The sequence below is a fragment of the Caldimonas mangrovi genome (genome assembly GCF_023721835.1).
Classification (GTDB): domain Bacteria; phylum Pseudomonadota; class Gammaproteobacteria; order Burkholderiales; family Burkholderiaceae_C; genus Caldimonas; species Caldimonas mangrovi.
The window spans coordinates 226285-281629 of record NZ_JAMKFE010000002.1 but is presented as its reverse complement, the minus strand read 5'-3'; the positions used below and the strand labels follow the sequence as shown (position 1 = coordinate 281629).

The 55345-nt window shown below is 67.8% G+C and carries 55 protein-coding genes (2 of these 55 running past the window's edge); 21 read left to right on the top strand and 34 right to left on the bottom strand.

Features of this window, described 5'->3' with window-relative positions:
• Positions 1-54, bottom strand: partial view of a DoxX family protein gene (locus tag M8A51_RS03880; protein WP_251776810.1) — the beginning only. 351 nt of this gene lie to the left of the window's left edge; 54 of the gene's 405 nt are visible here — the first part of the coding sequence; it begins with the start codon at positions 52-54; its stop codon lies off the left edge, out of view.
• Positions 55-193: 139 nt separating this feature from the next.
• On the opposite strand from M8A51_RS03880, the gene M8A51_RS03875 reads away from it, so the two are divergent.
• Positions 194-1069 carry a LysR family transcriptional regulator gene (locus M8A51_RS03875; protein ID WP_251776809.1) on the top strand — a complete coding sequence of 292 codons (876 nt, stop codon included), beginning with the start codon at positions 194-196 and terminating at the stop codon, positions 1067-1069.
• A gap of 120 nt (positions 1070-1189) precedes the next feature.
• Complete coding sequence (locus tag M8A51_RS03870) at positions 1190-1387, top strand: cation transporter (RefSeq protein ID WP_251776808.1); 198 nt, start codon at positions 1190-1192, stop codon at positions 1385-1387.
• Between the two features lie 10 nt (positions 1388-1397).
• Here the strand turns inward: M8A51_RS03870 and M8A51_RS03865 are convergent, their stop codons facing one another.
• The 11 genes from M8A51_RS03865 to M8A51_RS03815 all read right to left on the bottom strand — a co-directional run bounded on the left by M8A51_RS03865 (position 1398) and on the right by M8A51_RS03815 (position 11135).
• Positions 1398-2435: a YeiH family protein gene (locus tag M8A51_RS03865; RefSeq protein WP_251776807.1), complete on the bottom strand. Its 1038-nt coding sequence runs from the start codon at positions 2433-2435 to the stop codon at positions 1398-1400.
• Positions 2436-2442: 7 nt separating this feature from the next.
• Positions 2443-3216, bottom strand: a complete 774-nt coding sequence (locus tag M8A51_RS03860; RefSeq protein WP_251776806.1) for a ferredoxin--NADP reductase — start codon at positions 3214-3216, stop codon at positions 2443-2445.
• A gap of 51 nt (positions 3217-3267) precedes the next feature.
• Complete coding sequence (locus M8A51_RS03855; protein ID WP_251776805.1) at positions 3268-3567, bottom strand: DUF971 domain-containing protein; 300 nt, start codon at positions 3565-3567, stop codon at positions 3268-3270.
• Entirely contained in the window at positions 3564-4430 is an 867-nt protein-coding gene (locus M8A51_RS03850; protein WP_251776804.1) for an ABC transporter ATP-binding protein, read from the bottom strand. Before M8A51_RS03850 ends, M8A51_RS03855 begins: the two co-directional genes overlap by 4 nt.
• Positions 4427-5398: an ABC transporter permease gene (locus M8A51_RS03845; protein ID WP_251776803.1), complete on the bottom strand. Its 972-nt coding sequence runs from the start codon at positions 5396-5398 to the stop codon at positions 4427-4429. Before M8A51_RS03845 ends, M8A51_RS03850 begins: the two co-directional genes overlap by 4 nt.
• A gap of 1 nt (position 5399) precedes the next feature.
• Positions 5400-6887: an ABC transporter substrate-binding protein gene (locus M8A51_RS03840; protein ID WP_251776802.1), complete on the bottom strand. Its 1488-nt coding sequence runs from the start codon at positions 6885-6887 to the stop codon at positions 5400-5402.
• 125 nt (positions 6888-7012) lie between these two features.
• Entirely contained in the window at positions 7013-7342 is a 330-nt protein-coding gene (gene fdxA, locus M8A51_RS03835; protein ID WP_251776801.1) for a ferredoxin FdxA, read from the bottom strand.
• Positions 7339-8307, bottom strand: coding sequence for a HEAT repeat domain-containing protein (locus M8A51_RS03830; protein WP_251776800.1), 969 nt, complete (start codon positions 8305-8307; stop codon positions 7339-7341). Before M8A51_RS03830 ends, fdxA begins: the two co-directional genes overlap by 4 nt.
• 12 nt (positions 8308-8319) lie before the next feature.
• On the bottom strand, positions 8320-8553 hold the full coding sequence (locus M8A51_RS03825) for a 4Fe-4S dicluster domain-containing protein (RefSeq protein ID WP_251776799.1): 234 nt from the start codon (positions 8551-8553) through the stop codon (positions 8320-8322).
• A gap of 14 nt (positions 8554-8567) precedes the next feature.
• Positions 8568-10298: a fumarate reductase/succinate dehydrogenase flavoprotein subunit gene (locus tag M8A51_RS03820; protein WP_251776798.1), complete on the bottom strand. Its 1731-nt coding sequence runs from the start codon at positions 10296-10298 to the stop codon at positions 8568-8570.
• 75 nt (positions 10299-10373) lie between these two features.
• Positions 10374-11135, bottom strand: coding sequence for a GntR family transcriptional regulator (locus tag M8A51_RS03815; RefSeq protein ID WP_251777037.1), 762 nt, complete (start codon positions 11133-11135; stop codon positions 10374-10376).
• A 317-nt stretch (positions 11136-11452) separates the two neighbouring features.
• Here M8A51_RS03815 and M8A51_RS03810 point away from each other — a divergent pair, with 317 nt between their 5' ends.
• Positions 11453-12430 (top strand): Gfo/Idh/MocA family protein, encoded by a 978-nt coding sequence (locus tag M8A51_RS03810; RefSeq protein WP_251776797.1) that lies wholly within the window; start codon positions 11453-11455, stop codon positions 12428-12430.
• Here the strand turns inward: M8A51_RS03810 and M8A51_RS03805 are convergent.
• From M8A51_RS03805 to M8A51_RS03770, 8 genes are all read right to left on the bottom strand, one after another.
• Entirely contained in the window at positions 12423-13748 is a 1326-nt protein-coding gene (locus tag M8A51_RS03805; protein WP_251776796.1) for a TRAP transporter large permease, read from the bottom strand. The genes M8A51_RS03810 and M8A51_RS03805 overlap by 8 nt on opposite strands.
• Positions 13745-14236: a TRAP transporter small permease gene (locus M8A51_RS03800; protein WP_251776795.1), complete on the bottom strand. Its 492-nt coding sequence runs from the start codon at positions 14234-14236 to the stop codon at positions 13745-13747. Before M8A51_RS03800 ends, M8A51_RS03805 begins: the two co-directional genes overlap by 4 nt.
• Before the next feature lie 108 nt (positions 14237-14344).
• Positions 14345-15376, bottom strand: coding sequence for a TRAP transporter substrate-binding protein (locus tag M8A51_RS03795; protein WP_251776794.1), 1032 nt, complete (start codon positions 15374-15376; stop codon positions 14345-14347).
• Between the two features lie 73 nt (positions 15377-15449).
• A complete protein-coding gene (gene fahA / locus M8A51_RS03790) occupies positions 15450-16766 on the bottom strand; it encodes a fumarylacetoacetase (protein WP_251776793.1) in 1317 nt (438 codons plus the stop codon).
• On the bottom strand, positions 16766-18064 hold the full coding sequence (gene hmgA, locus M8A51_RS03785) for a homogentisate 1,2-dioxygenase (RefSeq protein ID WP_251776792.1): 1299 nt from the start codon (positions 18062-18064) through the stop codon (positions 16766-16768). Before hmgA ends, fahA begins: the two co-directional genes overlap by 1 nt.
• Before the next feature lie 9 nt (positions 18065-18073).
• Complete coding sequence (locus M8A51_RS03780; protein WP_251776791.1) at positions 18074-18301, bottom strand: DUF2783 domain-containing protein; 228 nt, start codon at positions 18299-18301, stop codon at positions 18074-18076.
• A gap of 7 nt (positions 18302-18308) precedes the next feature.
• A complete protein-coding gene (locus tag M8A51_RS03775; protein WP_251776790.1) occupies positions 18309-20096 on the bottom strand; it encodes an FAD-dependent oxidoreductase in 1788 nt (595 codons plus the stop codon).
• 12 nt (positions 20097-20108) lie between these two features.
• A complete protein-coding gene (locus tag M8A51_RS03770) occupies positions 20109-21065 on the bottom strand; it encodes an MBL fold metallo-hydrolase (protein WP_251776789.1) in 957 nt (318 codons plus the stop codon).
• 187 nt (positions 21066-21252) lie between these two features.
• Between M8A51_RS03770 and M8A51_RS03765 the strand changes: the two genes are divergently transcribed.
• Positions 21253-22071, top strand: coding sequence for an IclR family transcriptional regulator (locus M8A51_RS03765; RefSeq protein WP_251776788.1), 819 nt, complete (start codon positions 21253-21255; stop codon positions 22069-22071).
• Between the two features lie 16 nt (positions 22072-22087).
• Here M8A51_RS03765 and M8A51_RS03760 read toward each other — a convergent pair whose 3' ends face one another.
• Positions 22088-23062, bottom strand: coding sequence for a threonine ammonia-lyase (locus M8A51_RS03760; RefSeq protein WP_251776787.1), 975 nt, complete (start codon positions 23060-23062; stop codon positions 22088-22090).
• Positions 23063-23148: 86 nt separating this feature from the next.
• On the opposite strand from M8A51_RS03760, the gene M8A51_RS03755 reads away from it, so the two are divergent.
• Positions 23149-23619 (top strand): Lrp/AsnC family transcriptional regulator, encoded by a 471-nt coding sequence (locus M8A51_RS03755; RefSeq protein ID WP_251776786.1) that lies wholly within the window; start codon positions 23149-23151, stop codon positions 23617-23619.
• A 66-nt stretch (positions 23620-23685) separates the two neighbouring features.
• Here the strand turns inward: M8A51_RS03755 and M8A51_RS03750 are convergent, their stop codons facing one another.
• Positions 23686-24489 carry an IclR family transcriptional regulator gene (locus M8A51_RS03750; protein ID WP_251776785.1) on the bottom strand — a complete coding sequence of 268 codons (804 nt, stop codon included), beginning with the start codon at positions 24487-24489 and terminating at the stop codon, positions 23686-23688.
• A gap of 121 nt (positions 24490-24610) precedes the next feature.
• Here M8A51_RS03750 and M8A51_RS03745 point away from each other — a divergent pair, with 121 nt between their 5' ends.
• The 4 genes from M8A51_RS03745 (at position 24611) to M8A51_RS03730 (ending at position 29809) form a co-directional block, all read left to right on the top strand.
• Positions 24611-25318 (top strand): 3-oxoacid CoA-transferase subunit A, encoded by a 708-nt coding sequence (locus M8A51_RS03745; protein WP_251776784.1) that lies wholly within the window; start codon positions 24611-24613, stop codon positions 25316-25318.
• Positions 25315-25962: a 3-oxoacid CoA-transferase subunit B gene (locus tag M8A51_RS03740; protein ID WP_251776783.1), complete on the top strand. Its 648-nt coding sequence runs from the start codon at positions 25315-25317 to the stop codon at positions 25960-25962. The genes M8A51_RS03745 and M8A51_RS03740 overlap by 4 nt, the downstream gene beginning before the upstream one ends.
• Before the next feature lie 121 nt (positions 25963-26083).
• Positions 26084-27286 carry a 3-oxoadipyl-CoA thiolase gene (gene pcaF, locus M8A51_RS03735; RefSeq protein WP_251776782.1) on the top strand — a complete coding sequence of 401 codons (1203 nt, stop codon included), beginning with the start codon at positions 26084-26086 and terminating at the stop codon, positions 27284-27286.
• 231 nt (positions 27287-27517) lie between these two features.
• Complete coding sequence (locus M8A51_RS03730; protein WP_251776781.1) at positions 27518-29809, top strand: PQQ-dependent sugar dehydrogenase; 2292 nt, start codon at positions 27518-27520, stop codon at positions 29807-29809.
• 1 nt (position 29810) lies between these two features.
• On the opposite strand, the gene sbcB is transcribed toward M8A51_RS03730, so the two are convergent.
• Positions 29811-31256: an exodeoxyribonuclease I gene (gene sbcB, locus M8A51_RS03725; RefSeq protein ID WP_251776780.1), complete on the bottom strand. Its 1446-nt coding sequence runs from the start codon at positions 31254-31256 to the stop codon at positions 29811-29813.
• Between the two features lie 77 nt (positions 31257-31333).
• Between sbcB and M8A51_RS03720 the strand changes: the two genes are divergently transcribed.
• Entirely contained in the window at positions 31334-32149 is an 816-nt protein-coding gene (locus M8A51_RS03720) for a helix-turn-helix transcriptional regulator (protein ID WP_251776779.1), read from the top strand.
• 96 nt (positions 32150-32245) lie between these two features.
• Positions 32246-32722 carry a NuoB/complex I 20 kDa subunit family protein gene (locus M8A51_RS03715; protein ID WP_251776778.1) on the top strand — a complete coding sequence of 159 codons (477 nt, stop codon included), beginning with the start codon at positions 32246-32248 and terminating at the stop codon, positions 32720-32722.
• Between the two features lie 9 nt (positions 32723-32731).
• On the opposite strand, the gene pcaCD is transcribed toward M8A51_RS03715, so the two are convergent.
• The gene (gene pcaCD, locus M8A51_RS03710; RefSeq protein WP_251776777.1) at positions 32732-33937 is read right to left on the bottom strand and encodes a bifunctional 4-carboxymuconolactone decarboxylase/3-oxoadipate enol-lactonase PcaCD; all 1206 of its coding nucleotides are present in this window, start codon (positions 33935-33937) and stop codon (positions 32732-32734) included.
• Positions 33930-35324, bottom strand: coding sequence for a 3-carboxy-cis,cis-muconate cycloisomerase (gene pcaB, locus M8A51_RS03705; RefSeq protein WP_251776776.1), 1395 nt, complete (start codon positions 35322-35324; stop codon positions 33930-33932). Before pcaB ends, pcaCD begins: the two co-directional genes overlap by 8 nt.
• Before the next feature lie 259 nt (positions 35325-35583).
• On the opposite strand from pcaB, the gene M8A51_RS03700 reads away from it, so the two are divergent.
• A complete protein-coding gene (locus M8A51_RS03700) occupies positions 35584-36354 on the top strand; it encodes an IclR family transcriptional regulator domain-containing protein (RefSeq protein WP_251776775.1) in 771 nt (256 codons plus the stop codon).
• 137 nt (positions 36355-36491) lie between these two features.
• Here the strand turns inward: M8A51_RS03700 and M8A51_RS03695 are convergent, their stop codons facing one another.
• Positions 36492-37373 (bottom strand): LysR family transcriptional regulator, encoded by an 882-nt coding sequence (locus M8A51_RS03695; protein ID WP_251776774.1) that lies wholly within the window; start codon positions 37371-37373, stop codon positions 36492-36494.
• Positions 37374-37571: 198 nt separating this feature from the next.
• Between M8A51_RS03695 and M8A51_RS03690 the strand changes: the two genes are divergently transcribed.
• Together M8A51_RS03690 and M8A51_RS03685 are read left to right on the top strand one after the other, a co-directional pair.
• On the top strand, positions 37572-38663 hold the full coding sequence (locus tag M8A51_RS03690) for a type II asparaginase (protein WP_251776773.1): 1092 nt from the start codon (positions 37572-37574) through the stop codon (positions 38661-38663).
• A 148-nt stretch (positions 38664-38811) separates the two neighbouring features.
• The gene (locus tag M8A51_RS03685; protein WP_251776772.1) at positions 38812-39318 is read left to right on the top strand and encodes a hypothetical protein; all 507 of its coding nucleotides are present in this window, start codon (positions 38812-38814) and stop codon (positions 39316-39318) included.
• A gap of 129 nt (positions 39319-39447) precedes the next feature.
• Here M8A51_RS03685 and M8A51_RS03680 read toward each other — a convergent pair whose 3' ends face one another.
• On the bottom strand, positions 39448-41019 hold the full coding sequence (locus tag M8A51_RS03680; RefSeq protein WP_251776771.1) for an MFS transporter: 1572 nt from the start codon (positions 41017-41019) through the stop codon (positions 39448-39450).
• Between the two features lie 122 nt (positions 41020-41141).
• Between M8A51_RS03680 and M8A51_RS03675 the strand changes: the two genes are divergently transcribed.
• Complete coding sequence (locus tag M8A51_RS03675) at positions 41142-42056, top strand: LysR family transcriptional regulator (protein WP_251776770.1); 915 nt, start codon at positions 41142-41144, stop codon at positions 42054-42056.
• Between the two features lie 167 nt (positions 42057-42223).
• Here M8A51_RS03675 and M8A51_RS03670 read toward each other — a convergent pair whose 3' ends face one another.
• Entirely contained in the window at positions 42224-43174 is a 951-nt protein-coding gene (locus M8A51_RS03670; protein WP_251776769.1) for an AraC-like ligand-binding domain-containing protein, read from the bottom strand.
• Between the two features lie 216 nt (positions 43175-43390).
• Between M8A51_RS03670 and M8A51_RS03665 the strand changes: the two genes are divergently transcribed.
• From M8A51_RS03665 to M8A51_RS03640, 6 genes are read left to right on the top strand one after another with little or no spacing between them, the layout of a single operon-like run.
• Positions 43391-44602, top strand: a complete 1212-nt coding sequence (locus M8A51_RS03665) for an amino acid ABC transporter substrate-binding protein (RefSeq protein WP_251776768.1) — start codon at positions 43391-43393, stop codon at positions 44600-44602.
• Between the two features lie 55 nt (positions 44603-44657).
• Complete coding sequence (locus tag M8A51_RS03660) at positions 44658-45533, top strand: branched-chain amino acid ABC transporter permease (RefSeq protein ID WP_251776767.1); 876 nt, start codon at positions 44658-44660, stop codon at positions 45531-45533.
• Complete coding sequence (locus M8A51_RS03655) at positions 45530-46468, top strand: branched-chain amino acid ABC transporter permease (RefSeq protein ID WP_251776766.1); 939 nt, start codon at positions 45530-45532, stop codon at positions 46466-46468. The genes M8A51_RS03660 and M8A51_RS03655 overlap by 4 nt, the downstream gene beginning before the upstream one ends.
• Positions 46465-47217, top strand: a complete 753-nt coding sequence (locus M8A51_RS03650; protein ID WP_251776765.1) for an ABC transporter ATP-binding protein — start codon at positions 46465-46467, stop codon at positions 47215-47217. Before M8A51_RS03655 ends, M8A51_RS03650 begins: the two co-directional genes overlap by 4 nt.
• Complete coding sequence (locus tag M8A51_RS03645; protein WP_251776764.1) at positions 47210-47932, top strand: ABC transporter ATP-binding protein; 723 nt, start codon at positions 47210-47212, stop codon at positions 47930-47932. Before M8A51_RS03650 ends, M8A51_RS03645 begins: the two co-directional genes overlap by 8 nt.
• A gap of 36 nt (positions 47933-47968) precedes the next feature.
• The gene (locus M8A51_RS03640; RefSeq protein WP_251776763.1) at positions 47969-49420 is read left to right on the top strand and encodes an aldehyde dehydrogenase; all 1452 of its coding nucleotides are present in this window, start codon (positions 47969-47971) and stop codon (positions 49418-49420) included.
• A 695-nt stretch (positions 49421-50115) separates the two neighbouring features.
• Here M8A51_RS03640 and M8A51_RS03635 read toward each other — a convergent pair.
• The 6 genes from M8A51_RS03635 to M8A51_RS03610 all read right to left on the bottom strand — a co-directional run.
• Positions 50116-50850 carry an amino acid ABC transporter ATP-binding protein gene (locus M8A51_RS03635; protein WP_251777036.1) on the bottom strand — a complete coding sequence of 245 codons (735 nt, stop codon included), beginning with the start codon at positions 50848-50850 and terminating at the stop codon, positions 50116-50118.
• Positions 50851-50901: 51 nt separating this feature from the next.
• Positions 50902-51567, bottom strand: a complete 666-nt coding sequence (locus tag M8A51_RS03630; protein ID WP_251776762.1) for an amino acid ABC transporter permease — start codon at positions 51565-51567, stop codon at positions 50902-50904.
• A complete protein-coding gene (locus tag M8A51_RS03625) occupies positions 51564-52274 on the bottom strand; it encodes an amino acid ABC transporter permease (RefSeq protein ID WP_251776761.1) in 711 nt (236 codons plus the stop codon). The genes M8A51_RS03630 and M8A51_RS03625 overlap by 4 nt, the downstream gene beginning before the upstream one ends.
• Positions 52275-52395: 121 nt before the next feature.
• Entirely contained in the window at positions 52396-53286 is an 891-nt protein-coding gene (locus M8A51_RS03620; protein WP_251776760.1) for a transporter substrate-binding domain-containing protein, read from the bottom strand.
• 125 nt (positions 53287-53411) lie between these two features.
• Complete coding sequence (locus tag M8A51_RS03615; protein WP_407062200.1) at positions 53412-54329, bottom strand: amino acid ABC transporter substrate-binding protein; 918 nt, start codon at positions 54327-54329, stop codon at positions 53412-53414.
• 30 nt (positions 54330-54359) lie between these two features.
• Positions 54360-55345, bottom strand: partial view of an aspartate ammonia-lyase gene (locus M8A51_RS03610; RefSeq protein ID WP_251776759.1) — the 3' portion only. Its footprint extends 427 nt past the window's final position; 986 of the gene's 1413 nt are visible here — the last part of the coding sequence; the start codon falls outside the window, past its right edge — the gene reads right to left on this strand; it ends in the stop codon at positions 54360-54362.

Here is a 55345-nt window from a genome sequence, read left to right as displayed (position 1 = left end):
AGCGACGCGCAACAGCAGCGCGGCGTGGCCTGGCGAACGAAACAGAAGGGGCATGGAAGTGTTCATCGGCGGTCGTTGATGCGCCGGGACGTGCCGGCATGGAGTGAAATTTAAGTTCCGCGCTCTTGCATGACAATTCAATATTTATGCCGAATCATTCTGCGTTTTTGCATATCCACACGGAGGCGCATCGATGAACTGGGACGACCTGCAATACTTTCTGGCGGTCTGCCGGCAGGGGTCGGTGTCCGGCGCCGCGTCACTGCTGCACGTCAACCACTCGACGGTGCTGCGTCGGCTCGCCAGCCTGGAAAGCAGCCTGGGCGTGACGCTGTTCGACCGCCTGCCCGGTGGCTACGCGCTCACGTCGGCCGGCAATCAGCTGACGGAAGGCCTTGCTGGCGTGGCCGAGCAGATCGAATCGGCGCAGCGCCGGTTGATGGGGGCAGACCTTTCGATCCAGGGCACCGTGCGACTGACGACCACCGACACGCTGGCCCAGGGGGTGCTGATGCCGACCCTCGCGGCGTTCCAGCGCGAGCACCCGCAGGTGCAGTTGCAACTGGTGGTCCACAACAGCTTTTCGAGCCTGACGCAGCGCGAGGCCGACGTCGCCGTGCGCGGCACCAACCGGCCGCCGGACAATCTCGTCGGTCGGCGCGTCGGGACGATACGTACGGGCTTGTATGCCTCTCGCGCCTATCTGAAGACACTCGGCCGCCGCTTCGGCCCCGACGACTACCGCTGGGTGGCGCCCGACGAATCGCTGTCGCACCTGGAACAGGCGAAGTGGCTGCGCGCCAACGTGCCGGCAGAGCGCATCGCCTTCCGCGCCGACACGCTGGTCGGGATGGTCGAGGCGGTCGCGCAGGGGTTCGGTGTCGGCCTGCTGCTGTGCCCGCTGGCCGACGCAAGACCCGAACTGACGGCCCTGGCGCCGCCATCGCCGTCGCTCGACACGCAACTGTGGGTGCTGACCCATCCGGACCTGCGGCAGGTGGCCCGCGTACGGGCTTTCGCGCAGTTTTTGTTCGACGCCTTGAGCAGCGACCCGCGGTTGCAGCACTGACGCCGGTGCCCGTTCTCAACAAGCCCTGCCTGAGAAAGGGCACTTGACCTTGCCACGATGGCAAGACCGACAGTGATGCCGTTCCCTTCTTCTTTTCAACGGAAAAACGAAAGGCCCGCGATGAACCAGACATTTCAAGTGCAAGGCATGAGCTGCGGTCACTGCGTGCGCGCCGTGACACAGGCGGTGCAACGGCTCGACCCGCAGGCCAAGGTCGAGGTGCAGCTCGAGCGAGGCCAGGTCGAGGTCGCCAGCGAGCAGCCGCGCGCAGCGATCGCGAAGGCGATCGCCGAAGAGGGCTACCCGGTGGCGGCTTGAGCGATGCGGCTCAGGCGCCGTGCCGCATCAGCAGCACGGCTGCCCCGAGCACGAAGGCCGCCAGCCACGCCGTGCACAGCAGCACCAGCAGCAGCGGGCGCCAGCCGGCACGTGCGAGCTGCATGAAAGAGCTCTTCATGCCGAGTGCCGCCACGCCCAGCAGCAGGCAGGTGCGCGAGGTGCCGTCCATCGCACCGCGCCATGCGGGCGCGAGCCAGCCGGCCGAATTGCATGCGACGATCGCGAAGAACAGCAGCAGGAACCATGGCAGCAATGCCGGCCCCTTGCCGGCGCCGGCGGCTGCGTGCTGCCGGCGAGTGAACAGCGAGATGCCGAACACGACGGCCGCCAGCAACGCCACGCGGCACAGCTTGACGATGGTGGCGGCATCGCCCGCCTGCGGCCCCAGCGCATAGCCCGCCACCACCACTTGCGCAACGTCATGGATGGTGCCGCCGATGAACAGACCGGCCAGCAAGGGTGGCAGGCCCGCCGACCGGGCAATGGCCGGATAGAGCAGCATCGCCAGCGTCGACAGGCTGGTGACGCTGACGACCACCGCGATCGTGGTTCGCTCCAGCTCCCTGTCGCGCGGCAGCACGGCCGCGATCGCCAGCCCGGCCGAAGCGCCGCAGATCGCCGTGGCGCCCCCGGCCAGCACCCCCTGCGCCCAGCTGAGCCGCAGGCGGCGGCCGAGCAACAGGCCGCACAGCAGGGTGCTGAGCACGCCGACGACGATCACTGCTGCGGTCCAGCCGCCGAGTGCGGCCACCTGCTCGGCCGTGATGCGTGCGCCGAGCAGGCCGATGCCCAGCCGCAGCAGCGTGCGCCCGCAGAACTCGACGCCCGCAGCCGTGCGCGGCTCGGTGCTCAGGTAGTGAAAGGCCGAGCCGAACAGCAAGGCGTACAGCATCTGGGGACCCTGGTGCAGCGCAGCGACGAAACTGGCCGCAAGCGCGATCACGCCGCACAGCAGGGTACCCGGGGCCAGCGCCGGCGCCTGCCGGGCCTGCGCCCACAGCGCCCCGGCGCGGGTCATTCGCAGCATCTGCGGCTCACTTGTCGACGAAGGCCCGTTCGATCACATAGTGCCCCGGCGTGCTCATGTTGCCCTCTGACATTCCGAGCTTGTCGAGCAGTGCGCGCGTGTCCTTCAACATTTCCGGGCTGCCGCACAGCATGAAGCGGTCGTGCTCGCGGCTCAGCGGCGCCAGCCCGACGTCGTGGGCGAGCCGGCCTGTTTCCATCAGGGTCGGAATGCGGCCCTGGTGCCTGAACGGCTCGCGCGTCACGGTAGGGTAGTAGAGGAGTTGCCGGCCCAGCGCTGCGCCGAACCACTCGTTTTTCGGCAGCTCTTTCTGGATCAGTTCGGCGTAGGCCAGCTCGTTGACGTGGCGGCAGCCGTGCACGAGCACGATCTTCTCGAAGAGATCGTAGACGTCGGGGTCGCGGATCACGCTCATGAAGGGCGCCAGGCCGGTGCCGGTGGACAGCAGGTACAGCGTCCTGCCGGGCAGCAGGTTCTGCAGCAACAGCGTGCCGGAAGCCTTGCGGCCGACGAGCAGTGTGTCGCCGGGTTGCACGTGCTGGAGCCTGGACGTGAGGGGACCGTCGGAAACCTTGATGCTGAGGAATTCCAGCGTTTCCTCATAGTGCGGGCTCACCATGCTGTAGGCACGCAGCAGCGGCTTGCGGTCGATCGTCAGGCCGATCATCGTGAACTGGCCGCTCTGGAAGCGGAACCCCGGGTCACGGGTGGTCGTGAACGAGAAGAGGCGGTCGGTCCAGTGGTGGACGGTGAGGATCTTGGCGTCGAAAAGATTGCTCATGGTTCCTGACCTTGATTTTGCCGTTGCTGCGATCGGGCCGCGTCCCGCAGGTCACGCGATCGCCTCATGCACGAGGTCACGCAGATAGACCCACGGATAGACACCGCGCTCGTGTCCGTCGCTGAAGCAGATCTGCACCGCCCCTTCCCCCATCGGCCGCAGGTCGACGACCCGCACGGCCACCGGAGCATCGACACGCCCCCCGGAGCGACGCACGCGCTCGCACCCGGCACACCGGCAGGCCGAGCGCAATGCGGCACCACTCAGCACAGCCCGAGCCCCGTCGCTCCATGCCAGTTCGACGGCCCCGGACGCCTGGTGCCACACGGCGTGGGTCGGTGCGCAGCTCATACCAATTGCCCCACGCCCGCGGGTCCCACTTCGGTGCTCAGGCCGCCGAGCCCGCCGTCGCGCAACTCGCCGCCCATCGCCGCCAGGCTCTCCTCGCGAATCAGGCCCTTGAGGGTCCGCACCATCGAGAGGAACTGCGGTGTCCCGGTCATTTCCGCGGTGCGCGGCCGCGGCAGCGGCACCACGAGTTCCGACTTCACGCGCCCGGGCCGGGCCGTCATGACGTAGATCCGGTCCGACAGGAACACCGCCTCGTCGATGTCGTGGGTGATGAACAGCACCGAGATGCGCAGGCGCTGCCACATGTTGGTCAGGATCTCCTGCATCACCACGCGTGTCTGCGAATCGAGCGCGCCGAAGGGCTCGTCCATCAACAGCACCTGTGGGCCGGTGGCCAGCGCGCGCACGATGCCGACGCGCTGTTTCATGCCGCCGGACAACTGGTCGGGGTAGTGGTTCTCGAACGACAGCAAGCCCGCCAGCCCGAGCAGCGTGCGCGCCTGGGCCTCGCGCTCGCTCGCAGACACGCCCTTCATCTTCAGGCCGAACTCGACATTCCTGCGCACCGTCATCCACGGGAACAGCGAGTACTGCTGGAACACCACACCGCGGTCGGAGCCCGGGCCCTTGACCTCGTGGCCGTCGAGCAGCACCCGCCCGGCACTGGGTTTCAGGAACCCGGCCACGGCATTGAGCAGCGTCGACTTGCCACAGCCCGAGGGGCCGATCAGTGAGACGAATTCGCCCGGACGCACGTGGACGGACACGTCCTGCACGGCCTCCATCGCCGCGCCCTTGATGTCGAACCGGATGCCGAGGTGAAGCACCTCGACGTGCCCGGCGGTGGCGGTGCTCTGGTTCATGTGCGCGAGCCTTTCGATGAATACGCCTGCCAGGGCATGGTCGTGCGGGCCACCAGTCGGATCGCGCCGCTGCACAGCAAGCCCAGCACGCCGATCGTGATCATCCCGAGTGCGATCTCGGCATACGTGATCAGGGCGTACGCTTCCCACGTGAAATAGCCGATGCCGAACTGCCCGGAGATCATTTCGGCAGCGATCAGCGACACCCAGGCCACCCCCATGCCGACGGCCAGGCCGGTGAAGATGTGCGGCAGCGCGCCGGGCAGCACCACGTGCCACAGCAGCGCCGGCTCACGTGCGCCCAGCGTGCGGCCGGCCCGCAGCAGCACCGGGTCGATGGCTTCGACGCCATGCACGGTATTGAGCAGGATCGGGAAGAAGGCGCCGAGGAAGGTGATGAACACGATGCTGACCTCGTTGTCGGGCCACAGCATGATGGACATCGGCACCCAGGCGATCGCAGGAATCGGCCGCAGCACCTCCATCGCCGGGAAGGTCAGGTGGCGCACCCAGCGATAGCGGCCGATCGCGATGCCCAGCGCCATGCCCAGCGCGGCCGCGACTGCAAAGCCGAGCAGGATGCGCCGCACGCTCAACGCGATATTGGTCGCGAACTTGTCGGTGCTGAACACCTCCACCACCTTGGCCAGCACGTCGGCCGGCGTCGGGATGTTGTTGAAGCGGATGTAGAAGTCCCAGCGGTAGGTGGTGGCGAGATGCCAGAACAGCAGCATCGCGCCGATCGACGCTGCGCTGAGCAGATGGGCGGCCAGGTGGTCCTTCACCCACGCGCGCAGCCTGTGCACCGGAGCCGCGGCTGCCGGTGCGGCGAGCGGGAGCGGCGGGGGCGGCACGGCCTGTACCGTGACCTGCGTGGGCAAGGTCGTGACGGTCGCTTCGGCGTGCGTGGAATCGCCCGGGCCGTCGCTGCCGGCATAGCCGGGCTTCAGGAGCTTGGCGGCCTGCATGTCACTTCCCCGACGGCGCCGCGGCCACCGCAATGCCCGACACCAGGCCGAGCGCCTCGGCATACGTCGCGAGTTGTCCCTTGGTCCGGGCGGCATGCGCCTCGGCGTCCTTCTTCAGCAGGAAGGGCACCATCACGGGACTCTTGGGATTGCTCGCGTCCACCGCATAGAAGGCCTTGTCGGCGAACAGCTTGATGCCCAGCTCCTTGTCGAAGACGTAGGCGACGTTGATCTTCCTGCCTTCGGCTTCGTACTTGCGCACGCCGGCCAGCAGGCAGGCAGGCGAGCTGACCGGCACGATCTCGCCGCTGGCCAGCCAGATCTCGCCGGCCTCCTTCGGGCGCGTCACGGCGGTCTTGCAGACCGGGTCGGTGCCGGCGATGTCGTAGTTGGCGAGCGTCTGCTTCTGCGCTTCGTAGTCCAGCCCGCGCGCCTTGTAGGCTTGGCGCACGTAGCTCTCGTTGACCCAGGCACCGAGGTCGAACTCCTTCACACGGCCCAGCTTGTGCAGCACGCCGTAGGCCGTCTTGACGGTGTCGAGCCAGCGCGGCTTGATGGTCGGATCCAGCGTGTGGATGCCGCCGGGGCCGAGGTAGAGGTAGGCCACTTCCTTCTCGATCTTGGTCCACTCCTCGATCTTCGCGGCCGCGAGCTGCGGGTTCTTGCGCAGCCAGTCGTTCGCGTCCATCAGCGCCTGGATGTAGGCCACGACCACTTCGGGGTACTTCTCGGCGAAGTCCTTGCGAACCACCACGCCGTGGAAAGTGGGCACCTTGGTCTGCGCACCGTCGAAGATCTTGCGGGCGAAGCCGCGGTGCGGCAGCAGGTCGGCGAAAGGCACGAAGTCGGCGTGCGCGTCGATCTTCTTCTCCTGCAGGTTGGTGGTGCCGACCTCCGGGCTCTGGCTCACGAGGTTCCAGTAGGTGTCGGGCCAGCCGCGCTCCTGCATCGCCTGCAGCACCATGCCGTGCGCCGCGGAGCCGAACGGCACCGAGACCAGCTTGCCCTTCAGGTCGGCCAGCTCGTAGTAGGGGCTGTCCTTGTGCACCACCAGGCCGTTGCCGGCGCCGAATGCGTTGTACGCGATGACCGCGACCAGCTGCGTCTCGTTGCCCTTGTTCTGCTGGCCGATGGCACCGTTCACCAGCAGCGGGTAGTCGCCCATCATGCCGATCTGCAGCTTGTCGGCCACCATGCCGTTGGTCACCGGCGGCCCCGAGGTGAAGTTCTGCCAGTCGAGCTTGAACTCGAGGTCCTTGTACTTGCCGGTCCTCGGCAGGTACTTCTCCAGCAGCTTCAGTTCCTTGATCACGACACCACCGGTGACGGTGTTGGTGGTCGTGTTCTGGGTGCCGATCCCGAGCGTGACCACGTCCTTCGCCATCGCGGCGGCGGACAGCAGGCCCAGGCACAGTGCGGCGGCGGCTGTGCGCCAGCGGGCGTCGGGTCGCGCGGAAAGAGAGATCAACGTGGGTTGGGTCGAGTCCATGTCAGCTCCTGAGTGGGGCACGTCCATCCGGCGGGGGCGCTGCGCAAGATCGATGCCACCTCTCGGTGGCCCCTTCGCGCTGCCGGCCGGCTCCTTCTCCTCGGGCACTTCGCTTCTTGCCTGCCTTACGCGGTGGCGCTCAGCAAGGCTCTCTTGTCCTGTCGGTCGGCCCAGTCGTCGGCATCGGGCAACGGCTCGCGCGACTGGGTGATCACCGGCCATTGCACGGCCAACGTTGCATTGAGTTCCAGGTACTCCGCCTGGTGCGGCGGCAGGTCCTTTTCGTCGACGATCGCCTCCACCGGGCACTCGGGGATGCAGACCCCGCAGTCGATGCAGGCGGCCGGGTCGATCACGAGGAAGTTCGGACCTTCGTGGAAGCACTCGACCGGGCACACGGCCACGCAATCGGTGTATTTGCAGCGGATGCAGGCTTCGGTGACGACATGGGTCATGAGGCCTCCCCGGCCGCGAGCGCGGCACCGTTCAACTGGATGCTGGCCAGGGCCAGCTTGGCGAGCTTGCGGACGTCCGGGTCGGCGTCGGCCAGTGCACGCTCCAGCGGCGTGATCGCACGCGGGTCGCCGATCTCGCCGAGCGCAATCACCGCTTCCTTGCGCAGGTTGCTGATCGGGTGCTGCAGCGCTTCGCTCAATGCCGGCACGCCGGCACGCGCCTTGAGCTTGCCCAGTGCGCGAGCGGCCTTCACGCGCACCTGCCAATAGTCGTCGGCCATCGCATCGACGAGATCGGCCTGCCCCAGCATGGTGCCGAGCTTGCCGAAGGTGGTGGCTGCCTCTTCACGCACCTGCCACGCGGCGTCGTGCAGCGCCCGGCTGAGCGCAGGATGCACACTGACCTCCACGGTCTCGGACGCGAAGCCCAGCGCACCGACCGCAACTCGGCGGACCTCGGCGTCAGGGTCGTGCGCGGCCGCCTGCGTCAACGCGCCGATCGCCTCGAGCTTCTTCAGGTAGCCGAGCACGCCGACGGCCTCGCGACGCACGGCCGGGTCGGCACTTTCGAGCGCGGCCAGCGCCGGCTCGAACGCGACCTCGACGCGCAAGGCTTTCACCGCCCGCAGCGCGGCCGCCTGCACCGGCGGCTCGGCGTCGGTCAGATACGGCACCAGGTAGCGCGCCGAGCCGGCTTCTTTCAGTTCGGCAAGCGTCTGCGCGACGGCGTCGCGCACTTCCGGCTGTGCATCCTTCAGCAACGGGACCAGGGCGGCCAGCACTTCTGGTTCCTCATAACCTTCGAGCGCCCTGGCGGCTTCGGCGCGCACGGCGGCATCGGTGTCGGCCAGCGCCGCCACCAGCCACGGTGCCACGTCGTCCTCGTCATCGCAGTACGGCAGGTCGATCACGGCCAGGCGGCGCACCTCGGCGTCAGTGCTGCGCAGTCGTTCATGAATGCTCATGTCCGCCCCCCTTCAGCGCACCAGGTACGGCAGGTTGACGTGCACGGCGCCGGTCGGGCAGTCCTGCTCGCACGGCATGCAGTACCAGCATTCGTCGAACTTCATGTAGGCCTTGTCCTTGGTCGGGTCGATCGCCAGCACGTCGAGCGGGCAGACGTCGACGCACACGGTGCAGCCCTTGTCGGCGATGCACTTGTCCTCGTCGACGACGACGGGGGCCTGGGTACGGGTCAGGGCAATGGTCATGGCTGGGCTCCTTTTCAGGCGGCTTGAGGGGCGCTGGCGACACGCAGGCGCTGGTAGGCCGTCTTCTCCTGCTCGTTCAGCTGGATGAAGTAGGGCTCGATCTCGCGCTTGCGGAATTGCGCCTGGCCGTTCGCGGCGCACTTCACGTTGGTGTGACAGAACCACTGCTCGTCGTCCTTCTCGGGGTGGTCGACGCACAGGTGGTAGAGGCCCCAGCGGCTTTCGGTGCGGTACAACGACGCCCGCGCGGCCAGCTCGGCGCAGTCGCGGATGGTGTAGGCCTCCATCGCGCGCATCAGTTCGTGCGGGTTGGCGGCGCTCATGTGGGCCAGGGCTTCGCGGATCTCGTCGAAGCGCTGCAGGCCGATCTCCATCTTGCGGGTGACCTTGGGCGGCTGCAGGTAGTCGTTGACGAAGCGCCGGGTCTTGTACTCGACCTGGAACGGCGTCGGCCCTTCGCTGCGCGCCAGCGGCGCCCACACGCGCTCGCGCTCGGCCTGCACGCGATCGCTCTCGAAGGCCGGCTGCTCGATGCCGCTGACATAGTCCGCTGCGTTGTCGCCGCAGAACTTGCCGTAGACGAAGGCGCCGAGCATGTAGTTGTGCGGAATGCTGGCACAGTCGCCGGCGGCATACAGCCCGGGGATCGAGCATTCGCCGCGCTCGTTGGTCCAGATGCCCGACGCGCTGTGGCCGCTGCAGAAGCCGATCTCGGAGATGTGCATCTCGATCATCCGCTGGCGGTAGTCGGTGCCGCGCTGCTCGTGGAAGCGCCCGCGGCTGGGCCGCTCGTTGGTGTGCAGGATGTGCTCGATCTCGCTGATCGTTTCCTCGGCCAGGTGATCGAGCTTCAGGAATACCGGGCCCTTGCCGCCTTCGAGCTCGTTGAAGAACTCGAGCATCATCTGGCCGCTCCAGTAGTCGCACTCGATGAAGCGCTCGCCCGTCGCGTTGGCGGTATAGCCGCCGAACGGGCCGGTGACGTAGGCGCAGGCCGGCCCGTTGTAGTCCTTGATCAGCGGGTTGATCTGGAAGCATTCCAGGTTGGTCAGCTCGGCACCCGCGTGATAGGCCATCGCGTGGCCGTCGCCGCAGTTGGTCGGGTTCTCGTAGGTGCCCCACAGGTAGCCGGAGGCCGGCAGCCCCAGTCGCCCGGCGGCGCCGGTGCAGATCACCACGGCCTTGGCCTTGATGACGTAGAAGTCGGCGGTACGGCAGTCGAAGCCCATCACGCCGGCGATCTCGCCCTTCGGGCCGGTGAGCAGGCGGGTGACGACCACGCGGTTGGTGATCTCGACGCGTGCACGCTTCAGTTGCCGGTACAGCACGCGCTTCATGTGGTGGCCTTCCGGCATCGGCAACACGTAGCTGCCGAGATGGTGCACCTTGCGCACCGCATAGTCGCCGGTTTCGTCCTTTTCGAACTTCACGCCCCAGCGGTCGAGTTCCTGGATCATCGCGTAGCTGTTGGCGGCATAGGCGTACACGCCCTTCTGGTCGACGATGCCGTCGTTGGCGACGGTGATCTCCTTGGTGTACTGCTCGGGCGTCGCATGGCCGGGAATCACCGCGTTGTTGAGACCGTCCATGCCCATCGAGATGGCGCCGCTGCGCTTGACGTTGGCCTTGTCGAGCAGCAGCACGCGCAGCTTGGGGTTCTTCTCCTTGGCCTTCACCGCGGCCATCGGGCCCCCGGTGCCGCCGCCGACGACGACGATGTCGTATTCGAGTTCGATCGTGTCCATGTCTTGTCCTCTCAATGGAGTCTGTCTGCGGCTTGCCGCCGATGGGAACGAATCAATCCGCATGAGCTCATGCGTTCATCGCTGTACGGGCACCGGCACACGATCGACACGCACCTTGTACTGAAAGGCATCGCCGCGGTAGTACAGATGCTCGTAGTCGACCGGCGTGCCGTCGGCCATGTGTGTCGTGCGTTCGATGAACAGCACCGGCGAGCCCTCCTCCACGAGCAGCTGGGCGGCCAGCGCCTCGTCAGCCAGCGTCGAGCCGATCTGCAGTTCGGCATGACCGAGCGACAGGCCATAGTCGTTCTCCAGGATCACGAACACGTCGCGCGCGGCGAGGTCTTCCTTGGCCAGCCGGCTGCCGATGGACACCGGCACATAGGTGACGTCGAGCGAGATCGGCTCGCGGTTCAGGAAGCGCACGCGCTGCAGTTCAGTGACCTTCGCGCGTTTGGGCAGGTGCAACCGCTCCTGCACCTGCGCCGTGGGCGCCACGTTCCTGACCGACAGCACGCGCGAGAAGGTCTCGTAGCCCATCTGGCGCATCGCCTCGCCGAAGCCCTGCAGCCGCCCGAGGTCCTGGAAGGCCTTGGGCTTGGAGACGTACGTGCCCTTGCCGTGGATGCGAAAGATCAGTCCCTCGTTCTGCAGGTCATTCAGCGCCTGGCGCACGGTGATGCGGCTGACATCGAAGGCGGCCATCATCTCGGCTTCCGACGGCATCTGCTGGTGTGGCTGGTAGGTGCCGTCGAGGATGCGCGAGCGCACGATCGCCTTGATCTGCTCGTACAGCGGGACCGGCGACTGCGGGTGCAGCGCGTCGCGCGTCGGCATCGCGGCTTCATGCAGCGACACCACCCTTGCGGCGGAGGGCGCGGGCTTGTTCATGCTCGCCTCACTTGTTATGACGAGTCATGTCTACGCAAAGCCTGTGCCAGCCGTTTTCAGCGTTTTTGGCCACCGGATGGCCCGGACATGTGCCTGGGGCGGCTCAAGCCGGTGCATGCGGCCCGTGCCGATCCAAACCCGTGCGCGGGAACGCACCATCGCGCCGCAGCCCGGCCTTCGCCCCGGGGCGGCGCCGCTGCGGAAAGCGAGGTGGTTGCCGTTCGATACCGCGACGTAACTCCCGGCGGCCACAATCGACCGTCATGAGCGACACCTCCCCCTCTCCTGTGCGCTGGGGCCTGCTCGGCGCCGGGCGCATCACCGAAGGCGCGCTGATACCAGCGCTGCGTGCCCGCGGCGCTGCGATCGTCGCGCTCGGGTGCCGCGACGTCGAGCGCGGGCGCCGGCTGGCCGAACGCCATGGCATCGACCATGCCCTGCCTTACGCGGAACTGCTGCGGCGCGACGACATCGACGCCGTCTATATCGGTCTGCACAACAGCGCCCACTTGCCGTGGACGCTGGCAGCGATCGAAGCCGGCAAGCACGTGCTGTGCGAGAAGCCGCTGGCGTTGAACGCCGGTGAAGTGCGCCGCATGCAGCAGGCCCAGTCACGTACGGGCAGGCTGGTGCACGAGGCCTTCATGTACCGCTACCATCCTCAGATCGACCGCGTGCGGGAGATCGTGCGCAGCGGCGAGCTGGGCGAATTGCAGCTGATGCGCGGTAGCTTCGGCTTCCGGCTCGACAAGCCGGACGACAGCCGCTGGGACCCCGCCCTCGGCGGCGGCGCGCTGTATGACGTCGGCGTCTATCCCTTGAGCCTGATGCGGCTGCTGGCCGGCACCCGGCCGCAGGTCCGCGGAGCCTGGGGCCGGCTCGGCCCGGGGGGCGCCGATGTTCTGGCACACGCGGTGCTCGGTTTCGGCGACGTGGTCGCTCACCTGGACTGCGGCTTCACGCTGCCGGGGCTGGACGTTCACTTCGAAGCGATCGGCTCGCGCGGCCGGCTGCGCCTGCCCAACCCGTTCGTTGCGAAGAACGTCGAAGCGGAGCTGCACGTCTGCGTCGGCGACGAGCAGCGCACCGAGCGCTTCGCGCCGGTGGACCACTACATGCTGATGGCCGCCCACTTCGAGCGCGCCGTCCGCGGCGAGGAACCGCTGCGCTGGACGCTGGACGACGCGCTCGAGCAGGCTGAAGCGCTGGACGAAATGCTGGCGCGGCTGCGCGTCAGTTGAACAGCCACCACACGGCGCCGAGGCTCAGGCCCGGCACGAACAGCAGCACCAGCACACGCAGCACGTCGCTGACCAGGAAGGGCAGCACGCCCTTGTAGGTCTCGGCCATCGGCACGTCCTTGCAGATGCTGTTGACGACGTAGACGTTCAGCCCCACCGGGGGCGCGACCAGGCCGATCTGCACCACCATCAGCACCAGGATGCCGAACCAGATCGCCTTGTCCTGCTGGCCCAGGTCCCACAGCTCCAGCCCCATGATGGCCGGAAACAGCACCGGGATGGTCAGCAGCACCATCGACAGCTCGTCCATCACGCAGCCGAGGATTACGTAGAACACCAGCACGCAGCCGACGATGACCAGCGGCGCGATGTCCAGCCCCGACACCCATTGCGCCAGGTTGGCCGGCATCTGCGTCAATGCGAGCGACGCGTTCATCATGTCGGCGCCGAGGAAGATCATGAAGACCATCGCCGACGTCTCGGCCATGCCGAGGAAGGAGCGCTTGACGCCGTGCAGCGTCAGTTCGCGCGTTGCGATGCCGGCGATGAAGGTGCCGATGGCACCGACTGCCGCACCCTCGGTGGGCGTGAAGTACCCGAAGTAGATGCCGCCGAACACGACGACGAAGATGGTCGCGATCGGCCACACGCCGAGCAGCGCCTTCCAGCGCTCGCTCCACGGCATCGGCTCGGACGGCTGCGCCAGGTCGGGCCGCACGCGGCAATAGATCGCGATCACGACAACGTAGCCCAGCGCGGCGAGCAGCCCCGGCACGAACGCCGCGGCGAACAGCTTCGCGATGTTCTGCTCGGTGAGGATGGCGTAGACGACGAGTGGCACCGACGGTGGGATCAGGATGCCGAGCGAGCCGCTGGTGGCCAGCACCCCGGTCGACAGCCGCCCGGCATAGCCGTGCGACTTCATCTCGGGGTACGCGACCTGCGCGATCGTGGCCGAGGTCGCCACGGACGAGCCGCACACCGCGCCGAAGGCGGCGGCTGCGAGCACCGCCGCCATGCCGAGGCCGCCCCGGATGTGGCCGATGAAAGCCGCTGCGGCCTTGAACAAGGCGCGCGACAGGCCGCCCTGCGTGGCGAACTGGCCCATCAGCAGGAACAACGGGATCACCGACAGGTCATAGACGGTGAGCCGCGCCACGGCCGAGCCCTTGAGCGTATTGAGCAGCGCGAGGTCGCTGGTCATGGCCCAGTAGCCCACCGCGCCGGGAATGAACATCGCCGCGGCGATCGGCACGCGCAGCGCCATCATCGCCAGCATCGCAGCGAACATCGTGATGCCGATGGTCGTGCCGCTCATGCTGCGACCTCCGGCCAGGCACGATTGCGCAAGTGGTGCCACGCCTGGAACAGCGCAATGGCCAGCGTCAGCGCGAAGCCCGGCGCCAGCACCGCGTAGACGATCCACATCGGCAGGCCGAGGATCATCGACGTCTCGTTCGACTGCATCACCGATTCGGCGCCCACGGCCGTGCGCCACGCGAGCAGCGCCATCATCGCCGACAGCAGCACGGCGCCGACGCCGTCGAGCAGGCGCTGCGTGCGGCGCGCGGCGCGCACGGTGAAGAAGTCGACGATGATGTTGCCGCCATGGAGCTGGCACCACGGCAGGCACAGCGAGATACACAGTGCGATGCCGAACTGCGTCAGCTCGATGTCGCCCTGGATCGGCGACGACCAGAACGAGCGGCCGGCGATGCTGGCCACCGTGAGAAAGGCGACCGCGCTTGCGCACAGGCCCGCCACCAGCGCGAACAGTTGCGCCGTGATGCGTAGGAAGGTCAGCATGAAAACTCCGGGGGCGACGGCAGCACCTGCTGGCGTCGCCCCGTCACTGTGCCGCGTACTGCATCCCGGGGATACCGGAACATGAAAGCGCGGCTGCCCGCGCCTGGATCACTTCTTGTACTTGCCGAGCAGGTCGCGCGCGTCCTGCAGCATCTGCTTGCCCGGCAGGCCGGCCTTGTCCATGTTGGCGATCCACTCGTCGTACAGCGGCGCAGAGGCCTTGATCCAGTTGTCCACTTCGGCCGCCGGGATCTTGTAGAAGGTGTTGCCGCGGTCGACGGCCGGCTTGCGCCCCACGGCCTGGCTCTCGTCCCAGATCTTGCCGGCGGTGGCCGACAGGCCGGCGCCGCTGTTGCGGTCGATGACGGCCTTCAGGTCGGCGGGCAGGCTGTCGTACTTGGCCTGGTTCATCGCCAGGATGAACACCGCCGAGTACAGCGCCGGCCGGCTCTCGTCGGTCTCGGAATGGAACTTCACCATCTCGTGCAGCTTGACCGAGGGGATCACCTCCCAGGGCAGCAGGAAGCCGTCGATCACGCCCTTGTTGACCGCCTCGGCCACTGCAGGCAGCGGCATCGCGACCGGTGTCGCGCCCAGGCTGGCCAGCAGCTTGTTCGTCATGCGCGTCGGCGCACGGAACTTCAGCCCGCGCAGATCGGCCATCGTCTTGATCTGCTTGGTGCGCGTATGCAGGTAGCCTTCGTCGTGGATGCTGAACATCAGCGGCTTGATGCCCGGGAACTCCTTCTGGCCGTACTTGCTATAGAAGTCCCACGCGGCCTTGGCACCGGCTTCGGCCGAGTTGGTCATGAAGGGCAGCTCGAACACTTCCATGATCGGGAAGCGCCCTGCCGTATAGCCCGGCAGCGTGAAGGCGATGTCGACGACGCCGTCCTTGGCCTGGTCGATCAACTGCGGCGGCGTGCCGCCCAGCTGCATCGACGGGAAGATCTGGCACTTCATGCGGTTGTTCGACTCCGCGGCGATCTTGTCGCACCAGGGCTGCAGGATCTTGGTCGGCGGCATCGCGGGTGCCGGCCAGAAGTGGTGCACCTTCAGCGTCACTTCCTGGGCCTGTGCGCCCAGGCTGGTCGCCAGCGCGGCGAACGCGAATGCGCAGAGTTTGAGGGTCTTGTTCATGGCTATCAGTCTCCTAGTGGCATGTTCGGAAGCGACGGGCTTCTCTGTCTCTCAGCAGCGAAATCGGGCTCATTCAGTAGGCCATGGCGGGCAGCACGGTGCCGGCGCAGTCCCCGAACCCGATGCGCCGGAAACCGGCACGCCGGGCCTGGGCCCGCAGCAGCACAGTATCTCCATCGAGCAGGAAAGTGCGAGCCTCCCCGTTCGCCAATCGCACCTGTTTTTGACCACCGCACGTTAGTTCTAATAGCGAACCACCCTGCCCGATATCGGGGCCGGACTGGGTGCCGGAACCGAGCAGGTCGCCGGGCTGCAGGTTGCAGCCGTTGACGGTGTGGTGAGCCAGCATCTGCGCGACGGTCCAGTAGGCGTCCTTGAAGTTGGACTGCATCAGCCGCTCGGGACCGATGCCGGCCTCACGCATGGCGGCGGTCTGCAGCCACACTTCGAGTTCCAGGTCGATCGCACCGCGCTCGCGGTTGAATGCCGAATCGAGATACGGCATCGGATGCGGGTCGCCGGCCGGCCGCTCGAAGCGGGTGCGGAAGGGCTCCAGCGCTTCCATCGTGACGATCCATGGCGAGATCGTGGTCGCGAAGTTCTTTGCGAGGAAGGGGCCCAGCGGCTGGTATTCCCAGGCCTGCAGGTCGCGCGCGGACCAGTCGTTCAGCAGCACCAGGCCGAACAGGTGCTCCTCGGCCTCGGCCATGCCGACCGGACGGCCGAGCGGGTTGCCGGTGCCGACGAAGGCGCCCAGTTCCAGCTCGTAGTCGAGCCGCTTGCAAGGGCCGAAATCGGGCGTGTCGCTGGCTCCCTTGGTCTGTCCTTGCGGCCGGTGGAAGGCCTGGCCGCTGACGCCGATCGACGAGGTGCGCCCGTGGTAGCCGATCGGCACCCACTTGTAGTTCGGCAGCAGCGGGTTGTCGGGGCGGAACAGCTTGCCGACCGCGGTGGCGTGGTGGATGCCGGTGTAGAAATCGGTGTAGCCGTCGATACGGCACGGCAGCGCGTGCTCGACCTCGGTTTGCGCCACCAGGCCGCCCTGCATCCGGGCCTGCAGCGCACTGCCGCGGCGCAGGCCCTGCGACAGCGCCCGGCGCAGCGCGACACGCACCGCGCGGCCCTGCGACATGAAGGCGTTCAGCTCGCCGCGTTCGCAGCCAGCCAGGGTGTCGGCCACGGCGGCCGGCAGCGCGCCGGCATCGCGCGCGACCAGCAGGTCCAGCACCTGGTCGCCGATCGCGACGCCTGGGCGAAAGCTCTCGCTGCTGCCCGCGCGACGGAACACGCCGAGCGGCAGGTTCTGAATCGGAAAGTCGGTGTCGTGCGCATTCGCGCTGTCGACCCAGCTCTCGAGGCTGGCGTCGTGGGTGTCGTCGATGCGGTCCATCAGGTCCCCTTGAACTGGTCTTGCAGGCCTTGCCAGCACTCGGCATAGCGAGTGTCGAGCGCGCCACCGGTCATCGCGAATTCGGTCGGGATGAAGCGATAGCGGCTTTCGAACATGATGGCGAGCGTGTTGTCGAGCTTGTGCGGTGCCAGCGGTGCCGTGCTGGCCTTCTCGTAGGCCTCTTCGTCCGGACCGTGCGGCACCATGCAGTTGTGCAACGAGGCACCGCCGGGCTTGAAGCCTTCGGGCTTGGCGTCGTACTGGCCGTAGACCAGGCCCATGAACTCGCTCATCAGGTTGCGGTGGTACCACGGCGGGCGGAAGGTGTCCTCTGCCACCATCCAGCGCGGCGGGAAGATCACGAAGTCGCAGTTGGCGGTGCCCGGCGTGTCCGATGGCGACGTCAGCACCGTGAAGATCGACGGATCGGGGTGGTCGTGGCTGATCGAACCGATGGTCATGAAATTCGCGGTGTCGTACTTGAACGGCACCAGGTTGCCGTGCCAGGCGACGACGTTGAACGGCGACTGCCGCATCGGCGCCGTCCACAACGTGCCGCCGTACTTCTTGATCAGCTCATAGTTGCCCGGGCTGTCTTCGAAGGCCGCCACCGGTGTGCAGAAGTCGCGCGCGTTGGCCAGGCCGTTCGAGCCGATCGGCCCCAGCTCGGGCAGGCGGAAGAAGGCGCCGTAGTTCTCGCACACATAGCCGCGCGACGGGCCGTCCGGCAGCTCGACCTTGAAGGCCATGCCGCGCGGCACCAGCGCGACGTCACCGGGCTTGACGTCCATCACGCCAAGCTCGGTGGTGATGTGCAGCCGGCCGTGCTGGGGCACCAGCAGCATCTCGCCGTCGGCGTTGACGAACGCGCGGCGCAGCATCGAGCGGTTGGCGAGGTAGACATGCACGGCCACGCCGGTCTGCGCCTCGGGGTCGCCGTTGGCCACCACCGTGCGCATGCCGTCGACGAAGTCGGCCGGCGCATCGGGAATCGCGAACGGGCTCCAGCGCAGGGGCTCGGGCGGCGTCGGCACGCCGCCCGCGGCCCCCGTGCGCCAGAACGGCTGGGTGTAGCCCTGGTAGCCGCCGCTGACGACGGACGGCTGGCGGCGATACAGCCAAGTGCGGCGATTGGCGGCACGCGGCGCGGTGAAGGCCGTGCCGGAGATCAGCTCCGGGTAGAGATCGAACGGCGCCCGCTGCGGGCTGTTGCGTCCCTGAGGCAAGGCACCGGCGACCGCTTCAGTCGCGAACTCGTTGCCGAAGCCGGTGAGGTAGGACGGGGTCGGTTTCGTCATGGCGTCGATTCAGACAGTAGGCTGCGCGGTGGCGGCAGCGGTTTTCAGGACACTCGCACGCGCAGCCTCCAGCGCCTGCCGGAGCACCGTTTCGTGCCCGATGTGGTTGGCCAGCAGCAGCACCAGCTTCGCGTTGAGTTCGTGGCTTTGCGCGACGGTGAGATCGCGATGCATGTCGATCAGCGCTTCGTAGAAGTCGTCGGGTGCGTCGAGGTGCGGGGCGGTGATCAGGTCCATGGCAACCTCATTCGAGGCACAGCGCGCGGCGCAGCGCGGTTTGCAGGGGAGCGGCATCGGCGTGGCGCAGGCGCGCACAAACGTGCTGGTCGGGACGCAGCAGATACACCGTGCCGGGCCGCGCGTCGTAGCGACGGTGCAGCAGGCCTTCGCTGTCGAGCAGCGGCAAGGTGTCGGGCACGTCGGGCGCGGCCTGGCCCGGTGGCACGACCAGTACGATGTCGAGCGGCACCAGGCCGCGGGCGGCAGCCTGCACGGCCCGCACCCAAGACGCAGTCTGGGCACCGCCGCTGAACACGACGGCCGTGAAGACACCGCTGCCAAGCTGCCGCAGGAACCACGTGTCGTGCCCGTCGGTGAGACGTCGCACCGGTGCATCGCACGCGGGTGCACCGGGCACCAGGCGCCCGACGAACTCGTCGCCGTCCACGGTATTCAGCGACGACCCGTGCAAGGTGGCCGGCACCGACAGGCGGCCGCTGTTGACCAGGCTGCGCGCGAAGGCATGGTCCTTCGCAAGGTCGAGCACCGCGTCGCGGAACAGGCGGCTGATCTCGCTCTTGGGGGTGATGAAATCGGTCGCGCGCGTCGAATGACGGATGTTCTCGTCGGCGGCGTATTCGCGCTCCTGGGCATAGCTGTCGAGCAGCGCGTCGGGGGCCTGCCCGCGCAGCACGAGCGCCAGCTTCCAGGCCAGGTTCTCGGCATCCTGCACGCCGGAGTTGGCCCCGCGCGCGCCGAACGGCGACACCAGGTGCGCCGCATCGCCGGCAAACAGCACGCGGCCGTGGCGGAAGCGCTCCATGCGCAGGCACGAGAAGGTGTAGACGCTGACCCACTCCAGCTCGAACGGCACGTCCTCGCCCAGCAGCGCCTTCACACGCGGGATCACGTTCTCGGGCTTCCTGGCCTCTTCCGGGTCGGCGCCCCAGCCGAGCTGGAAGTCGATGCGCCACACGCCGTCGGGCTGCATGTGCAGCAGCACGCTCTGGTTGCGGTGGAACGGCGGGTCGAACCAGAACCAGCGCTCGGCCGGGAACCCCCGGGCCGCCGCGCTTGCAGCTTCGCTGTCGTGCTGCCCCCCGGGAGGGCGGTCGCCCGGCTCGGCGCGGCCCGACGCCGGGCTGTGCGCTTTCATGCGCACGTCGGCGATCAGGAAGCGGTCCTGGAAGACACGGCCCTTGCTCTCCTGCCCGACCATCTGGCGCACCGAGGACCGCGAGCCGTCGCATGCAGCGACGTAGTCGGCCTGCAGGCGATAAGTGCCGTCCGGCGTCTCGACGGTCAGCAGCACCCGGTCCCCCTGCGGCTCCACCGCCACCACTTTGTTCTTCCAGCGCATGTCGATCAGCGGCAGCGCCATCGCCCGCTCGGCCAGATAGCCCTCGCAGTAGTACTGCTGCAAGTTGATGAAGGCCGGGCGTTCGTGGCCGCTCTCGGGCAGCAGGTCGAACTGGTAGATCTGCTCGTGCCGGAAAAACACCTTGCCGACGTTCCATGACACGCCCTTGGCCACCATGCGGTCGCCGCAGCCCAGGCGGTCGAAGATCTCCAGCGTGCGCTTGGCGAAACAGATCGCACGCGAGCCGGTCGACAGCCTGCAGTCGTTGTCGAGCAGCACCACGGGCACGTTCTGCTGCGCCAGGTCGATCGCGAGGCTCAGGCCCACCGGGCCGGCGCCGACCACCACCACCGGATGGTGCGCGCACGCCTGCGGGTCCTGGTCGGCACAGCGTCGATAGGCGAATTCGAGCGCCTGGTAGTCGACCGGCGCGCCCATGCTTGTCTGCGGCATGACGGCCTCGCCTCAGCCTTCCAGGGTGAGCCACATCTGACGGTCGCGCTCGGCGGTCCAAATGCGCGGATCGGCATACTGCGTCGCCTCGTCGTAGCAGCGCGTCACGTCGAAGGGCATGCAGTGGTCGAAGATGACCCAGTGGCCGTAGGTGGGCTTGAGCTTCGCGTAGGTGTCCTTGTAGACCGCGTTCAGATCCTTGCCGGCCTTCACGCCCTCTTGCACGCTGGCATACACGTCGGCGATGAAGGCGCGCGTGCCGGCCAGGCCTTGCTGCACCTGTTCGGGCGTGGTGAGCGCGGCGCCGCGGCCGGGCACCAGCTTCTCGGGCTTCAGCGCGGCCAGGTTGTCCAGTGTCTGCGGCCAGTCCTTGAAGTACGCGTCGCCGGCATAGGGCGTGGCGTCGAACTCGACCAGGTCGCCCGAGAACAGGATCTTCTGCTGCGGCAGCCACGCGATGGTGTCGCCCTTGGTGTGCCCGCGGCCCACCTGCAGCAGCTGCACTTCCAGCTTGCCCAGCCACAGCGTCATCTTGCCGGTGAAGGTGAGGGTGGGCCAGGTCAGGCCCGCCGGCACCGTCTCGACGTTACGGAACAGGCGCGGGAAGCGTCCGATTTCGCTGGCCTTGTCGGCCTCGCCGCGCTCGACGATCAGCTCGTAGGTGTCCTGGCTGGCGATGACGTGCTCCGGCCGGTAGGCCGATGCGCCGAGCACCCGCACGGCGTGGTAGTGGCTCAGCACCACGTACTTGATCGGCTTGGTCGAAACCTCGCGGATGCGGCGGATCACGTCGGCGGCCATCGCAGGCGTCGCCTGCGTGTCGATCACCATCACCGCGTCGTCGCCTACGATGACGCCGGTGTTGGGGTCGCCCTCGGCCGTGTAGGCATAGGCGTTGTCGGAAAGCTTGGTGAAGCTGACCTGCTTTTCTTCCAGGTCGGCCTGGCTGGCAAAGGCTTTGCTGCTCATCGATGGACTCCTGATGCGCTTGCGTCAGATTAAACTTTGGCGAACTTTTTTGTGTATATCGAATTCCAGGTTGATGTTAGTTAACTCGTTTGCTAATGTCTAACGCTATCCGCGAGCATGGCGGCACCTCCAGGGAAAACCCCTAGATTTGCCGCCCTCGAGCGCTTCTTTACCGACAAGGCACTGCGTGGAAGACGACAAGAACGACAAGGACCGGCGGGGGATCCAGAGCGTCGAAGTGGGCGGCCAGCTGCTGCTGGCATTGGCGCACCACGGCCGGCCGATGGCACTGAAAGACCTCGCGCGCGAGGCAGGCATGGTCCCGGCCAAGGCCCACCCATACCTGGTGAGCTTCGGCAAGCTGGGCCTGATCGAGCAGGACGAGGCGAGCGGCCGCTACGGGCTGGGGCCGCTGGCACTGCAGCTCGGCCTGATCGCACTGCAGCAGGCCGACCCGGTGCGCATCGCCACACCGTTGATCGCCGAGCTGTCGCAGCGCATCGGCCACACGGTGGCGATCGCGGTGTGGGGCACCCGCGGGCCGACGATCGTGCGCATGGAGGAGTCGCCCGCCGCCGTGCACGTGACAATGCGCCACGGCACGGTGATCTCGATCACCGACACCGCATCGGGCCGGCTGTTCGGCGCCTACATGCCGGTGGAAACCGTCAGGACCCTGCTGGAAGAAGAACGCCGGCGCGAAAAGGCCGGCCTGCGCGAGCGGGTCGGCCCTGGCAACCCGCCGCCGCCGCCCTTGCCCAGCTGGAAGGAATTCGAGAAGCAGCTGGCCGAAGTGCGCGCGCACGGCATGAGCCGTTCACAGGACTCGGTGATTGACGGCGTCAGCGCGATGTCGGCGCCGGTGTTCGATCACAACGGCGCCATGGTGATGGCGGTCACCGCGATCGGCCCGTCGGGGACCTTCGACACCGCATGGGACGGCGGCGTTTCGCTGGCGCTGCAGGCCTGCGCGCGCGCCGTGTCGCAGCGACTGGGGGCGAAGTAGTCGGCGTGCGCGCGCTTCAGCGCAACCAGCGGTCGATCTGCTCGGCCGTGAGGTTGCTGCCGCACAGCACGGTCGCGATGCGAGCCTGGCGCCAGCGCGGCGGGTCGGCACAGACAGCGGCCACGCCCACCGCCCCGGCGGGTTCGACCAGCAGCCCGCCGTGGTCGAACAACAGCCGCATGGCGGAGACGACCTCCGCGTCGTCCACCAGCACCACGTCGTCGACCAGCCCCTGCATGTCCTGCACCGCCTCGGGCACCGGCACGCGCACCGCGATGCCGTCGGCGATCGTGTCGACCGAGGCGCGCTCGACCACCCGTCCCTCGCGCCAGGACCGCTCCATCGCGTCGGCGCCGCGGGTGCTGATGCCGATGACCCGGGTCACCGGGCTGTGCGCCTTCATCCAGCGCGCCACACCGGTCAACAGGGCACCGTTGCCGAGCGGCAGCAGCACGGCATCGAAACGCTCGCCGTGCTGCAGCAGTTCCAGGCCGATGGTCCCGGCGCCTTCGGCGATCGACGCTTCGCGGCCGTCTTCGACGAACAGCGCGCCCGCTGCCTCGGCAAAACGCCGGGCTTCGGCTTTCGCCGCATCGAAGTCCTCGCTGTGCAGCCGCACCTCGGCGCCCATTTCGCGCATGCGCTGCAACTTCAGCGGGTTGGCGGTCGTCGCGGAGTAGACGATCAGCGCCAGCCCCCGCGCGCGGCACACCCAGGCCAGCGCCTGCCCCCAGTTGCCGGCAGTCGCGCACACCAGCGTTGTGCCGGGCCGCACCCGTGCATCGCTCTTGACGAAACAGTCGGCGCCGCGCCCCTTGAAGCTGCGGATCGGGTTGCCTGTTTCCAGTTTCAGCGTCAGCCGGCAGCCCAGGGCCTGCGACAAGGGCTCGCATTCGAACTGCGGTGTCTGGAGGAAGACAGGATCGATGGTCCGGGCCGCCTGCTCGATACGAGCCAGCGACAAGCGGTGGTGGGGCAGCGTGTCGTTCATGCGATGCATTGTGGGCAGCGCCGCCGGGCGATGCGCCGCATCTTTGGCATCATCGGCGCGGCCCGTCCGCATTACGCTCCTTCCAGATGACGCCAGACCTCGACGATCTCGACCGCCGCATCCTCGCGCGCTACCAGCACGACACCCGCATTGCCGCTGAAGCGATCGGCGCCGACATCGGCCTGTCGGCCGCTGCAGTGCAACGCCGGCTGAAACGGTTGCGCGAAGCCGGCGTGATCCGCGCGGAAACGGCTGCGCTCGACCGCAAGGCCCTGGGCCTGCAACTGACGGCGATCGTCACGGTCGACCTGATCGACGAAGGCCAGGCGGCCATCGACCGCTTCCGCCAGCGCATGTGCACGTTGCCGCAAGTGCAGCAGTGCTATGCGACGGCGGGCAGCGTCGACTATGTGCTGGTGCTGGTACTGCCCGACCTGCCGGCGTACGAGGGCTTCGCCCGCGACCACCTGCAGGGTGATGCCAACGTGCGCAGTTTCACCACGCACGTGGTGCTCGAGGTCGCCAAGACGGGCAACGCACTGCCGGTCAGCCCCTGAAACTGCAGTGCCGGTTTCCCGAGCGGGGCGGGGGCCCGGCCGCGGACCGACCGGTCTCGACGGCTCTCAGCTGCGCCCGCCGATCATCGCGCTGATGTCGTTGGCGGCCTTCAGCAGCTTGGGCAGGAAGCGCTCGAGCATCACGACCGGCGGCGTGCGGTGCTGTTGGCCGCTGACGTTGATGGCCGCGACGGTTTCGCCGGCGCGACCGCGGATCGGCGCAGCCAGCGACACCAGCCCCTCTTCGAGTTCCTCGGTCACCAGTGCCCAACCCTGCAACCGCACCTGCTCGATCAGTTCGCGCAGGCGCGCCGGATCCGTCACCGTCTTGGGCGTGCGCGGCTGCAGATCGCTCTGCGCCAGCCGCGCCTGTAGCACGTCGTCCGGCAGGCCGGCCATCAGCACGCGACCCATCGACGTGCAGAACGCGGGCAGCCGGCTGCCGACGCCCAGGTTGATCGCCATGATCTTGTGCGTCGGCACGCGCAGCACGTAGACGATGTCGGTGCTGTCCAGCACCGCGGCCGAGCAGGACTCCTTGATGTCCTGCACCAGCTCTTCCATCACCGGTTCGGCCAGGTTCCACAGCGGCAGCGAGCTGAGATAGGCGAAGCCGAGGTCGAGGATCTTGGGCGTCAGGCGGAACAGCCGGCCTTCGGTCTCCACGTAGCCGAGATGCTGCAGCGTGTGCAGGATGCGGCGCGCGCCGGCGCGGGTCAGCCCGGCGCGTTCGGCCACCTCGGTGATGGTCTGTGCGGGCGCTTCGGCGCTGAACGTGCGCACGACCGCAAGCCCGCGCGCAAAAGACTGCACGTAGCTATCGCCGGGCTCCTGGCGAGGCGCCGGCGTGTTGTGGGCAATGGCAGACATGGCTCTCCCTGTATTGGAATGGTGCAGCGGGGTCGGATGGGCTACACTTGTTCTTATATAGAACCTCTGTTCATTATAAGAACAAAAGCCAATCTCACCACCACTTGTTCGTTAAGCGACCATGATCGACAAGATCTCCCCCTCGGTGGCCGCCGCGCTCGCCGACGTACCCGACGGCGCCACCGTGATGATCGGCGGTTTCGGCACCGCCGGCATCCCCAACCACCTGATCGAGGGGCTGATCGCGCAGGGCGCGAAAGACCTCACGATCGTGAACAACAACGCGGGCAACGGTGACACCGGCCTGGCCGCGCTGTTGAAGACGGGCCGGGTGCGCAAGATCATCTGCTCGTTCCCGAGGCAGGTCGATTCCCATGTCTTCGACGCGCTGTACCGCAGCGGCCGGCTCGAGCTGGAACTGGTACCGCAAGGCAACCTGGCCGAGCGCATCCGGGCGGCCGGCGCCGGCATCGGCGCCTTCTTCACGCCGACCGGCTACGGCACCCTGCTCGCGGAAGGCAAGGAGACGCGCGAAATCAACGGCCGCCACTACGTGCTGGAGTACCCGATCCACGCCGATCTGGCGCTGATCAAGGCCGAACGCGCCGACCGCTGGGGCAACCTGAGCTACCGCATGACCGCGCGCAACTTCGGCCCCATCATGGCCAGCGCCGCGAAGTGCACCGTGGTGGAAGTGCCCGAGATCGTGGCGCTCGGCGCCATCGACCCCGAAGCGGTGGTGACGCCCGGCATCTTCGTGCACCGCGTCGTGAAGGTCGAACGTACCGTCACGCAGGCCGGCGGCTTCGCCAGAAAGGAGACCGCATGAGCAGCGCCAAATGGACCCGCGACGAGATGGCCGCGCGTGTCGCACGCGACATTCCCGAGGGCGCCTGCGTGAACCTCGGCATCGGCCTGCCGACCCTGGTGGCCAACCATCTGCCGGGTGATCGCGAGGTGGTGTTGCACAGCGAGAACGGCGTGCTGGGCATGGGCCCGGCCCCGGCGCCCGGTGACGAGGACTACGACCTGATCAATGCCGGCAAGCAGCCGGTCACGCTGCTGCCGGGCGGCTGCTACTTCCACCACGCCGACAGCTTCGCGATGATGCGCGGCGGCCACCTCGACGTGTGCGTGCTCGGCGCCTTCCAGGTGAGTGCCGGCGGCGACCTGGCCAACTGGCACACCGGCGGAGCCGACGCGATCCCCGCAGTCGGCGGCGCGATGGACCTGGCCATCGGCGCGAAGAAGACCTACGTGATGATGGAACACCTGACCAAGAACGGGCAGAGCAAGCTGGTGGAACGCTGCACCTACCCGCTCACCGGCATCGGGTGCGTGAGCCGGGTCTACACCGACCTGGCGGTGATCGACCTCGCACCCGATGGCGCGAAAGTGATCGACTGCGTCGAAGGCCTGGCCTTCGACGAACTGCAGCGGCTGACCGGCATTGCGCTGGTCGATGCGCGCTGAACCGACTGCACCGCAGCACGACTGCGGCACGCCTGCTGCCGACGAGACAGACAGGCGCCGCCCGCCGCCTTAGGGTGGTCCGGCTTGAAACCCGCCTTGCAAGACACCACAGGACACCGCCATGAACCCAGCCTACATCTGCGACGCCATCCGCACCCCGTTCGGCCGCTACGGCGGCTCGCTCTCCTCGGTCCGCACCGATGACCTGGGTGCGGTCCCGCTTGCCGCGCTGATGGCGCGCAACCCCCGGGCCGACTGGGCCGCTTTGACCGACGTGATCTACGGCTGCGCCAACCAGGCCGGCGAAGACAACCGCAACGTCGCCCGCATGGCCGCACTGCTGGCCGGGCTGCCGGTCGACGTGCCGGGCGCCACCATCAACCGGCTGTGCGGCTCCGGCCTCGACGCGCTGGGCACCGCGGCACGCGCCATCAAGGCCGGTGAAGCCACGCTGATGATCGCCGGCGGTGTCGAGAGCATGAGCCGCGCGCCTTTCGTGATGGGCAAGGCCGAGACCGCCTTCAGCCGCAACGCGGCGATCTACGACACCACCATCGGCTGGCGCTTCGTCAACTCGCTGATGAAGGCGAAGTACGGCGTCGACTCGATGCCGGAGACGGCCGAGAACGTCGCCACCGACTTCAAGATCAGCCGCGAAGACCAGGACCGCATGGCACTGGCATCGCAGCTCAAGGCGGTGGCGGCGCAGAAGAGCGGCTACTTCGACGCCGAGATCGCGCCGGTGACGATCGCGCAGAAGAAGGGCGACCCTGTAGTCGTGAGCCGCGACGAGCACCCGCGCGAAACCTCGATGGAAGCGCTGGCGAAACTCAAGGGTGTCGTGCGACCCGACGGCACCGTGACCGCAGGCAATGCATCCGGTGTCAACGACGGTGCCTGCGCGCTGCTGCTGGCCGACGAAAAGACCGCCGCCCGTCACGGCCTCACGCCGCGCGCTCGCGTCGTCGGCATGGCCACCGCCGGCGTGCCGCCGCGCATCATGGGTATCGGCCCTGCGCCTGCCACGCGCAAGGTGCTCGAGCTGACCGGCCTGTCGCTCGACCAGATCGACGTGATCGAGCTGAACGAGGCGTTCGCCGCGCAAGGCCTGGCGGTGCTGCGCGACCTGGGCGTCAAGGACGACGACCCGCGCGTCAACCCGAACGGCGGCGCGATCGCGCTGGGCCATCCGCTCGGCGCTTCGGGCGCCAGGCTGGCGACCACTGCGGTCAACCAGCTGCACCGCAGCAACGGCCGCTACGCGCTGTGCACGATGTGCATCGGCGTCGGCCAGGGCATCGCGGTCATACTCGAACGCGTCTGAGTCGACCCGAGACCCGCCTCCCGGCTTCGCAAGTCTGCCGCCGCGGTGCTGCGGCCGCCTCGATACCTGCTGTCACCAGCGCAGCGCGGCACGCTTCCTGCGCGCTGTCGCCCTCGCCCCCGAGGAGCGCTCCTGGCAACGCTCCGGCATTGCCGGCCGTTCGGCCTTGGGCGCAAGATGACAACCAGCGTCGCACCGGGCGTCCGGTCGCGGTGACAGGAGGAAACTGAGATGGCCCTTCGACACGCCGGCCGGCGCCTGCTCGCCGCCCTTGCCTGCCTGCAGGTTTTGTTCATCGCCGGCTGCGGCGGCGGCTCCGGCGGCGACGGCAACCAGCCGCCGGTGCCGGTGATCGCCAGCCCCGCCGAGGGCGACACCTTCCGGGCCGGCGACCGCATCGACTTCAGCGGGCAGGCCAACGACCCCGAAGACGGTGCCTTGCCCGACAGTGCCCTGACCTGGTGGGCCGAGCTGCACCACGACACCCACACGCACCCCTTCGTGCAGGAAACGACCGGTGGCAGCGGCGGCGCCGACATCCCGGTGCGCGGCGAGACCTCGGACAACATCTGGTACCGCTTTCACCTGCGCGCCACCGACAGCGACGGCCGCTCGGTGACCGTCACGCGCGACGTGCAGCCACAGAAGTCGCAGATCACGCTGGCCGCGGCCCCCGCCGGCCAGGGCCTGCAGTTGACGCTCGACGGACAACCGGTCGATGCGCCGGTCACGCTGTCCGGTGTGGTCGGCATCGAACGCGACCTCGGCGCACCGGCCGAACAGGTGGCGAACGGCCGGCGCTGGACCTTCAGCCACTGGAGCGACGGCGGCACACGCAACCACACCGTGTCCACGCCGAGCGCGAACACCACCTACACCGCCACCTACACCGACGCTGGCCCTGCCGGCAACCAGGCGCCGAGCGTGAGCCTCAGTGCGCCGGCCACCGGCACGGTGGGCATGCCGGTGTCGCTGGCTGCCACGGCCGGCGACAGCGACGGCAGCGTCGCCAGCGTGGCCTTCCTCGAAAGCAGCAACGTGCTGGGCACCGACAGCAGCGCGCCGTACTCGCTCAACTGGACCCCCACCGCCGCCGGCAGCTACACGCTGCGCGCCCGCGCCACTGACGACGACGGCGCGACCACCACCAGCGCCAGCGTCGCCATCGAGATCGCGCCTGCCGGCAGCAACGACACGCAGGCACCCAGCGTGACGCTCACCGCACCGGCGCAGCTGGCCACCGGCCTCACCGGCAGCCTCACCGTGCGCGCCACTGCCAGCGACAACGTCGGCGTCGCCCGGGTCGAGTTCCAGGTCGACGGCATGGCAATCGGCGCGGCAGACACCGCAGCGCCCTACCAGGCGAGCCTGGACACCGCCGCGCATGCGCGCGGGCAGCATGTGGTGCGCGCCCGCGCACACGACGCTGCCGGCAACGTGTCCGCCTGGGCCAGCGCCACCGTGCGCTTCGACAACAACACGGCCGACCTGCCGCAGGGTTTTATCCGGACCACCTACGCCGGCGGCCTGAGCAACGCGACCGCCTTCGCGCAGGCACCCGACGGCCGCTTCTTCGTCGCCCAGCAGGGCGGGCAGTTGCGCGTCGTGAAGAACGGCGCCCTGCTGTCGACGCCGTTCGTGCAGCTCGCGGTCGACTCCAGCGGCGAACGCGGCCTGATCGGCGTCGCGCTGCACCCGGACTTCGCCAGCAACGGCTGGGTCTACGTGCACTACACGACCACGCAAGGCGGTACGCGCAACCGTATCAGCCGCTTCGTCGCGAACGGCGACGTGGCCGCCGGCGCAGAGACCGTGCTGGTGAACCTGCCCGACCTGTCGAGTGCCACCAACCACAACGGCGGCGCGATGCATTTCGGCAGCGACGGCAAGCTGTACGTGGCGGTCGGCGACAACGCCGACAGCGCACACGCGCAAGACCTCGACCACCCGTTCGGCAAGATCCTGCGCTTCAACGACGACGGCAGCATCCCGAGCGACAACCCGTTCTATGGCAGCCGCAGCGGGCTGGCGCGCGCGATCTGGGCCTACGGACTGCGCAACCCGTTCACGTTCGCGGTGCAAGCCGGCACCGGCCGGCTGCACATCAACGACGTCGGGCAGAACACCTGGGAAGAGGTCAACGTCGGTGCGCCCGGCGCCAACTACGGCTGGCCGCAGACCGAGGGGCCGACCGGCGCCGGCGGCGTGACCGCCCCGCTGTTCGCCTACCGGCACAGCGACACGTCGCCGCCGGGCTCGGGCGCCGGCGGTTTCTTCACCGGCTTCGCGATCGCCGGTGGCGCGTTCTACCCGGCCAGCGGCAGCTTCCCGGCCGGCTATCGCAACAGCTACTACTTCGCCGACTACGCGAGCAACTACGTCGGCCGGCTGGACCTGGCCAACGGCAACGCGGCCTACATGTTCGCGCGGGTCAGCGGCAACCCGGTCGACCTGCGCGTGGGCCTGGACGGCGCGCTTTACGTGCTGACGCGCGGCTCGCTGCTGCGCCTCGGCGTGCCCTGACTCACGGGGTCATGCTGGCTTCGCCGAGCTGCTCGCCGTAGTCATACAGCGCGCCCAGGATGTCCTGCGCGCGTTCGTCGTCGGCCATCGACTCGCCGAGCGCGTCGATGCGCTCGAAGTAGGCCTGCAGCGTCAGCGCCCCGCCCACCCCCTCGTGCAGGCGCGCATGGCAGTGCTGCAGCCAGCGCTCGCGCTCGGCCTCGCTCAACGAGCCGGGAAAGTTGCGCGCGCGGTACCGGAAGAACAGCTCCTCCAGCCGCTCGTCGTCGAACGACGGCGGCCGCTCGGCCAGTTGCTCCGGGCCCATCGCGCGCAGGCGCTGCAGCCGGCGGCGGTCTTCGTTGCCGATGAAACCGCCGTACAGGTCTTCGTCGACGTCGGGCGCTTCGGCCGGCGCCGGGCGAGCGAATACCTCGGGCCACAGACCCGCCAGCGTGGCGCCCTTCGCCATCACGACCTGCGCATGGCGCAGCGCCTGGTCGACATCGATGCCCCAATGCGCTGCACGCTCGGCGCTCAATGTCTTCAGGTTGCCGATCACGATGGGGCACTTGTTGAGGTGCAGGGTCTTGACCGGCAGTCGGGCCACGCCTTCGGGCAGCTCTTCGGTGCGGGTGAACATGCGTTCGCGCACCTGCGCTGCCGTGAGCGTGAACAGCTCCGACGGGTCCTGCGACAGGTCCCAGACGATCACCTCGTTCTTGTTGGTCGGGTGCGGTGCCAGCGGCCACACGACCGCGATGCCGCCACGTTCGGTGCCGTACATGCCCGAAATGTGCAGGAAGGGCCGGCCGACGCCCATCTCGGCGATCACGGCCTCCTTGCGGCGCAGGCGCAGGCAGAACTCCCACAGCTTGGGCTGGCGCGTCTTGATGAGCCGGGCCAGCGCGATGGTGGCGCGCACGTCGGACAGCGCGTCGTGCGCGGCGTCGTGCACCAGGCCGTTGGCCGCACTCAGGTGTTCCAGCTTGAACGACGGTCGGCCGTCTTCGTGCTTCGGCCACTCGATGCCCTCGGGGCGCAGCGCCCACGTGCAGCGCACCACGTCCAGCAGGTCCCAGCGGCCGCATTCGTTCTGCCACTCGCGCGCATACGGGTCGATCAGATTGCGCCAGAACAGGTGGCGCGTGACCTCGTCGTCGAAGCGCAGCGTGTTGTAGCCGAGGGCCACCGTGCCGGGGCGGGCCACTTGGGCCTCGATCGCCGCGGCGAACGCGTGCTCGGGCAGCCCTTGAGCGAGGCAGGCCTGCGGCAGGATGCCGGTCAGCAGGCAGGACTCGGGGTCGGGCAGGAAGTCAGGCGCCGGCTGACAGTAGTGCATCACCGGCGCGTCGATCTCGTTGAGCTCGGCATCGGTGCGGATGCCGGCGAATTGCGCCGGACGGTCGCGGCGCGGCACGCGGCCAAAGGTTTCGTAGTCGTGCCAGAAGAAGGAAAGCTCGCTCATGGGCGAGCACGATACCTGATGACGCCGCGGGGCTCGCGGCCCCACCATAATCGGCCGGTCCGTTCCCGCCCGTCACGATGCCGACACTGCAACTTCCTGCCCCTGCAGACCTGCGTCCCTGGGTGCTGGGCGTGCGCGTCGACGTGGTGCCGTCCGGCACGCTGAACCGCTTCCCGGCGATGGTCGAAGGCGCCGTCGTGGTCATCCTCGACGGCTCCGTCGCGGCAGCGCATGGGCCCCGGCTCGACGGCCTGCGCGGCGTGCTCACCGGCCCCCGCTCGCAGCCTCAGGTCAGCCGCACGGTGCGGCGCCTGACGGCAGTCTCGGCATTGCTGCACCCGGCGGCCGTGGCCCGGCTGGCCGGCTGCTCGGCGCAGCACCTGCGGGACATCGAGATCGACCTCGCCGACTTGTGGGGCGCCGCCTGGCCTGGCGCCCTGCATCGGATCGCCGACGCGCACAGCGACTTCGAACGCGTCGCGCTGCTGCTCGCGACGCTGCGGCGCCAGCTATCGACCGGCGGGGCCGACACCCGGACACGCGCACTCGCGTTGCACCGCCACGCCGCCCTGCCGATCCACGCCGCGGCCTCCAGACTGGGTTGGAGCCCGCGTCAGGTCGAGCGGCTGTTCCTGGCCGAGCTGGGCCTCGGGCCGAAGCAGTTCCAACGCGTGCAGCGCTTCGAGCAGACGCTGCTGCGCGCGCTGCAACAGCCGGTGGCGTCGTTGGCGCAGTTGGCGGCGGCCGGCGGCTACAGCGACCAGGCGCACATGAGCCACGAGTTCCGCCGCTTGAGCGGACAGGCGCCGCGCGAGCTGCTGCTGCGCCTGCAGGCGAACGACCCCGAGCACTGGCCCATCGTTCACGGGTGGCAGTTCGCGTCGACACCGTAGCAGCCGACGGCATCGGCGCAGGCATGGCGGATTTCTACAAGACCTGAGCGGCCCTCGTGGCCCAGCATCCGGGTCTTCGTTCGACGAGTCCCCGCCATGAGCTTTCCCACCCTCGAGCGCGACAGCTATGCGCTGGCGCGGCTGGACGAGCTGGCCAACGCAGCGCGTGCCAACAGCCTGTGGTACCTGACCTTCGGCCTGGCATGCTGCGCGGTCGAGATGATGCATGCCGCCGGTGCCCGCTACGACATGGATCGCTTCGGGCTGATCCCGCGCGCCAGCCCGCGCCATGCCGACCTGATGATCGTTGCGGGCACCCTGACCAACAAGATGGCGCGCGCGATCCGCCGGGTCTACGACCAAATGGCCGAGCCGCGCTACGTGATCTCGATGGGCTCGTGCGCCAACGGCGGCGGCTACTACCACTACAGCTATTCGGTGGTGCGCGGCTGCGACCGCATCATCCCGGTCGACGTCTACGTGCCCGGCTGCCCCCCGACCGCAGAGGCACTGCTCTACGGCATCCTGCAACTGCAGCGCAAGGCGCGCGACGGGTCGATCATTTCCCGTTGACCTGCGACGTCACAGCGAGTCGATGAACCCGCGCAGCAGGCGCACGAACTCGTCGGGCGTCTCGAGCGCACTGATGTGCGAGGCTTGGGCGATCACTTCGAGCCGAGCGCCGGGCACCGCCTGGGCGAGCGCCTCGGACATCGCCACCGGCGCCCCTTGGTCCTGCTCGCCGGCGATCACCAGCGTCGGGCAGCCGAGCCGCGGCAGGGCGTCACGCCAGTCGACCTGCGACACCGCATGACAGCACGCGACGTAGCCAGCCGCATCGGTGCGCAGCAGCGTGGCACGCGCGGCGGCCTCGGCTTCGGGGTGTGCCGCCCGGAAGGCTTCATGAAAGTAGCGGCCCATCACCGCGTCGGCGATCGCGCCCAGCCCCTGGTTTTCGACCGTGGCGATGCGCTGGGCCCACATCTGGCGGCCGGCATCCGGGTAGTGGGCAGTCGAATTCGCGACCACCAGCGCCTGCACCAGCTCGGGGTGCCGCGCGGCCAGCCCCTGCCCCACCATGCCCCCCATCGACAGCCCGACCCACACGACCGGCCCGCGGCCCCACTCGCGGACCAGCCTGGCGGCGTCGTCGACGAGGTCGTCCATCGAGTACGGCCCGGCAGGCGCCGCCGACTGCCCGTGCCCGCGGTGGTCATAGCGCAGTACTTCGCAGTCCGGGGCCAATGCGGGCGCCACGGCGTCCCACATGTGGACGTCCATGCCCAGTGCATGGCTCAGCACCACCGGCCGGCCCTGGCCCTGCCGCAGCACGTGCAGTTGCGGCGCACTGAAGGTGTGGTGGCTCGACGCGCGATGCTGCGCCGACAGCGGCTGCGCGGGCAGTTCCATGCCCAGCTCCTTCAGCAGGCTCATCGCGAGCTTGAAGGCGGTGTTGGCCGCCGGCACGCCGCAATAGATGGCCGACTGCATCAGCGTCTCCTGGATCTCTTGCAGCGACACGCCGCCTTCGACCGCGGCGCGCAAGTGCAACTCGTACTCTTCCCAGCGCCCTTGCGCGATCGTCATGCCGAGCACCAGCAGCCTGCGGGTGCGATGGTCCAGCCCCGGGCGGCCCCAGATGTCATGCCAGGCGTAGCGCGTGATCAGCGACTGGAAGTCGGCATTGAAGGCATTGGCGTTGTCCAGCGAGCGGTCCACCCATGCATCGCCCAGCACCGCACGCCGGTTGCGCACCCCGCGGTCGAAATCGTCTTGTCGGTCATTCATCTTGTCCATCCTTGCCGGCCAGCGCCGCGGCTTCTCTTTTGAGTTCGGGCAACTGCTGGTGCACGATGCGCGCCGCCGGCAGCGCGGCGCGCGACAGGTCGAACAGTGCGTCGATCTGTTCGGCCGTCACCGCGTCGCGCAGCATTGCTTCGTCTTGCAGGGCCTCGAGTGTGAGCTCGCGCAGCTGGCGCCGCTCGGCCACCGCCCGTTGCGCCAGCGATTCGAGCAAGGCGTGCGCTCGCGACTTGCCCAGCACGGCCGCCAGGCGCATGGACACGGCCTCGGCAAACACCAGCCCCTGCAACCCATCGATGTTCTCGCGCATGCGCGCCGCGTCGACCTGCAGGCCGCCCGCGGCCTCGGACAACGCCTTCACCGCGCCGTGCGCCGAGATGAACAGCCCGGCCCATTCGGCCAGTTCCGCCTGCCAGTTGCCCAGCCCTCGCTCCTGCTCCTGCGGCATCGCGGCCAGCAGTGCGGCCACCCGCTGCGGCGCCCGCAGCGCAGCGGCCAGCGCCACCATTGACGACACCGGGTTGCGCTTGTGCGGCATCGCCGAAGAACCGCCGCGCCCGCTGCCTGACGGCTCGGCCAGTTCGCCGATCTCGCCTTGCGCCATCAGCGACAGGTCGCGTGCGATCTTGCCGAGTGCTCCGCACAGCACACCGACTTCCGCGCCCAACGCCACCCAGTCGTCGCGCTGCGTGTGCCAGGCGGTCGGCGGCAGTCTCAGCTGCAGTTCGTCGGCCATGTGCCGTGCAATGTCGAGGCCCGCCTCGCCCAGCACCGACAACGTGCCGACTGCACCGCCGAACTGCAGCCGCAGCGCGCGGCCGGCCGCGTCGCGCAAACGGGCCTGTCGCCGCAGCAACGGCGCCACCCAGCCAAGCAGCTTGTAGCCCACCGTGACCACCTGCGCCGGCTGCATCAACGTGCGTGCGAGCACCGGCGTGTCGGCGTGCAGCTCGATCAGCACCAGCAGGTCACGGATCAGCGCCGTCAGGTCGCGTTCGATCAGTGCGAGTGCCCGCCGCGTCAGCAGCACCATCGCGGTGTCGATGACGTCCTGGCTGGTGCTGCCCCAGTGCACGTAGCCGGCCGCCTGCTTGTCGAACAGCGCCACCGTCTCGGTGAGCTTCTTGACCAGCGGGATCGCCAGACTGCCGGCGCGGCCGCTCTGCCCGACGATGGCCGGCACGTCGTACAGCTCGGCCTTGCACACCCCCGTGATGGCCTGCGCTGCGGCAGCCGGCATCAGCCCCTGCGCCGCTTGCGCGCGCGCCAACGCGGCCTCGAAATCCATCATCGCCTGGGTCACCGAGGTCTCGTTGAACACGTCGAGCATCTCGGGCGTCGACAGAAAACCTTCAAAAGCGAGTGAGGACATGAGGTCGAGCACAGGAAGCGAGAAACGGGAATATCGCGGACTGCCGCGGCCTGAACTGTGCAAATCGTCACGGGCCACACGGCCGGGTAGCGCGATAAACGCACAAATGTATGGATTCCGAACTTTCGTGCGAATCTAGGCTATATTGGTCCGACCAACAAGCAGTTTCGTCCTTTGCCGTGCGCCGGCCGCGCAAACCGCGCGCACACCGGGTTCGGCATGGGAACGAAGTGTCTCGCTCCCCTTTTTATCCCGCCCCATGGACACCCCCTTCACCATCCAGAAACGAGATTTCATTGCCGGCCTGGACAAGGGCCTCTCGGTGATCGAAGCCTTCGACCAGGAGCAGTCGCGCCTGTCGATGACCGAAGTGGCGCAACGCACCGGCCTGACCCGCGCGGCCGCACGCCGCTACCTGCTGACGCTGACACAGCTCGGCTACGTGACCTACGACGGGCGCATGTTCTCGCTGTCGGCCAAGGTGCTGCGCCTGGGACAGTCGTACTTCCATTCGGCGCGCCTGCCGCGCATCGTGCACCCGCAACTGCACAAGCTGGCGCACACCCTGCAGGAGGCCTCGTCGGCCGGCGTGCTCGACGCGGCCGACGTGATCTGCATTGCGGCCACCACCGCCGGCCGCGTGGTCTCGGCCACGCTGCAGCCCGGCTCGCGCGTGCCGGCGTACTGCACCGCCAACGGCCGCGTGCTGCTCGCTTCGCTGCCGCAGGAACGCGTCGACGCGTGGCTTGACCAGCAGTCGCTCGACGCGTTGACGCCGCACACCGTCACCAACAAGGACCGCCTGCGCATCGAGATCGCCCGGGCCCGTGCACAGGGGTATGCCTCGGTCGACCAGGAACTCGAGCTGGGGCTGCGCACGATCTCCGTGCCGCTGAAGAACCTGCGCGGCGACACGCTGGCAGCGATCAACGTCAGTGTGCACGCGGCGCGCATGACGATGGCCGACCTGCAGGAGCGCTGCCTGCCCGCGCTGATGCAGGCGCAGTCGCAGATCAGGAACTTGTTGTAAGGCCCCCCCCCCTACGCGCTGCGCGCGCCCCCCGAGGGGGCGATGCCAGCGGACCGGCAGAGCCGGATCCGCGGCATCACTCGAGTCGTTCTGCGCTCCGCGAACGCTAGAACGTTGTTCGAATCACCGAACGGTGGTCACTTCAGCTTCTTGAGCTGAGCCTGCACGATCTCCAGAAAGCTGCGCGCCTGGACTGCAGGCGCGTTGTTCTTTGCGAAGAAGGCATTCAGCGGGCATTCGATTTCGGGGTGCAGGTCGATCACCTTCACGCGTGCGGGCTGCAGCTTGCGCGCGGTGAGAAAGTCCACCACCGACCAGCCCAGCTTGCGCGCCACCAGTTCTTCGGCCATCTGCGAGGTCTGGACCCGGATGCGCACCTGCGGCTGGAAGCCGAGTTGCGTGCCCAGTTGCGCCAGGCTGGTGGCGATGGGGTCGTCGCCGACCAGGCCGATCAGGGGGATCTCGGCCAGTGGCGCCATCGTGGGCTTGCGCCGTGCGCCGAACGACGACGGCGCCATCACGAACAGCCGGCCGCGCATTAGCGGTACCGGTTCGACCCCCGGATGGTGCGTGCCGAAAAAATCGAAACCGATGTCGGCCTCGCGGCTCAGCAGCGCCTGCGCGATCTGACGTTTGTGCAGCGTGCGGATCTCGCAGCTCACCTCGGGGTAGGCCTTGTGGTACGCGGCCACCACGTCGGGCAGGAACTGGTGGCAGATCGCCGGAATGGCCGCCACGCGCAACTGGCCGGACAAGCCGCTTTTCAGGTTGTGCGCGGTCTGCCGCAGGCTCTCCAGGCGTTCGAACAGGCCCGCACTGGCTTCGAACAGCACCAGCCCTTCGGTCGTGGGCACCAGCTTGCCGGCCACGCGCTTGAACAGCGGGTAGCCGAGCTGCCCTTCGGCATGCGCGATCACTCGGCTCACGGCCGACTGCGTCAGGTGCAACAGACGGCCGGCGCCGCTCATGCTGCCGGTCTCCATGACCGCCTGGAACACCTCGATATGCCGCAAGCGCATCGCTTCCCCTCACTTTGCTCATGACCTTTCAAGGCCATGAGTTTTTGGAATGGTAGCTGCGCAAACCGGCAGAACCACCAGGCGATCGACGTTCCTAGAATTTTTTCACCCTGCCCGCACCACGGCGTCGATCGCTATCGTGACCACGGCGAGAGGCAGGGCGACGCGCCGGTTCCGGCCCACAACAACGGAGACAAGATGACATCATGGACAAGACCCTTCCTGAGGGCGACCGCCCTGTCCTTCCTCGCGAGTTGCCTGACGATCGCCAGCTCGCAGGCGTGGTCCCAGCCAGCCCGCAGCAAGCCCCAGGTGGTGATCCTGGCGACCGGGGGCACCATCGCTGGCGCCGGCGCGTCAGCCACAAACAGCGCCACGTATCAGGCCGCTAAGGTCCCGGTCGACAAGCTGATCGCGGGTATTCCCGAACTCGATAACGTCGCGCAGGTGCGTGGCGAACAAGCCTTCCAGATCGCCTCGGAAAGCTTCACCAACGACAAGCTGGTGGAGCTGGGCAAACGCGTCTCGGCCTTGGTGAAGGACCCGCAGGTCGACGGCGTCGTGATCACCCATGGCACCGACACGCTGGAGGAAACCTCCTTCTTCCTGAACCTGGTGATCCGCTCCGACAAGCCGGTCGTGCTGGTCGGCTCGATGCGGCCCGGCACGTCGATGTCGGCCGACGGCATGCTCAACCTGTACAACGCCGTGGTGGTGGCGGGCAGCGCCGACGCGCGCGGCAAGGGCTCGCTGGTGGTGATGAACGACCAGATCCATTCCGGCCGCGACGTCACCAAGCGCGTCAACATCCAGACCAACGCGTTCTACAGCCAGTGGGGCCCGCTGGGCATGGTGGTCGAAGGCAGGACCTACTGGTTCCGCACGCCGGCCAAAACGCACACGACTCGCTCGGAATTCGACATCGACACCCTGCGCTCGCTGCCCGAGGTGCATGTGCTGTACGGCACCGGCAACATGACACCCGAGGTCTACAAGGCCGCCGCGCGCGCCGGCGCCCGGGCCATCGTGCATGCCGGCACCGGCAACGGCTCGGTCGCCAACTACCTGGTCGACACGCTGAAGGCGCTGCGCAGCGAGGGCCTCCACATCGTGCGTTCGTCGCGGGTGGGTGACGGCCTGGTGCTGCGCAACTCCGAGCAGCCGGACGACAAGTACGAGTGGGTGGTCGCGCACGACCTGAACCCGCAGAAGGCCAAGATCCTGGCGGCGCTGGCGCTCACGAAGACCGGGGACACGAAGGAGCTGCAGCGCATCTTCTGGCAGTACTGAACGCTCCTGCAGCCGGGCAGCGACGCCCCCTGCGACACATGGGGGGGTTGTCCCTTCAACAAGGGACACGGGTGCAAAAGCTAGGGGATTGTGAGCGCCGGCCTCCGGTTCACAGAATGGCCGCTTCCAAGCAACAAGGAGAGCGGACGTGGCCGTCAACGACAAGAAGGTGCAAGCCTGGATCGACATGTACTTCGACCTGTGCAAGACCGCACCCACGGTCCCCGAGCGCAACGAATGCGCCTTCCGGCTCATCAAGGACTGGCGCAACGTGCCGGGCAACTCCACCGACGAGGACCTGGCCGCGGCCGAGCACTACCTGTTCGCGCGCTACATGGTCAGCAACGCGCATTGCAGCGTCACGCAAATGAAGGCCATGACCCGCGCGTACGACGGCAGCAAGATGCTCATTCAGGACAACGCCACGCTGGAGAAGGCCCTCATCCGGCACAACCCCGCCAACCCGCCCGCACGCGCGACGCCGGAATCGCTGCAATGGGGGCTGAAAGGCTGCGACGACGGCGAAGCCGACCGCCTGGCCGACAACCCGCACCAGCGCGTGCCGACCATTGCGTGGGACGCCATGAAGTTCAACGGGCCGACCCGGGTGATCGCCGAGATCGGCAAGTGGGTGACGCCGACGTTCCTGAAGTAGCGGCCGCTGGCGAGTGCGGCGGGGCCCCGGCACCAAGGGGGTTGGCGTCGAAATCGACGCCCGTCAGCAGACGTCAACGCCTGATGCCTGTGGCTTTGTCGGGTGTGCTTCAAGGAGTGAGCAATCCGCTCAGCGCCGCCCGGCCACCCCGCTCGACACGCTCCGTGCTGCCTTGACGCGCGGCCCACCGAAGACCATCAGGCTGAGCGCGGCGCTCAGCCAAGCGCCGAGCGCCGCGTACAGCATGACCCAGCCGAAGCCCTGGGCCACCGCCTCCTGTAGCAGCAACGCCGCGCCCTCGCGCTGCCCGAGCGCTGCCAGTGCCTGCTGCGCGCCGGGCACATCGCCGCCGGCCAGTTGCTCGGCCACCGCGCGCAGCAGCCCCTGCTCCGGCGCAGGACCCAGCTTGGCCCGCAGCGCTGCCGCGGTACCCGTGACCAGCACTGCGCCCATCACCGCGATGTTCAGGGCCAGCGTGATCAGGCGCGCGCTCACGTCCATGCCTGAAGCCATGCCCGCGCGGCGGGCTGGCACGGAGCCGGTGGTCATGTTGGTCGCCGGCGTGGTCGTCAGGCCCAGGCCCACGCCGGCCGTCAGCGCGCCGGGCAGCACCGCCCAGCCCCCCACCGTGTGCACGATGCCGCTGCCCAGCTTCATCAGCACGAACCCGAGGCCGATCAGGAACAGGCCGGCCGGGATCACAAAGCGCGCCTGGTATCGCAGCAGCAGCCATTGCGCGATCGGTGGCATCACGAGGAAAGGCACCGTGTAGACCAGCAGCGCCAGCCCCGCGGTGGCGGTGTCGTAGTCCAGGCCGGCGGAGAAATACAGCGGCAGGTAGATCATGAACGGCCAGTAGCTGCAATTCATGCCGACGCAGCCGAGGATCGCGCCGGAGAAATCGCGGATCCGGAACACCGAGAAGTCGAACATCGGGTGCGGATGGCGGCGTTCCACCACGACGAAGGCCACCAGGCTTACCGCACTCAGCGCCCCCAGCCCGAGCGCGATCGGCCCGCTCCAGCCCAGGCTGTCGCCTTGTGTGATCAGCGAGGTGAAGCCGAGCACCGCAAGTGTCAGCGTGACCAGGCCCGCGAGGTCCAGCCTCTGCTGCCCGGCCTGGGGGTCGCGCGATTCCGCGATACCGGCGCGGATCCACGCCAGGCCCAGCAGCGCCAGCGGTGCATGCACCAGGAACACCCAGTGCCAACTGAGCAGCGCGGCGATCGTGCTGCCGACGACCGGGCCGAAGCCGAGGCCGATGCCGGCCACCACGCCCCAGACCGCGAAGGCGCGGCCGCGCACCCGGCCCTCCGGGAACTCGTGCGACAGGGTTGCGATGGAGCAGATGAACATCGCGCCGCCGGCCATGCCCTGCAGAAAGCGGGCGCCGATCAGCACCGGGGTGCACGGCGCCAGGCCGCACAGCAACGAGGCCACGCCGAAGGCAAGCACCGACAGCATGAAGACGCGCCGCCGGCCGTAGCGGTCGGCCAGTGTGCCTGTGACCATCAGCACCGTCGTGCAGGCGATGGTGTAGGCGTTCATGATCCATTGAAGGTCCTGGAAGCCGGCGCCCAGCCGCGCCTTGAGCACCGGCAGCACGACGGGCACGCTTGAGATTTCCAGGCCGAACATCAAGGCTGCGAGGCAAATCGCTGCCAGCGCAAGAACGGGACGGCGGGATACGGCAGGGGACATCGAAAAGCTCGCGGCGAAGCGCGGTAGATAACGGGTTCGCTGCATTCTCAAGACCCCGGCTTCATTACGCAAATGATGAAATTTGCTTTGATTCAGTTCGTAGTTTCATTAATCTGTGGGTCATGAACATCGACGGTGGCCTGCTGCAGGCCTTCATGGCGGTGCACCGGGCCAGCGGCTTCACCCGTGCGGCCGAGCAGCTGCACCTGACGCAATCGGCTGTGAGCCACCAGATCCGGCGGCTGGAGGAGTTGGTCGGCCGACCGCTGTTCCACCGCACCACGCGGCGCCTGAGCCTCACCGCCGACGGCGAAGAGCTCCTGCGCCATGCCGAGCGCATCTTGCAGGCGCACGACGCGCTGCAGCGCCACTTCCGCTGCTCGCCGATCGAGGGCACGGTGCGCTTCGGCGTACCCGAGAGCTTCATGAGCGAAGGCCTGCCGCAGCTGCTGCAGCAGTTCTCGCGCAACTGCCCCCACGTGCGCCTGGAGGTGAGCGTGGGTCTTACGCTCGACCTGGCCACGATGGTGCGCGAGCGCCAGCTCGATCTCGCGGTGGTGGTGTCGGTTGCGGGCACGACCGAGGGCACGCTGCTGCGCCGGCTGCCGATGGTGTGGGCCGCGGCGCAGGGCTTCCGGTGGGCGCGCGAAGCCTCGCTGCCGCTGGCTTACTCGCCGCCACCTTGCGTGTGCCGCCAGATCAGCGTCGACGCGCTAGAAGGCGCCGGCATTCCCTGGCACGGAGCCTTCAGCTCGCACAGCCTCCAGGACCTGCGCCAGGCAGCGCTGAGCGGCCTGGCGGTCGCCACCTTCACCCGCGACAACCTGCGGCCCGGCATGGTGGTGCTCGACGAACGCGACGGCCTGCCCGCACTGCCCATGCTGGATTTCACGCTCGCCTATGGCGAAGGCCTGCAAGGCGAGCGCAGCCCGGCGGCGGCCGAGCTCGGCCGCTTGATCGAGCAGGCCGAGTGGGCGCGCAAGGACAGGCCAACGCGGCGGACGCGGCTCAAAGGCTCTGGATCAATGCAAAGATAGTCGCAGGGCCACGACGGGCACCATGCAGGAAACGATAGAAGCTGCTGCATTGACCGGTGGCTGTCGGCCGACCCCACTCGAGCGGCTCCCCGCCGAACACTCCGACCGAGCAGACCCAGATACGCACGAGCGCGGAACGACGCCACGCAACCGCCGGAACGATGGCCTCAACCCAGCCCTGCCCGCAGCTCGCTCGGTGTCACCCCATACGCCTTGCGAAACACTCGACTGAAGTGCGCCGGGCTGTTGTAGCCCCAGGACATCGCGATGTCGGTGATCGACTGGCGGGCACGGTCCTGCGCCAGCAGGTCGCGCCGGCAGGCCTGCAGGCGCAGCATCTGGATGTAGTCGGCCAGCGTGTTTTCTTCCTGCTCGAACACGGCGTGCAGGTGGCGCTTGCTGCAGTTCAGCGCGCGGGCGATGCGGTCGATCGACAAGTCCGGGTCGCGCAGGTGGGCCTGCACATAGTGCTTGATGCGGTCGCGCAGCGCCTCGCGCTGAGTCACCTCGGTCGGGTGGCCGATGTGCTCCAGCATCGCCAGCTGCAGCAGCCGGCTCACGCTGTCGGCCACGCCGTCGCCGCTGCGCTCGGGCAGTTGCTCCATTTCGCGGAAGGCCGAGTTCATCATCTCGTAGGCCAGCCGCGACACCCCCATCGACCCGCTGAAGCGCCGCACCATCGCGCCGGGACCCAGCACTCTGCGGTCCATCAACTGGTCTTTGGGCAGCAGCAGCACCAGTTGCTCCACCGCCTCGGGGTTGGACACGGTGTAGGCCTCGGTGGTGTCGTAGACGCTCCAGTCGCCGGGCGCCAGCCACGCCTTGCGGCCATGCTGCTCGAAGCAGGCGTGGCCGCGCAACTGCGCCACGACCTTCAGGAAGGCGCGGTCGCTGCTGCGAATCAGGCTGGGCGTGCGCACCACGCGGTGGCGGCTGACCTGCAGTCGGCACACGGTGAGATAGCCAATGTCGCCGTGATCGATGCTGCCCGAGAAGTGCGTGTCGCCATACGCGTCGGAATGCAGCCGCCCGATCAAGCCCCAGATGCGCTCGCCCCACCAGTGCAGCCGCTCGCCGGCCGGCACGTCGTCGGTGGAAATGGAGTGGGTGGCAGCCATGGCGGCGGGGCAAACCCCTGGCGGTCGAAGCGAGGCGTCAAGTATCCCGCCGCATGCTCGCGCCGTCGTGCGCTGTTCGTCTAGGGTTTTCCCCCGCCGTCGTGCGCTGGCAGGCAAGCGCTACGCGCACTGGCAGGCAAGCACAGCGACCCGCGGATTCCTAGCATTCGTGGCCACGCTGCAAGAGGTGCGGCACGCCTACCGAGGAGACACCCCGTGACCAGACGACGCTTCCTTTCGGCCTGCACGGCCGCCGCCTTCGCCGCGCTGGCACTGGCCGCCGGCCCCGCCGCCGCGCAGGACAAGGTTCGCATCGGCTGGGCGCTGTCGAAAACGGGGCCGAACGCCGGCGGCACCGCCACCACGCAGACGCCCAACTACCAGCTGTGGGTGAAGGAAGTGAATGCCGCCGGCGGCCTGAAGCTCGGCAGCCGCCGCGTACCGATCGAGGTGGTCGAGTACGACGACCGCTCCAGCTCCGAAGAAGCGGTGCGTGCGATCGAACGGTTGATCACGCAGGACAAGGTCGACTTCGTGCTGCCGCCCTGGGGCACCGCGCTCAACCTCGCGGTGGGGCCCACCTTCCACAAGCACGGCTATCCGCAGCTGGCGCTGACCGCAGTGACCGACCGCGCCGCGGACCTCGCCAAGCGCTGGCCCAACGCCTTCTTTTTCCTGGGCATGGGCTCGCAGTACGCCGAAGGCCTGATGGCGCAGCTCGAAACCCTGCGCAAGCAGGGCAGGATCGGCAACACCATCGCGATCGTCAGCGTGGCCGACGGTTTCGGCATCGACCTGTCGAATGCCGCACGCAAGGCGGTCGAGAAGCACGGCTTCAAGCTCGTCTACGACAAGACCTACCCGCTGGGCACGCAAGACATGGCGCCCATCCTCAGCGAGGTGAAGGCATTGGCCCCCGACGTCTTCGTGGCCTTCTCGTACCCGCCCGACACGCTGACGCTGACCGACCAGGCACGCATCGCGGGGCTGAACCCCAAGGTGTTCTACACCGGGGTCGGCACGGCCTTCCCGGTCTACAAGCAGCGCTTCGGCGCGAATGCCGACGGCGTGATGGGCATCGGCGGCGTGCACTTCGACAGCCCGGCGATCCAGGACTACTTCAAGCGCCACCAGGCCAGCGAGGGCCGTGAGCCCGACCGCTGGGCCAGCGCGATCACCTATGCCGGCCTGCAGGCCTTCCAGCAGGCGATCGAACGCGTCGGCAAGGTCGATCGTGCGGCCGTCATCGCCGAGCTGAAGAAGGGCAGCTTCGACACCATCGTCGGCCCGATGAAGCTGGACACACAGCTCTACAGCAACCTGTGGCTGGTGGGCCAGTGGCAGGACGGCGAGTTCCACGCCATCGCGCCGGGCGATCGCGCCGGCGCGCGCAAGGCGGTCGTGCCCAAGCCGGCCTGGAAGAACTGAGCTCATACACATCGGGAGCGCGCCACGCAGTGCGCCCTCGCCACGGTCTCTACCCATGATCCTGATCGACGTGGCCCTCGGCGGGCTGACGCTGGGCGGCATGTACGCCCTCATCGCGATGGGGCTGACGCTGCAGTACGGCGTCGCGCGCATCATGAACCTCTCGTACGGCGAGTTCCTGATCGCCTCGGCCTTCGGCGCCTTCGTGCTCGTCACGCAGCTGCAGTGGCACCCGCTGGTCGCGTTGGCCCTGGCGCTGCCGCTCGGCTTCGCGGTGCAGTGGGTGGTCTACCAGGTGCTGCTGGTGCCGCTGGTCCGGCGCACCGGCGCCGGCCCGGCGCTCGAGATCGACAGCATCCTCGCCACCTTCGGTCTGCTGTTCGTGATGCAGGGCGCCGCGCTGGTGCTGTTCGGCGGCAACTACTACAGCTACTCCTACCTGTCGGTGCCGGTCGACGTGCTGGGCAGCCAGGTCGCGGCCAACCGGCTGCTGGCGCTGGGCTTCGCGGTGCTGATCGGCGGCGGGCTCTACCTGCTGCTGACGCGCACCCGTGCCGGCACCGCCGTGCGGGCGGTCGCCGTGGCGCCGCGCTTCGCGCCGCTGGTCGGCATCGACGTGCGCGCCACCTCGGCGCTGGCCTTCGGGCTGGGCGGTGCGCTGGTGGCGGCGTCGGGCGTGCTGGTCAGCATGTTCCTGCCGTTCTCGGCGTCGATGGGGGTGGTGTTCGCGATGAAGGCGCTGGTGGTCGTGATCATGGGCGGCGTGGGCAACCTGCTGGGCTGCCTGGTGGCCGGCATGCTGCTCGGCTTCGCCGAGACGCTGGTGGCCCGCTTCGTCGACCCGGGGTTGACGCTGGCAGTCAACTTCGCACTGTTCCTGGGGGTGCTGCTGGTGCGGCCCACCGGCCTGTTCGGAAAGGCGGCACGATGAAGGCCTTGCTGCTGCTCGCTATCGTTGCGGCGCTGTCGGCACTGCCGTGGCTGCTGGCGAACGACTACTGGCTGTCGCTCGCGATCAACCTGCTGCAGTACGGCGTGATGGCGACCGCCTGGGCGCTGTTCTCCGGGCCGACGCGCTACATCTCGCTGGCCACCGTCGCGTTCTTCGGCATTGGCGCCTACACCTTCGCCGTGTTCGGCGAGGCGCTGCCGCTGCCGGTGGTGCTGGCCATCGCGCTCGTCATCGGCGTGGCCATCGCGCTGGTCGTCGGGCTCGCGACGCTGCGGCTGTCGGGCGTGTACTTCGTGATCTTCACCTTCGGGCTGGCCGAGCTGATCCGCCAGGGGGTCACGTGGTACGAAGTCAACGTCACCCGGTCGATCGGGCGCTATGTGTTCGTCGATGTGACGCAGACGCAGATCTACGGGCAGCTGCTGGCGCTGCTGGTGCTGGTGCTCGGCACCGGCTGGTGGATCCGCCGCTCGCGGCTCGGCCTGGCGCTGCGCGTCATCGGCGACGACGAGACCGTGGCCACGCACGTCGGTATCGACACCACCGTCATGAAAGTGCTGCTGTTCGCGCTGAGTTCCGGTTTCATCGCACTGACCGGCGCGGTGATGGCGCCGCGCTGGACCTACATCGACCCGGCCATTGCCTTCAATCCGACCGTCAGTTTCCAGGTGCTGATCATGGCGCTGCTCGGCGGTGCCGGGCGCCTGTTCGGCCCGCTGGCGGGTGCCGTCCCGCTGGTGCTGCTGTTCGAATGGCTGTCGGCCAGCTTTCCGAACCACTTCTCGATCCTGCTCGGGCTGGTCTTCATGCTGATCGTCTACTTCGTGCCGCACGGCGTGATCGAACTCGCCGCCGGCTGGCTGCGACGCAAGCCGCGTCCCACGGAAGCGTCTGCCGTGGAGATCGTGCGATGAGCCCGCTGCTACGCGTGTCCGGCCTGTCCAAGCGCTTCGGCGGCCTGGTCGCAGTCAACGACCTGCACTTCGACGTGATGCCCGGCGAGGTGGTCGGGCTGCTCGGGCCCAACGGCTCGGGCAAGACGACCGCGATGAACCTGATCTCGGGCGCGCTGCGGGCCGATGCCGGGCAGGTGCTGTTCGACGGCGTCGACCTGGCCCGCGAACGGCCGCACCGCATTGCCCGCCTGGGTGTGGCACGCACCTTCCAACTGGTGCGCGTGCTCGCTTCGATGAACTGCCGCGAGAACGTCGAGGCCGGGCTCGCGTTCCGCCCGCACGGCTTGCACGGCCGTGCTGCCCACTCGGAAGCCGAAAGGCTGCTCGCGCGGGTCGGGCTGGCCGGCCGTGAAACGCTGGCGGCGGCCGAACTGACGTACATCGACCAGAAGCGGCTCGAGTTGGCGCGCGCGCTGGCATTGCAGCCGCGCCTGCTGCTGCTCGACGAATGGCTCGCAGGGCTGAACCCGACCGAGTTGCGCACGGGCATCGCCCTGGTGCGGTCGCTGCGCGACGAGGGGCTGACCGTCGTGCTGGTGGAACACGTGATGGATGCGGTGCACTCGTTGTGCGACCGCTGCGTGGTGATGAGCGCCGGCGTGCGCATCGCCGCAGGGCCGACGCGCGAGGTGCTGGCCGACCCGCACGTCGTGAAGGCCTACCTGGGAGAAGAAGACGACGCAGCGCACGGAGTCCAGCATGCTTGAGGTGCGCAACGTCTCGGTGAGCTATGGCAAGCACCGCGCGCTCGACGGCGTCTCACTGTCGGTAGCCGCCGGCGAGATCGTCGTGATGCTGGGGGCCAACGGGGCGGGCAAGTCGTCATTCCTGAAGGCGCTCGGCGGCATGGTGCCGATGTTGCCCGGCGCCAGCGTGCGGCTGGCCGGCAAGGAGCTGGTGGCCCGCCCCGCCCACCGCATCGTCGACGCCGGCCTCGCGCTGGTGCCGGAAGGACGCGGTGTGTTCGGCGACCTCACGGTACGGGAGAACCTGCGCCTGGGGGCCTGGCCGCGTCATGCACGAGAACGCGAGGCCGACACGCTGGAGCAGGTGCTCGCGTTGTTCCCGCGGCTGGCCGAGCGGCTGCCGCAAGCCGTGCGCACGATGAGCGGCGGCGAGCAGCAGATGGTGGCCGTGGGCCGCGCGCTGATGTCGGCGCCCCAGGTGCTGCTGCTCGACGAGCCGTCGCTCGGCCTGTCGCCGCTGATGTGCAAGGAGCTGTTCGCCGCACTGGCGCGCATTCGCACTCTCGGCGTCGGTGTGTTGATGGTCGAGCAGAACGCAGCGCGCAGCTTGGCGATTGCCGACCGCGGCTGCCTGCTCGAAAACGGCCGCCTCGCCGGGGAAGGCAGCGCGGCCGCGCTGCGCGACGACCCGGCCGTGCGGCGTGCGTATCTCGGCGCCGCGCCTGCCGCGGCCTGATGCCCCCAACCTTTGCAACCCTCAGGAGGATGCCTCATGTTTACGACCGATCTCCTCGTCGCCAACGCCGACCGGCCCGCCGCTGGCGGCGCCACCTTTGACCGCAACAACCCGATGACCGGCGAGGTGGCCACCCGGGCCGCCGCGGCCAGCGTCGCGGACGCCCGGGCCGCCTGCGACGCCGCGGCAACGGCCTTCCCCGCCTGGTCGGCACTGGGCCCCGGCGCACGCCGCAAGCTGCTGAACGCCGCGGCCGACGCCCTGGAAGCGCGCACGGCCGAGTTCATCGCACTGATGGCCGCCGAAACCGGCGCCACGGCAGGCTGGGCCGGCTTCAACTGCATGCTGGCCGCCAACATGCTGCGCGAGGCCGCTTCGATGACGACCCAGATCGCTGGCGAGGTCATCCCGTCCGACGTGCCCGGCAGCCTCGCCATGGGCCACCGCCAGCCGGTCGGCGTGGTGGTCGGCATGGCTCCCTGGAATGCACCGGTCATCCTCGGTACGCGCGCGCTCGCGATGCCGCTGGCCTGCGGCAACACCGTGGTGATGAAGGCCTCCGAGCTGTGCCCCGGCACGCACCGGCTGATCGGCACGGTGCTGCGCGACGCCGGCCTGCCCGCCGGCGCCGTCAACGTGATCAGCAATGCGCCGCAGGACGCTGCGGCGGTTGTCGAGGCGCTGATCGCCCACCCCGCAGTGCGCCGCATCAACTTCACCGGCAGCTCCAGGGTCGGCCGGATCATTGCGATGAAAGCCGCCGAGCATTTGAAGCCGGTGCTGCTGGAACTCGGCGGCAAGGCGCCGCTGGTGGTGCTGGACGACGCCGACCTCGACGAGGCGGTCAACGCGGCGGCCTTCGGGGCCTTCATGAACCAGGGGCAGATCTGCATGTCGACCGAGCGCATCGTCGTCGACGAGGCCGTCGCCGACGAGTTCGTGCGGCGTTTTGCCGCGAAGGCGAACTCGCTGACCGTGGGCGATCCGCGAGAGGGCAAGGCGGTCCTCGGCTCGGTGGTCGATCTGAGCACGGTGGAACGGGTGCAGGCCATGCTGGAAGACGCCATCGCCCAGGGCGCCAGGCTGGTGGCCGGCGGCACCAGCGACGGCACCCTGATGAGCGCACACGTGCTCGACCACGTGAAGCCGGGGATGCGCATCTATGGCGAGGAGTCGTTCGGGCCCATCGTCACGGTGGTGCGCGTGCGCGGCGTCGACGAAGCGGTTCGCGTGGCCAACGACACCGAATACGGCTTGTCGTCGGCGGTGTTCGGGCGAGATGTCACACGTGCGTTGGATGTCGCCCGGCGGATCGAGTCGGGGATCTGCCACGTGAACGGGCCGACGGTGCACGACGAGGCGCAAATGCCTTTTGGGGGCGTCAAGGCGTCAGGGTATGGGCGCTTCGGGGGGAAGGCCGCGATTGCGGAGTTCACCGAGTTGCGGTGGATCACGGTTCAATCGGGGCATCGGCACTATCCGTTTTGAGGGTGCCGCTGTGCGGGGTGCGTTTGTGCTGCCTGCTGCCTGCTGCCTGCTGCTTAGACCGATGAATTCCATCGTGCTGCCGAGCCGGGAGTCCGCCCCGGCGGGCGGGTAACTTTCATTTGCTGGCCCAAATGAAAGTCACCAAAGCAAAGGGCCTGAATGCAACACCATGCACTCTGACCGTTGTGCTTCTTCCCGCCGGCCCAGCGGGCGGTCGATCCCTGTCGAATGGGCTAGAACCACCTGCTCGTCCAACGCTACGGGTCCGCTGCGCGAGACCCTGGAGGAAGTCAGGAACAACCAGGGCGATGCGTAGCGAGCCCGAAATGCTGAAAGCGGACGCTCAGTTCACCTGAGCACTCAGACCACTGTCGTCTTGCTTCTGTCTTGTCTTCGGTCCCGGTATTCGGTCCGCTTCGGACCGAAACAACAGGTGTGCGGCTTCTCTAGCCAGCACGGCATTAATAGGCCGCCCGCCGGACCGAGTGCAAGAAGCTCAACGGTCAGAGTGCATGGTGTTTGACTTAAGGCCCTTTGCTTTGGTGACTTTCATTTGGGCCAGCAAATGAAAGTTACCCGCCCGCCGGGGCGGACTCCCGGCGCGGCAGCGGAATGTGCGACACCGCGACAAGAAGCAAGACAGGCAACCCACCCGCCCCGCAAAAGGCCCAGGCGGCAGCTACCGCCGCCCCCCATCAATGTTGAAGAATCTTCGACAAGAAGTCCTTCGCCCGCGTCGACCGCGCCTCGGGATTGCCGAAGAACTCCTCCTTCTTGCAGTCCTCGATGATCTTCCCCTGGTCCATGAAGACCACCCGATGGCTGACCTTGCGTGCAAACCCCATCTCGTGGGTCACGCACATCATCGTCATGCCTTCGTGCGCCAGCTGCACCATCACGTCGAGCACCTCGCCGACCATCTCGGGGTCGAGCGCCGACGTCGGCTCGTCGAACAGCATCACGATCGGGTCCATGCTGAGCGCACGTGCAATCGCCACGCGCTGCTGCTGGCCGCCCGACAGCTGCCCGGGGAACTTGTCCTTGTGTGCCGTCAGCCCCACGCGCTCGAGCATCTTCAGGCCGCGCACGCGTGCCTCGTCCTTGCTGCGGCCCAGCACCTTGATCTGCGCGAGCGTGAGGTTCTCGGTCACGCTCAGGTGAGGGAACAGCTCGAAGTGCTGGAACACCATGCCCACGCGCGAGCGCAGCTTGGGCAGGTTGGTCTTGGGATCGCCGATCGACACGCCGTCGACCAGGATGTCGCCCTGCTGGAAAGGCTCCAGCGCGTTGACCGTCTTGATCAGCGTGGACTTGCCCGAGCCCGACGGGCCGCACACCACGACCACTTCGCCCTTCTGCACGCTGGTGGTGCAGTCCGTCAGCACCTGGAACGTGCCGTACCACTTGCTGACGTTCTTGATTTCGATCATTGCCGACATGTTGTCGTCTCCTGATTCAAAGTCGCTGAGCCCGATGGCGCATCAGCGAACGATCGCAATTTTCTTCTGCAGGCGCTTGACCAGCTGGGACAGCGCGAAGCAGATGACGAAGTAGACCACGGCCGCAGCCAGGTAGGCCTCGATCGGGCGGCCCATGTTCTTGCCGGCGATCTCGAAGCCCTTGAGCGTGTCGTAGGCGCCGATCGCGTAGACGAGCGAGGTGTCCTGGAACAGGATGATGGTCTGCGTCAGCAGCACCGGCAGCATGTTGCGGAACGCCTGCGGCAGGATCACGAAACGCATGTTCTGCCCGTACGTCAGGCCCACGGCCTGGCCGGCGAACACCTGGCCGCGCGGGATCGACTGGATGCCCGCACGCATGATCTCCGAGTAGTACGCGGCCTCGAACAGCGTGAACGTGATGATGGCCGACAGCTCGGCGCCGATCGGCTGGCCGAGCACGAAGGGCACCAGCAGGAAGAACCACAGGATCACCATCACCAGCGGGATCGAGCGCATGCCGTTGACGTAGATCGTCGCCGGGATGACGAGAGCCTTGACGCCGGACAGCCGCATCAGCGCCAGCACCGTGCCCAGCAGGATGCCACCGATCATCGCCACCAGTGTGAGCTGGATGCTGAACAGGAAGCCCTTCAGCACGTAGTTGCTGATGAGGTCCCAGTTGTAGAAAGACCAGTCGATGTTCACTTGCCGCCCCCCACGTAGCCGGGAACGCGCACGCGCGTCTCGATGAAGGCCATCACGCGGTTCACCGCGAAGGCGGAGATCATGTACAGCGTGGTGACTGCGAGGTAGACCTCGATACCGCGGGAGGTTTCCTCCTGCACCTGCATCGCGAACAGCGTCAGCTCGGCGATCGACACCGCGAACGCGACCGAGGAGTTCTTGATGATGTTCATCGCCTCGCTGGTCAGCGGCGGGATGACGATGCGAAACGCCATCGGCAGGATCACGTAGCGGTAGGTCTGCGGCAGTGTCAGACCCATCGCCGAACCGGCCATCATCTGCCCGCGCGGCAAGGCCTGGATGCCCGCCCTCACCTGCTCGGCCACGCGCGCGGAAGTGAAGAAGCCCAGCGCGAAGATGACCAGCACGAAGGTCGACACGTCACGGAAAGCCGGCACCAGCGCGGGGATCACGTGATACCACAGGAAGATCTGCACCAGCAGCGGGATGTTGCGGAACAGCTCCACCCACGCATTGCCGAAAAACTGCAGCCCCTTGTGAGGCACCGTGCGGATGGTGCCGATCAAGGCACCGACGATCAGCGCGACCACCCAGGCGCAACCTGCCACCGACAGCGTCCAGCCCCAGGCCGAGAGCATCCAGTCGAGATAGGTTTCACCGGCGCCCGTGTCCCGCAGGAAGACTTGCCAGTCCCATTGGTAAGACATGTTGTTCTCCTCCAGGGTGCGCAGCATGTCCTGCACACGCCCCGGAACGTTCTCGATTACGGCGGCATGGCGTAAAAAAAGACCCACCCGCGATCAGCAGGTGGGTCGCCATGCCATCGGCTTACTTCGCCGCGTAGGCTTCCATCGGCTTGTCGTTCGGTTCCGCGACCAACGCCTTCAGCGTGTCGCCCATCGGCAGGTTGACGCTGACGTTCTTCGGCGGGATCGGCTGGGTGAACCACTTGGCGTAGAGCTTGTTCAGCTCACCGCTCTTCATCGCCGCACGGATCGAGTCGTCGACCGCCTTCTTGAAGGCCGGGTCGTCCTTGCGGATCATGATCGCGATCGGCTCGACCGACAGCACTTCACCGACGATGGCGAAGTCACCCGGGTTCTTGGCGTTGGCGATGTTGCCGGCCAGCAGGTTGTCGTCCATCACGAAGGCATCGGCACGGCCCGACTCGAGGATCAGGAAGGAGTCGGCGTGGTCCTTGCCGTAGATCTCGCGGAACTCGACGCCCTCGCCGCGCTTGTGCTTGCGCAGGTGCTGCACGGACGTGGTGCCGGTCGTCGTGACGACGGTCTTGTTCTTCAGGTCGGCGATCGACTTGATGCCCGATTTCTTGTTGACCGCCATGCGCACCTCGGTGACGTAGGTCGTCAGGCCGAACGCCACCTGCTGCTGGCGGGTTTCGTTGTTGGTGGTGGAGCCGCACTCGATGTCGACGGTGCCGTTCTGCACCAGCGGGATGCGGTTCTGGGAGGTCACCGGCGTGTATTCGATGGCCGGCTTGGTGCCGAGCTGCTTGCCGATGTCGCCGATGATGCGCTCGCACAGTTCGACGTGGTAGCCGGCGTACTTGCCGCCACCCAGCGTGAACGACAGCGGCGACGACGATTCGCGCACGCCCATCACGACCTTGCCGGTCTCCTTGATCTTCTTCAGGGTGTCGGCTTGAGCCGCACCGGCAGCAAGCAGGGCGGCGGCCAGGACGAGCAGAGGCTTCTTCATAGAGGCTCCTAATGGTTGAGCAAACCCAGGTCGGGTCAATAGAGGAACGGGATTCTAGGGAGGACGGTCTACGTGAAACTACGTAGTTGCCGCAGCGGTTGAACCTAGCGGGCCGAAGCTTCCCATCAGAACGGGACTTGGTCTGTCGGGTATTTCCAGAAGTCCTTCAGCAGGTAGCTCATGGGGAGGTTCAGCGCGGCGTTGTTCGGCGGAATCGGGCGCTGGAACCAGCGCTCGTAGACGGGGTAGATCTCGCGGCTCAGGATCAGGCGCCTCATCTCTTCGTCGACGATCTTCTTGAACTCGGGGTCGCCCTTGGGAAGCATGATGGCCAGCGGCTCGATGGTCAGGAACTTGCCCACCACCTTGAGCCTGGCCGGGTCGGGACGGCCGGCGATCAGCCCGTAGAGCAGCACGTCGTCCATCGCAAAGCCGTCGGCCTGACCTTGTTCCACCATCTCCAGCGCCCGGGCATGGTCTGGCGCGTCGAGGATGGCAATACGCAGAAGTCGCTCCCGGTTTGCCTGGTCGATCGCTTTCAACGGCGTCGTGCCTTTGGTCGACACCAGTTTCTTCCCTTCGAACTGCGGCAGGTCGTCGATGCCGCTGTCGGCGCGCACCGCGTAGCGTGCCCCGGTGATGTAGTGCGGCACCGTGAACGCCACGGTCTTGCGCCGCTCGGCGTTGTTCGTCGTGGAACCGCACTCCATCTCGGCGCGGCCTTCGGCAATGGCCTGGATGCGGTTGGCCGGCGTGACCATCACGAACTCGGGCGCGAGCGTCTTCAGCTCGAGCTTCTTGCGCACGGCTTCGGCGAGCTTCAGGCACAGGTCCATTGCGTAGCCGATCGGCTGCTTGTTCGCGTCGAGATACGAGAACGGCACCGAAGACTCGCGGTGCGCCAGACGGATCTTGCCGGTCTCGCGCAGGCGGTCGAGCACGGGCCCCGCGTCGGCCAGCACAGGGGCCAGCATGCCCACGGCAAGAAACGTTCTGGCGAGCCCGCGCGACACGCGAGACGCCGTCCAACGGCGGTACAACATGGTTTCGACCCTCTTACTTCTATGGGTGGTTCACAGCTCCAGGCGCACCGGCTGAGTAAGGTTCTCGGGCACCAGCAGCGCCTGCATTTCTTCGCGCGTCATGATTCCCAGCGCGTCGGCAGTGTCGGCAATCGACGCACCGGTCGCAAGTGCGGTCTTGGCAATCAGCGCCGCTTTTTCGTAGCCGATGATCGGGTTCAACGCGGTAACCAGCGTGACCGACTCGGCCACGCGTTTCTGCAACAGCGGCAGATTGGGCTGGATGCCTTCGACGCAGTTCATGCGCAAGGTGTCGCAGGCGTGCGTCAGGTGGCGGATGCTCTTGAACAGCGACCAGCCCATGATGGGCTCGAAGGCGTTGAGCTGCAGCTGCCCGCCCTCGGAGGCCAGCGTGATCGTCACGTCGTTGCCGATCACCTCGAACGCCACCTGGTTGACCACCTCGGGAATCACCGGGTTCACCTTGCCCGGCATGATGGACGAACCCGCCTGGCGCGCCGGGAGCCGGATGTCGCCCAGCCCCGCCTGCGGCCCGGACGACAGCAGGCGCAGGTCGTTGCAGGTCTTGGACAGCTTCACCGCCACGCGCTTGAGCACGCCCGACAACTGCACGAACGCGCCGGTGTCCTGCGTCGCCTCGATGAGGTTGGCCGCAGGCTGCACCGGCACGCCGCTGCAGCCGGCGAGTTCGCGCACCACCGCGGCGGCATAGCCGTGCGGTGCATTGATGCCGGTGCCGATCGCGGTGGCGCCGAGGTTCACTTCCTCGATCAGCGCGCGCGCCTCTCGCAGCCGCGCCTCGTCCTCGCCGAGCATCACGGCGAAAGCCGAGAACTCCTGCCCCAGCGTCATCGGCACGGCGTCCTGCAACTGGGTGCGGCCGATCTTCAGCACGTTCTTGAATTCGAGCGAGCGGCCCTCGAAGGCACTGCGCAATGCGGCCATCGCCACGAGCAACTGCTCGATGCCGAACCAGGACGCCAGCCGCAGCGCAGTCGGGTAGACGTCGTTGGTGC

Coding starts and splice junctions, on each gene's coding strand:
- M8A51_RS03875 (WP_251776809.1), top strand. CDS start 194: ATGAACTGGGACGACCTGCAATACTTTCTGGCGGTCTGCCGGCAGGGG.
- M8A51_RS03870 (WP_251776808.1), top strand. CDS start 1,190: ATGAACCAGACATTTCAAGTGCAAGGCATGAGCTGCGGTCACTGCGTG.
- M8A51_RS03865 (WP_251776807.1), bottom strand. CDS start 2,435: ATGCTGCGAATGACCCGCGCCGGGGCGCTGTGGGCGCAGGCCCGGCAG.
- M8A51_RS03860 (WP_251776806.1), bottom strand. CDS start 3,216: ATGAGCAATCTTTTCGACGCCAAGATCCTCACCGTCCACCACTGGACC.
- M8A51_RS03855 (WP_251776805.1), bottom strand. CDS start 3,567: ATGAGCTGCGCACCGACCCACGCCGTGTGGCACCAGGCGTCCGGGGCC.
- M8A51_RS03850 (WP_251776804.1), bottom strand. CDS start 4,430: ATGAACCAGAGCACCGCCACCGCCGGGCACGTCGAGGTGCTTCACCTC.
- M8A51_RS03845 (WP_251776803.1), bottom strand. CDS start 5,398: ATGCAGGCCGCCAAGCTCCTGAAGCCCGGCTATGCCGGCAGCGACGGC.
- M8A51_RS03840 (WP_251776802.1), bottom strand. CDS start 6,887: ATGGACTCGACCCAACCCACGTTGATCTCTCTTTCCGCGCGACCCGAC.
- fdxA (WP_251776801.1), bottom strand. CDS start 7,342: ATGACCCATGTCGTCACCGAAGCCTGCATCCGCTGCAAATACACCGAT.
- M8A51_RS03830 (WP_251776800.1), bottom strand. CDS start 8,307: ATGAGCATTCATGAACGACTGCGCAGCACTGACGCCGAGGTGCGCCGC.
- M8A51_RS03825 (WP_251776799.1), bottom strand. CDS start 8,553: ATGACCATTGCCCTGACCCGTACCCAGGCCCCCGTCGTCGTCGACGAG.
- M8A51_RS03820 (WP_251776798.1), bottom strand. CDS start 10,298: ATGGACACGATCGAACTCGAATACGACATCGTCGTCGTCGGCGGCGGC.
- M8A51_RS03815 (WP_251777037.1), bottom strand. CDS start 11,135: ATGCCGACGCGCGACGCGCTGCACCCGCAGTCGCCGGTCCCGCTGTAC.
- M8A51_RS03810 (WP_251776797.1), top strand. CDS start 11,453: ATGAGCGACACCTCCCCCTCTCCTGTGCGCTGGGGCCTGCTCGGCGCC.
- M8A51_RS03805 (WP_251776796.1), bottom strand. CDS start 13,748: ATGAGCGGCACGACCATCGGCATCACGATGTTCGCTGCGATGCTGGCG.
- M8A51_RS03800 (WP_251776795.1), bottom strand. CDS start 14,236: ATGCTGACCTTCCTACGCATCACGGCGCAACTGTTCGCGCTGGTGGCG.
- M8A51_RS03795 (WP_251776794.1), bottom strand. CDS start 15,376: ATGAACAAGACCCTCAAACTCTGCGCATTCGCGTTCGCCGCGCTGGCG.
- fahA (WP_251776793.1), bottom strand. CDS start 16,766: ATGGACCGCATCGACGACACCCACGACGCCAGCCTCGAGAGCTGGGTC.
- hmgA (WP_251776792.1), bottom strand. CDS start 18,064: ATGACGAAACCGACCCCGTCCTACCTCACCGGCTTCGGCAACGAGTTC.
- M8A51_RS03780 (WP_251776791.1), bottom strand. CDS start 18,301: ATGGACCTGATCACCGCCCCGCACCTCGACGCACCCGACGACTTCTAC.
- M8A51_RS03775 (WP_251776790.1), bottom strand. CDS start 20,096: ATGCCGCAGACAAGCATGGGCGCGCCGGTCGACTACCAGGCGCTCGAA.
- M8A51_RS03770 (WP_251776789.1), bottom strand. CDS start 21,065: ATGAGCAGCAAAGCCTTTGCCAGCCAGGCCGACCTGGAAGAAAAGCAG.
- M8A51_RS03760 (WP_251776787.1), bottom strand. CDS start 23,062: ATGAACGACACGCTGCCCCACCACCGCTTGTCGCTGGCTCGTATCGAG.
- M8A51_RS03755 (WP_251776786.1), top strand. CDS start 23,149: ATGACGCCAGACCTCGACGATCTCGACCGCCGCATCCTCGCGCGCTAC.
- M8A51_RS03750 (WP_251776785.1), bottom strand. CDS start 24,489: ATGTCTGCCATTGCCCACAACACGCCGGCGCCTCGCCAGGAGCCCGGC.
- M8A51_RS03745 (WP_251776784.1), top strand. CDS start 24,611: ATGATCGACAAGATCTCCCCCTCGGTGGCCGCCGCGCTCGCCGACGTA.
- M8A51_RS03740 (WP_251776783.1), top strand. CDS start 25,315: ATGAGCAGCGCCAAATGGACCCGCGACGAGATGGCCGCGCGTGTCGCA.
- pcaF (WP_251776782.1), top strand. CDS start 26,084: ATGAACCCAGCCTACATCTGCGACGCCATCCGCACCCCGTTCGGCCGC.
- M8A51_RS03730 (WP_251776781.1), top strand. CDS start 27,518: ATGGCCCTTCGACACGCCGGCCGGCGCCTGCTCGCCGCCCTTGCCTGC.
- sbcB (WP_251776780.1), bottom strand. CDS start 31,256: ATGAGCGAGCTTTCCTTCTTCTGGCACGACTACGAAACCTTTGGCCGC.
- M8A51_RS03720 (WP_251776779.1), top strand. CDS start 31,334: ATGCCGACACTGCAACTTCCTGCCCCTGCAGACCTGCGTCCCTGGGTG.
- M8A51_RS03715 (WP_251776778.1), top strand. CDS start 32,246: ATGAGCTTTCCCACCCTCGAGCGCGACAGCTATGCGCTGGCGCGGCTG.
- pcaCD (WP_251776777.1), bottom strand. CDS start 33,937: ATGAATGACCGACAAGACGATTTCGACCGCGGGGTGCGCAACCGGCGT.
- pcaB (WP_251776776.1), bottom strand. CDS start 35,324: ATGTCCTCACTCGCTTTTGAAGGTTTTCTGTCGACGCCCGAGATGCTC.
- M8A51_RS03700 (WP_251776775.1), top strand. CDS start 35,584: ATGGACACCCCCTTCACCATCCAGAAACGAGATTTCATTGCCGGCCTG.
- M8A51_RS03695 (WP_251776774.1), bottom strand. CDS start 37,373: ATGCGCTTGCGGCATATCGAGGTGTTCCAGGCGGTCATGGAGACCGGC.
- M8A51_RS03690 (WP_251776773.1), top strand. CDS start 37,572: ATGACATCATGGACAAGACCCTTCCTGAGGGCGACCGCCCTGTCCTTC.
- M8A51_RS03680 (WP_251776771.1), bottom strand. CDS start 41,019: ATGTCCCCTGCCGTATCCCGCCGTCCCGTTCTTGCGCTGGCAGCGATT.
- M8A51_RS03675 (WP_251776770.1), top strand. CDS start 41,142: ATGAACATCGACGGTGGCCTGCTGCAGGCCTTCATGGCGGTGCACCGG.
- M8A51_RS03670 (WP_251776769.1), bottom strand. CDS start 43,174: ATGGCTGCCACCCACTCCATTTCCACCGACGACGTGCCGGCCGGCGAG.
- M8A51_RS03660 (WP_251776767.1), top strand. CDS start 44,658: ATGATCCTGATCGACGTGGCCCTCGGCGGGCTGACGCTGGGCGGCATG.
- M8A51_RS03655 (WP_251776766.1), top strand. CDS start 45,530: ATGAAGGCCTTGCTGCTGCTCGCTATCGTTGCGGCGCTGTCGGCACTG.
- M8A51_RS03650 (WP_251776765.1), top strand. CDS start 46,465: ATGAGCCCGCTGCTACGCGTGTCCGGCCTGTCCAAGCGCTTCGGCGGC.
- M8A51_RS03645 (WP_251776764.1), top strand. CDS start 47,210: ATGCTTGAGGTGCGCAACGTCTCGGTGAGCTATGGCAAGCACCGCGCG.
- M8A51_RS03640 (WP_251776763.1), top strand. CDS start 47,969: ATGTTTACGACCGATCTCCTCGTCGCCAACGCCGACCGGCCCGCCGCT.
- M8A51_RS03635 (WP_251777036.1), bottom strand. CDS start 50,850: ATGATCGAAATCAAGAACGTCAGCAAGTGGTACGGCACGTTCCAGGTG.
- M8A51_RS03625 (WP_251776761.1), bottom strand. CDS start 52,274: ATGTCTTACCAATGGGACTGGCAAGTCTTCCTGCGGGACACGGGCGCC.
- M8A51_RS03620 (WP_251776760.1), bottom strand. CDS start 53,286: ATGAAGAAGCCTCTGCTCGTCCTGGCCGCCGCCCTGCTTGCTGCCGGT.
- M8A51_RS03615 (WP_407062200.1), bottom strand. CDS start 54,329: ATGTTGTACCGCCGTTGGACGGCGTCTCGCGTGTCGCGCGGGCTCGCC.